The following is a 57,671-nucleotide window of genomic DNA, read 5'->3' on the forward strand; positions in this document are numbered from 1 at the left end:
AAACAGAAAGGGCGGCTTTGGCGCCGAAGACATCTGGGTGACCCAGCAGCAGGAAGATGGCTCCTGGTCCATTCCGGTGAATGTGGGCAAATCTATCAACACCCCGGGCCGCGAGGCTTCCCCTTTTTTGCATGCCAGCGGCAACACCCTCTATTTTGCCACCGACGGCCTGCAGGGAATGGGCGGGCTGGACCTCTTTATGGTGAACCGCGAAGGCAGTGGCTGGGGGACCCCTTCCAACCTGGGCTATCCTCTGAACACCCACCGTGATGAATCCTCTATCTTTATTTCCCCGGATAACACTACCGGGTATTACTCTGGGCAGACCACGGGTGGCGGAAAAGTAGAGGTGGCCTTGCTGCAGTTTGAGGTCCCCAGTGCCTGGAAAGGCAAGACTGTAAGCAACTTTGCCCAGGGCCGGGTCTTTGATGCCAAAACCAAACAACCCCTTCAGGCACAGATCCAGGTCTATGATTTAGACTCGGCGAGGGTGGTGGCGCAGCAGGTGTCTTCAGATGAGACCACCGGTGAATACACCATTGTAGTGAACCAGGGGCAGCGGTACGCGCTGTATGTGACTGCTCCCCAACATGTGCTGGAGAGCAGGCATATTTCTCCGTCCTCCACGGCTAAACCTCTGGCGCTGGACTTTTACCTTCAACCCCTGGGCAAAGGCGCTACGGCCGTACTGAGCAATTTATTCTTTGATACCGGCAAAGCCTCCTTGCGCCCAGAGTCCAGAACTGAATTAGACAAGCTGTTCCAGTTCCTGAAGTCTAACCCAAAGATGCGGGTAGAAATTGCCGGACACACTGATAACGTAGGCCAGCCCGCTGCCAACTTAAAACTCTCTGAAGCCAGGGCCAAAGCCGTGGTCAGTTATTTAGTCTCAAAAGGAGCCCCTGCGGCAAATTACCAGGCCAAAGGCTATGGCGAGGCGCAACCCGCCGCCCCCAATACCTCTGATGAAAACAGGCAGTTGAACCGGAGAATCGAATTGCGGATATTGTAGAGGTTTTTTAGGTTTGGTTTTCCGTTTTCGGCCTGTTTTCTGAAAAGTAGGCTGGAAACGGAATGTTCTTTTGTAGTGACTGGCTGTTCTTGTAGGTTCATTGCAAGCCCAGAATTGCCGGAAATATCTAAGCAGAAATTCTTTGCATAAAACGCTTGCCCAAAGCAGGTTCTCCCCTTTCGGAAAGATAAAGAGGGGTGTTTACACAGGAGAGCACCCATTGCTAAGAATTCTTTTTCTATGGTGCGGAATTTACTTCCATGACTTACCTCTTTAGTCACGGACATAACTTCCGTGCCATTGTTGGGAACGCCATGACCGGCAGATGTAAACACCCCATTAGAGCTTCGCTCGCTGCCTCAAACTCTCATTCGGGCAATCCTCAAGGGGAGAATCAGTGTATTCAAAAGTTCTTTATGTAGGGGCAACGGCTTTATCTTGGTTTCCTATCACGGGGATTACAACCCCCCTGAGTACTTCTCTCCGGATGACAAATCCGGAAGTGCAGGCAGGAAAAGAGAACTGACGTTCCGTTTTCAGCCTACTTTTCAGAAACTAGGCTGAAAACGGGAATCTATCAATAACGTAAATACCAAAAACAGGAGAGCCCCAGCATTGTGCTGGGGCTCTCCTGTTTTTGTATACACGCTCAGATTAGCGCTCGCTCACTGTCACGTAGTCACGTTCAGTAGCGCCGGTGTACACCTGGCGCGGACGCCCGATTGGCTCTTTTGCTTCACGCATTTCTTTCCACTGGGCAATCCAGCCGGGCAGACGGCCCAGGGCAAACATTACCGTGAACATCTCAGTTGGGATGCCAATGGCGCGGTAAATGATACCTGAATAAAAATCTACGTTAGGGTACAGCTTGCGCTCAACAAAATAAGGATCAGACAAGGCGGCTTGCTCCAGTTCCTTCGCAATGTTCAGGATGGGGTCATTCACCCCCAGAGCCGTCAACACCTCATCTGCGGTTTTCTTGATGATAGTGGCGCGTGGGTCAAAGTTTTTGTACACCCGGTGCCCAAAGCCCATCAAACGGAACGGATCATCTTTGTCTTTCGCCTTGGCGATGTATTTTTTTGAGTCCCCACCATCTGCTTTGATGGCTTCCAGCATCTCAATCACCGCCTGGTTCGCACCGCCGTGCAACGGACCCCAAAGGGCGCTGATACCGGCAGAAACAGAGGAGTAAAGAGAGGCATTGGCAGAACCTACCAGGCGAACGGTAGAGGTTGAGCAGTTCTGCTCATGGTCTGCGTGCAGAATCAGCAGCTTGTTCAACGCATCTACCACCACAGGATTGATTTCGTAGTCCTCTGTAGGGTACGCAAACATCATGTGCAGGAAGTTGGAGCAGTAGTCCAGCTTGTTCTTGGGGTAGTTCACCGGGTGACCCACTGAGTTCTTGTAAGACCAGGCGGCAATGGTAGACAGCTTGGCCATTAACCGGATGATGGAGAGGTCTACTTCCTCTTTGGTCTGGTTCGGGTTCAAAGACTCCGGGTAGAAGGCCGTCAAGGAGCTTACCAGCGCAGACAATATCCCCATTGGGTGCGCATTAGACGGGAAGCCATCTAAAATCTTGCGCATGTCTTCATTTACCAGGGTGTGTACCTTGATCTGATTGGAGAACTGGTCCAGCTCCTGCTGCGAAGGCAGTTTGCCGTAAATCAGCAGGTAGGCAACTTCAATAAAGTTAGACTTCTCGGCCAGCTGCTCAATGGGATACCCGCGGTACCGCAGAATTCCTTCTTCGCCGTCAAGAAACGTGATGGCACTTTCTGTGGCGCCCGTGTTCTTGTAGCCGGAGTCCAGGGTAATATAACCAGTTTGCGCGCGTAAAGCCCCAATATCAATAGCTTTCTCGTTTTCGGTACCCGTTACTACCGGATACTTATACGATTTGCCTTCCAGAATCAGTTCAGCAAAATCAGACATAGTACTTATTTATAAGTGTTAGGATAGGTTTGTGTGCCTTGGGAGCGAAGTTAGACAATGAGGTTTAAAAAGAAAAATGTTATGCGGAACATACTTTTTTTAAAAACTGTCAAACCAATTCGCCCTATGGCATCTTCTATTTCATTTACGGTAATGGGGTAAAAGAGTAGGAACACATGCGGGACCACCGGTTAAATTAGAATAATTCATTTTACCGCGCTGAGAAATGGTTGCAGCCTCTGAGAAAAGGGCTGCCAGCAGCTTATAATCCCGCCTATTTGAACCAGGAGGCAAACTACGGGTGAAAACAGAAATAGGGGTACATAAGTTTTGTCCTCTCTGCTGAAACCTCTGGGAAACAATTGTTAGTTAATTCGTAAATTTTCATTAACAGCCTTTTTTTAAAACCATATTTTTGTAAAAAAGGATGGATGGTGCTATATTTTTAAAGTTTTACAAAATGTTTTGTTATTTTCATAATAGTGTTTACCATTGTGCTATCAATTAGATACTTAGTGTCACTGATTTGCCTTACGCATGGAAATAACAAACAAAACTTTACCAGTCACCAAAGAAGACCTGAAGGCGATCTTTGTGACAGAAGAACAAATTCCTGAGGAATATTCCCTGAGCGCAGAATTACACCAGAAAGAATATCTTTCCAACGGGTTCATGAAAATCTGGAACGGCCCCAGCCATTTGGTTTATTCACCGGTGGCGGTTGCCCAGCCAGACGGGTCTTATCAGCGCAAACTCATAGGTACGTATCCTATCTGTACAGAGACAGAGGCGTTAGAAGCCTTAGACGCGGCGGTGGCAGCCTATGACAATGGGCGGGGCCAGTGGCCTACCCTCAGCGTAGATGACCGCATCACGTGCGTTGAGAATTTCACCCAGAAAATGATTGGGCAGAAAGACAGCGTGGTGAAGCTCATCATGTGGGAGATTGGCAAATCATATGCTGACTCTGTCAAAGAGTTTGACCGTACCGTTGAATATATCTATGCCACCATTGACGCTCTAAAGAATATTGACCGCCAGTCTTCCCGCTTTGAAATTGAGCAGGGCATTGTGGCACAGGTCAGGCGTTCACCGCTGGGGGTGGTGCTTTGTATGGGGCCGTTCAACTATCCGTTAAATGAGACCTTTACCACGCTGATCCCGGCCCTCATCATGGGCAACACTATTCTCTTCAAGCCACCCAAGCACGGCACGCTTCTGTTTTACCCACTGCTGAAGGCGTTTCAGGAAAGCTTCCCTGAGGGAGTGGTGAATACCATCTATGGCCGGGGGCATGCCATTGTGCCGGCCCTCATGCAGTCTGGCAAGGTGAACGTACTGACTTTGATTGGCTCCAGCAAAGTGGCCGATGAGTTGAAGAAGCTGCACCCTAAAGTAAACCGCCTGCGTGCCATCCTGGGGCTTGATGCCAAGAATGCCGCCATCATCACGCAGAACGCTGACCTCAAACTCTCTGTAGAAGAGACAGTGCTAGGTGCGCTCTCCTTTAACGGCCAGCGCTGTACCGCCCTTAAAATCATATTTGTGCACCGCAGCAAGGTAGACGCTTTCCTGGAGCAGCTCACCGCCGCGGTTGGCAAGCTGAAATATGGCATGCCGTGGGAAAAAGGGGTGGCCTTGACACCGCTGCCTGAGCCGCATAAGCCGGCTTATTTACAGGAGTGCATAGAAGATGCGCTGGCCCACGGGGCCCGCGTGGTCAATGAGGGCGGCGGTACTTCCTTTGAGTCATTTGTGTACCCGGCCATTCTGTACCCGGTGAATGAGAAGATGAAGCTGTACCGCGAGGAACAGTTTGGTCCGTTGGTGCCCGTGGTGCCGTTTGATGATATTGAGGAGCCTATCCAGTACCTGATAGAATCTACCCACGGCCAGCAGGTGAGTATCTTCAGCCAGAACCATGAGGAGCTGTCACTTTTGGTAGATCCTTTGGTGAACCAGGTGAGCCGGGTGAACATCAATTGCCAGTGCCAGCGCGGACCAGACGTGTTCCCGTTCACCGGCCGCAAAGACAGCGCCGAAGGAACGCTGTCAGTGGTAGATGCGCTAAGGTCTTTCTCTATCCGGTCACTGGTGGCTACCAAACTCAATGAAAACAATAAGCAGCTGCTGAACCAGATTGTAAGTGACGGGAACTCCAACTTCCTGAGCACGAAATTCATCTTCTAAAGCCTACAAATGACTGCAGGAAAAAGCCGCCGGGGGAGCCCTCAGCGGCTTTTTTGTTTTCCCGGTTCTGTTTGTTGGCTGTTTTTCCAAAAACAGCCCCAAAACAGGAATAAAAATTCAACATATAGACATTCAGATATAGACGCAGAGACTATTTATCCGTACACGAAACCCGGGAATTGAAAATCTACCTCCCCTTGAAAAACGTCTACCTGAACCAAGTAACTATATGAGTCTTATTACCTATCCAGGCAATCCTTTCCCTTTAGGTGCCACCTGGGATGGCCAGGGAGTGAACTTTGCACTGTACGCCCCTAATGCCACTGGTGTGGAGTTATGCCTCTTCTCCAATATTGAAGATGGCACTGAAACGGCCAGAATTGAAATGCTGGAACGCACCTACCAGGTGTACCACCTGTATATCCCTGAACTGGAGCCGGGGCAGCTGTACGGCTACCGGGTGCACGGGCCGTATGAGCCGGAAAACGGACACCGCTTTAACGCGAACAAACTCCTGATTGACCCTTACGCCAAGGCGGTGGCGGGCACTGTGAACTGGCATGAATCCTTGTTTGGCTACCAGTTTGGCCATGAAGACGAAGACCTCAGCTTCTCAGAGATGGACAGCGCGCCTTATGTGCCAAAGTCGGTTGTTATTGACCCCAGCTTTGACTGGGAGGGAGACACCCCCCCCAAGTATGGCTACTACCAGTCGGTGATTTATGAGGCGCATGTAAAGGGGTTCACCCAGATGCACCCGGAGATTCCGGAGGAAATCAGGGGGACCTATGCGGGTATTGCCCATCCGGCTACCATCAACTACCTGAAGGAACTGGGCGTCACGTCGCTGGAATTGCTCCCGGTGCACCATTTTATCACTGACTGGTACCTGCAGGACAAAGGGCTCACCAATTATTGGGGCTATAACTCCATAGGTTTTTTTGCCCCAGATGTGCGGTACTCCAGCAGCGGTGTGCTGGGCCAGCAGGTCACCGAGTTCAAGAACATGGTAAAGGCCCTGCACAAAGCCGGCATTGAGGTGATTCTGGACGTGGTGTACAACCATACCGGTGAAGGCAACGAGAAAGGGCCAACCCTCTCCTTTAAAGGCGTAGACAACGCCTCCTACTACCGGCTGGTGGAAGAAGACAAACGGTACTACATGGACTACACCGGCACCGGCAACACGCTTAACGCCAACCTGCCCAGCGTGCTGCGCCTCATCATGGACAGCCTGCGCTACTGGATTCTGGAGATGCACGTAGACGGTTTCCGGTTTGACCTGGCCTCAGCGCTGGCCCGTGAGCTGCACGGGGTAGACAAGCTGAGCTCCTTCTTTGACATTATTCACCAGGACCCGGTGATCTCTCAGGTGAAGCTCATTGCCGAGCCGTGGGACGTGGGTGAGGGCGGCTACCAGGTAGGCAACTTCCCACCCGGCTGGACCGAGTGGAACGGCATGTACCGCGACTGCATGCGCGACTTCTGGCGCGGCGAGGAAAGCATGCTGGCCGAGTTTGCCAACCGCTTCACCGGTTCTTCAGATCTGTATTATGATGACTTCAGGAGGCCAACCGCCAGCATCAACTTCATTACCGCCCATGACGGGTTCACCCTGCATGACCTGGTGTCTTACAACGAGAAGCACAACGAGGCGAACGGCGAAGACAGCAAAGACGGTGATGACCACAACCGCTCCTGGAACTGCGGCGTGGAAGGCCCTACAGATGACCAATGGATCATTGACCTCCGGAACCGCCAGAAACGCAATTTTTTAGCCACTCTGTTTTTATCACAGGGCGTGCCCATGCTGGTGGCCGGTGATGAGATGAGCCGTACCCAGGGGGGCAACAACAACGCCTACTGCCAGGACAATGAGATCTCCTGGATTAACTGGCAGCAGGCAGACTCCTCTTTGATGGAGTTCACCAGAAAAATGATCCACTTCCGGAAGAACCACCCGGTTTTCCGCCGCAGGCGCTGGTTCAAGGGCCATGAGATTGAAGGGCTTGGGGTAGAGGACATTGCCTGGTTTTTACCCACCGGTGACACCATGTCTATGGAGCACTGGGATCAGGACCACGCCAAGTCGCTGGCCATTTACCTGAACGGGCGGGGCGTGCACACCCGCGGCCCCAAAGGCGAAATTTTGATAGATGACTCTTTCTACGTCATCTTCAATGCGTACCATGATTCACTGGAGTTTACCCTGCCCACTGAGAAGTACGGGAGCCAGTGGGAGGTAACCATTGACACTTTCCGGGATTTGGTGGAGCCGGAAAACCCCACCGTCTACAACGCCGGAGATACGTTTTTAGTAGAGGGCCGGTCAGTGCTGGTCTTGAAAAACCATGTGCATGAAACTGAAACAGAGGAGGCACCAGCCCATGAATAGCATCAACACAGGCAGACGCACGCTGGGGGTAAGCTTTCCTTCCGGCGGCCAGGCCGAAGTCTTGGTCTGGGCACCCAAAGCCGAGCTGGTGGAACTGACCCTGAATGAGGGCAACACCATTATCCCACTCAAGAAACAGGACTTGGGGTACTGGCATTTGGTGACGGGTGAAATTAAACCTGGCGACACCTATAAGTTTAGAATAAACGAAGAACAGGAATACCCAGACCCGGCTTCGTTGTCCCAGCCCGAGAGTGTGCACGGTCCCTCACAGGCCGTAGACGTGGCCAGGTTCAAGTGGACGGATGACAATTGGCAAAACCTGCCGCTGGAAGACTATGTGCTGTATGAACTGCACGTGGGTACGTTCACAGAAGACGGTACGTTTGCCGGCTTGGAGGAGAAACTGGATTACCTGAAGGAGCTGGGCGTCAATGCCATTGAGATTATGCCCGTGGCGCAGTTCCCCGGTGACCGCAACTGGGGCTATGACGGGGTATTTCCCTTCGCCACGCAGAACTCTTACGGCGGACCCAAAGGTTTGCAGAAGCTGGTAGACGCCTGCCACGCCAAAGGGCTGGCGGTGGTGCTGGACGTGGTGTACAACCACCTGGGCCCCGAAGGCAATTACCTGGGTGTGTACGGCCACTACTTCACTGACAAATACAACACCCCCTGGGGCCCGGCCCTCAACTTTGATGACGCCTGGTGCGACGGCGTGCGCCGCTATTTCACTGAGAACCTCCTGATGTGGTTCCGTGACTTCCACATTGACGCGGTGCGCATGGACGCCGTGCACGCCATCAAAGACTTCAGCCCGAACCACATTCTGCGGGAGATGAAGCAGCACGTGAACCAGCTCCTACAGGAGACCGGCCGCCCGCACTACATGATCGTAGAGCTGGACCTGAACGACACCCGCTTCATCAACCCCTTGGAAGAACAGGGCTATGGCATGGACGGCCAATGGATAGACGAGTTCCACCACGCCCTGCGCGTGACCATGACCGGCGAGCAAACCGGCTACTACTCAGACTTCAGTGGCATCAGTCACCTGGCCAAAGCCTACCGGGACGCCTACGTGTTCGATGGGCAATTCTCAGAGCACCGCAAAAAGACCTTCGGTATTAAAGCCGAAAACAACCCCGGAAAGCAGTTTGTGGTGTTTACCCAGAACCATGACCACGTGGGCAACCGCATGCTGGGCGAGCGCCTGGGCGAACTGGTAAGCTTTGAAATGCAGAAACTAGCCGCCGGGGCCGTCATTCTAAGTCCGTACCTGCCCATGCTCTGGATGGGAGAGGAATACGCTGAGCCGCACCCGTTCCAGTACTTCGTGAGCCACACCGACCCGGATTTAGCAGAGGCCGTGCGCAAAGGCCGCAAAGCCGAGTTTGCCGACTTCCACGCCGAAGGCGAAGCCCCAGATCCCATGGCCGAGGAGACGTTCTACAACTCCAAACTGCAATGGGAACTGGTGGAGAAAGAACCGCACCAAACGCTGTTTAAGTACTACCAGACCCTGCTGCGCCTTCGCCGGGAACTGCCAGCCCTGAAGAACCTTGACCGCAAAGCTGTAGAGGCCGAAGCAGATGAGGCTACAAAGACGTTGGTTCTGCGCCGCACCCACGGAGACCAGCAGGTAGTGGTCCTCATGAACTTCTCCCAGGAGCCGCAGCCAGTGACGGTGCCCTTAGGCGCCAAGCAGCTACAGTTGGTGCTAGATTCGGCTGCGCCCGAATGGAAAGGCCCCAAAGCCGCCGAAGCCACTGTGGCCGGTGGGGCAGAAGTAACCCTACAGCCAGAGAGTTTGGTGGTGTACAGCACCTCACCCCCCAGCCCCCTCTCCAACTGAGAGGGGGAGTCCCACTGACGCGTTTTCGGCCTGTTTTTAGAAAAACAGCTTAAAAACACACTGACAGCTTAAAAACACACTGTTAAAATAAAACAAACATTGAAATAATCGTGCTGATACTCCCCCTTTGAAGGGGGCAGGGGGATGTTTACACAGGAGAGCACGCATTGCAGATAATTCCCCTCCTCGGAGGGGTAGGGGTGGGTTCAATGCGCCTGCCGCCGCATCGCCTCTTACTCAAAAGACCTCGCAGCGTCTTCCAGACCTGCGAGTGTCTGTGCCAACAGCAGGTTGCCAGAAGGAAACTCTCAGCTTACGGGTAATTGCACAGGCCGAAGCGGTAGCAACCTGATTGAACCCACCCCTTCCCCTCCCAAGTGGGGAGTTTCTGCACGAGTAAGAAAAGAGTAGCTCGTGTAAGGAATTAAAGAAGAGTTTCCATCTCAGTACCAACACCACATAAACCTAAAATCCTGTTTTCCAGCTCTTTTTTGAAAAACAGGCCGAAAACAGAAACACATAAGCCCCTCTTTACGTGAGGGGTACAGCGGGTGACACCAACCTGAGATTCACTCCATCCAAATACCACACAAAATAGAACTATGCACAATCCTGTTGCCACATACCGCTTGCAGTTTCACAAAGAATTTACCTTTGAAGCCTTTGAGCGCATCATACCATATTTACAGAAACTGGGGGTGAGTACCATCTATGTCTCGCCCATTTTTGCGGCCACCCCGGGCAGCACGCACGGCTATGACGGCACCAATCCGCACCGGGTGAACCCGGAGATTGGCACCGAGGAGCAGCTGAAAACGCTGGCCGGTTCTTTGAAGGAGCAGGGCATCAGTTGGCTGCAGGACATCGTGCCCAACCACATGGCGTTCCATCCCAACAACCCGTTTTTGATGGACGTTTTGGAGAAGGGGCCACTGAGTCTGTACCACCACTTCTTTGACATTAACTGGACCAGTTCGCTGTACCAGGGGCGGGTGATGGTGCCGTTTTTGGGCTCTAAGCTGGAGGAAGTCATTCAGAACAAAGAGCTGCAAGTGGCTTTTGATGCGGGGCAACAGCGGCTGGTGTTGAAGTACTATGACAGCGCCTATCCTTTGAACCCTAAGTCTTACGAAACCCTTCTTCGGGGCGAAGGCGAGCCGAACCAAGCCATTGACCAGTTGCTGGAAAAACTGGACGAAGCCCACAAAGACGAGGATCCCAAAGGCTTCTTCCTGAAGTGGGAGGAGTTTCGGCAACAGCTGGTGTCTTTGATGAAGAATGACACGGTGGCCTCCTCCATTGAGGCAAGTTTGCAGGCGTTCAATGACAACCCGGAGAAGCTGCAGCAACTGGCCGAGCAACAGGTGTACCAGCTGTGCCACTGGCAGGAGACAGATTCCCAAATTAACTTCCGGCGGTTTTTCACCGTGAACGGGCTCATCTGCCTGAACATTCAGGACCCCGAGGTCTTCCAGATTTACCACCAGTACATTAAGCAGCTCTTAGACGAAGGTGTGTTCCAGGGCCTGCGCATTGACCACGTAGACGGCCTCTATGACCCCACCGGATATTTGCAACAGCTGCGGGAATTGGTAGGCGAGGGTACCTACATTGGCGTGGAGAAGATTCTGGAGCCGGGCGAACCCATGCCGAAGCAGTGGCCCATCCAGGGCAACACCGGCTATGATTTCCTGTCATACGTGAACAACCTGTTCACCTATAAACCTGGGCAGGAAGCGTTTGATAAACTCTACCACCAGTTGGTGGGCGAAGGCGCGGCCGTGCATGACCAGATTCACGAGAAGAAAGCCTATATTCTGAACGAGCATATGGGCGGCGAGCTGGAGAACCTGTACCAGTTATTTTTAGAGCAGCGCCTGGTGGATGAAGAAGTGTTGAGCAGCGTACCGGGGGAGCAACTGAAAGCGGCCATTGGCGAGTTTCTGGTGCAGTGCCCAGTGTACAGATATTATGGTAACCAGATGCCGCTGGAAGGCGAGGAAGCCGAGGCGTTGCAGAACATCTTCAACGCTATCAGAGAGAGTAAGCCGGAACTTAACGGGGCAGTGGAGATTCTGGAGAGAGCCATTCTGGGTGCTGCGCCTGAAGGGGAAGATGATACGTACCTGCAGCGGTCGCAACGGTTTTACCAGCGCCTTATGCAGTTCAGCGGCCCCATTATGGCCAAAGGGGTGGAAGACACCATCATGTACACGTACAACCGCTTCATCGGGCACAATGAAGTAGGCGATGCGCCGGAGGCGTTCGGGGTGAGCCCGCAGGAGTTCCACCAGATTATGCAGGACCGCCAGCAGAACTGGCCGCTGTCGCTCAACGGCACCTCTACCCATGACACCAAACGCGGCGAAGACGTGCGGGCGCGCCTGAACGTGCTCACCGAACTAGGGGAGGACTGGACCGCCGCTGTGCAGGAATGGCGCGAACTGAACGCTGACCTGAAGCAGAACAACATGCCTGACACCAACGATGAGTACCTCATCTACCAGACCTTGCTGGGCGCATACCCCATGCCGGGGCAGGACGAGGACGACTTTGAGAACCGGGTGCAGGAATATATCCAGAAAGCCCTCCGCGAAGCGAAAGTCAATTCCAACTGGACTACGCCCAACGAAGAATACGAGGCCGCAGCCAAAGCCTTCGCGGTAAAGTTGCTGGACAAGAGCCGTCCGTTTTGGGGCATTTTTGAGAAATTCAGGTCAAAAACGACTGACTTCGGGATTGTGAACTCGCTGAGCCAGGTGCTCTTGAAGTTTACCGCGCCGGGCGTGCCCGATGTGTACCAGGGCACCGAACTTTGGGATTTCAGCCTGGTGGACCCTGACAACCGCCGTGCCGTGAACTATGAGAAGCGACAGGCCTGGCTGGAGGAACTGGACAGCACCGATTTGCGCAAGTTGGAAAACCTGTGGGAAGACCTCTGGGAGAACCGCTATGACGCCCGCATCAAACTCTGGCTCACCCGCACCCTGTTCACCGAACGCAAGAACAACGCCGACCTCTTCGCCAAAGGCGAATACCTGCCGCTGGAGGTAGAAGGCGAGGGCAAAGACCACGTGCTGGCCTTTGCCCGCAAGCATCTGCACACCTGGTACATTGTGGCGGTGCCGCTGCATCTGGCAGCGCTGGCCAAGGAACAGGGCGTAGAAACGCTGGAAGAAATTGACTGGAAAGACACCAAAGTCATTCTGCCCAAAGACGCGCCTAAAGATTGGCAAGACACACTGGTGCGCAGCAACGGCAGCTATGCGCATGAGTTGAGCGTGGGCGACCTGTTCGGGATATTCCCGCTGGCCTTGCTCAAGCTTAGAGCTAAGAATGAGCGCGGGGCGGGTATTCTGTTGCACATCAGTTCGTTGACCTCGCCGTTCGGGATTGGGGATATGGGTCCGGAGGCGCGTAATTTTGCCAACTTCTTACAGGCCAGCAATCAGAAATATTGGCAGCTGTTGCCGCTCAACCCCATTGAGGCGGGACAGGGGTACTCGCCGTACAGCTCCATCTCCAGCCGCGCGGGTAATCCGCTGCTCATCTCGCCGGAGTTGCTGGCCAAGGAAGGTCTGCTGAACGCGGAGGAACTAAGCCAATACCACCTTCCGCAGACGGGCAGCGTGGACTATGAGCAGGCCAAGCGGGTGAAAGACGAGCTGCTGGAGAAGGCGTGGCAGACGTTTAAGAACGGTGATTTTACGGCGCTGCAACAGCAGTTTGTGGACTATTGCGGCACCGAGGCGGGCTGGCTCCATGACTTCGCGCTGTACGTGTTGCTCAAAGACCAGAACGGCGGCAGCGCGTGGTTCCAGTGGGAAGACCAATACAAACAGCGTGACCCCGAAGCGCTGGAACAATTGGTGCAGGACCACGCCGAAGCCATTGAGAAAACCAAATGGGTGCAGTTCATCTTCAACAAGCAATGGAAGCGCCTGCGCACCTACTGCAACAACCGCGGCATCCAGATGTTCGGAGATATGCCGTTCTACATCAGCTATGACAGCGTAGATGTGTGGGGCAACCGCGAGATTTTCGCCGTGGACGAGGAAGGCAACATGACCGGCGTGGCGGGAGTACCACCCGATTCTTTCTCGGAGGACGGTCAGCTCTGGGGCATGCCCGTGTTCAAGTGGGACGTGCTAAAGGAGCAGGGCTACGACTGGTGGATGGGTCGTCTGCGCAAGAACATGGAGCTCTATGACCTGGTGCGGCTAGACCACTTTAGGGCCTTCGCCGATTACTGGGAAGTGCCCGCGGGCGAGGAAACCGCCAAGAACGGCGATTGGAAACTAGGCCCGGGCCGATTTCTTCACCTATGTGGAGAAGGAACTGGGCAGCCTTCCGTTCATTGCCGAGGACCTGGGCGAAATCAACGACCTGGTGCTCAAGCTGCGCGATGATTTCAATCTGCCGGGCATGAAGATTCTGCAGTTCGCGTGGGGCGATGAAATGCCGCAGAACGACTACATGCCCCACAACTACGCCCGTAACTTCATTGCCTACACGGGCACCCATGACAACAACACCACGCTGGGCTGGTACCGCCAGGAAGGCAAACCGCACCACCAGCAGATTGAGCACTACGTGGGCCGTGAACTGAGCGAGCACGACATCTGGTGGGTGATGGCGCGCCTGGCCTACGCCTCAGTAGCTAAAACCGCCATCCTGCCCATGCAAGACGTGCTGGGCATTGACGAACAAGGCCGCATGAACACCCCTGGCCAAGGCCAAGGCAACTGGGGCTGGCGCTTGGTGCCAGGGCAGATTACCAAAGAAACCGAGAACCAGTTGAAGGAGTGGACTTGGTTGTATAATAGAGATTAGAAGGAAGAGGAGAGAGGAAAAAGGCCATAGAAGATTCTATGGCCTTTTTTAAGGCCTAAAATGGCAGGTCCACTTCTCCGCCTTCGTCGGTCTTTGGATTAGACTCACCTTCAGGTAAAAATTCTTCAACTTCAATATTATTTTGCCATTCATTAGCAATTAGTTGCCAATCAATTTCTCTTTGTTCATTACCTACCCAAACATCCCAGAATTTTGGATCGTTAGATTGTGGTCTATGCTCTTCTTTAAGTTCTCTTAAATCTACTAAGATAGGAATAGGCGATGCCCACCCAAGTAATATTGCTTTTCTAGTTGGCAGAATTGGTAATTCTTTTAACAGTCCACCTATATTATCAGGAACTAGTTTTTTAACAAGGTCTTGATCTCGGTCGTTAACAATTCTATGCAGTAAGAATGTATTACATTGAGACAAAACAGTAGGAGATAATTCAGACGGTCTCTGTGAGGATAAAACCATACTTAAACCAAACTTTCTGCCCTCTCTTGCAATTTTCTCAAACACCTCAACACACAATTGAGAATATTTTGAATCATCATTTTTACTATCCCTAATAAAAGTATGTGCTTCTTCTAATACAATTACTGTAGGCAACTCTCTTTGATAAAATCTTCTATAGCGTTGAATTGCTTCAAAAGTTAATCTAGATAGAACAGCAACAATAGTATGAGTTACATCTGATGGAACTAAGGATAAATCAATAATTGATATTTGTCCGTTTTCTGAGTTGTTTGTTCCTATATATTCATTTAACCATTCAACTAGAGAAATTTCAGTTTCTGGGTTTACCGTTCCGTTTAATCTAGAATCAGATACTAAAAATTTCATTCTTAGTGAGAGCATGTGGCTAAATTGTACCACATTTCCCCCTTCAGCTTCTGCTAACTGTTGCAAAAAAGGAATTAGGTCATCTAAATTGAATTTAATTGGTGTATCTGGGTTTATTTTATTGTACTTTGTTAAATTATCAATTGATTTAAATGAAACAATAATAGCATTCAAAGAATTTATTATGGTTTCTAAATCTTGATTCATAAAAGCGCTATAAAAATAATTTCCTGTTTTTGGGTCTTTTCTATATTTACCTTCAGCATCTTTTGAAATTCTCTCTTTTAATATTTTTGAAATAATTAAATATAAATTTTCTAATTCGTTAAAGTAATAATCAGTAGGCTTAATTAGGCTTTTGTAATAAGTGACATCTTTTGCGAATTTTTGTAATGAATCAGTAAAACCTAAAAACCTTCCATAATTAATAGATGCATTGGGTAAGTCTTGAAGGAAAGTCTGTAATAATACTTTTCTAGAAGTTAAGAATGATTGGATTCTTATTTTTATTGAACTGTCTATAGTATTGCCTCTTTTAAGATCAACTAGAGCCTGTAAAAGTAGAGGGCGTTGTGCACCCGGTGCTGCTTGTGAAAAGTTTATCCATTCATGGCTGTTCCACATCCAGGCTGGCACCTTGAGCTGACTTGTATCTTCGTCTTGAGCAGAGTCTTCAATTTTAATTTTGAATTTTCTTACTGGTTTATCAATTCCATCAAAGGATTTAGAATATTCCCCATTGGGATCAAGTATCAAAAACCTTGCGTTTAAAGCTTTACAGTTTTTGTCAGCTTTCTCTTTTGCTGCTTCTAAGGACCACCTTATTAAACCAGATACAGAACAAGATTTACCGCTACCTGTATTACCAAGAATGGCCAAATGTCGTCCAAAGAGCTTATCAGGATTGATTTTTACGGTAAAGTTTCCAGCCAGGGCTGCTTTTCCTATAACTACTGTTGCATTGTCATCATTATTCTCTACAATTGCCTGAAGCTGATATTCTGAAGGTAAGATTACATTGTCCCCGACAGAAGGAAAGGTATAAACACCTCTTTCTAGAACATAAGATTTGTTTTCAACTTTCCCTCTTTGTTTTAGTGTTCCTATTGGGTTTATGGACATCTTCCTTATAGGAAAGGGAAGATCTATGAGATCGTAATCTTTGAATCCTTTTCTCACAGGATATTGAGAATGTTCAACACCTACCCAACTTATCATACCCACTAGTGCTCCTATTTCATTCGGTATAATTACAAAACCATTCAATCTAGGGAATAGACTAGGAATTCCAGTATTTAATGCAGTATTTTGAGGTGCATCTAAGTCTAAAATCACTCTTATTTCTGTAGGTGTAACATACTCTACCGTTCCAATTGATAAATGTCTTAAGTAATCAAATCCAAATGAATCCATTTTAATATATTTTAATCTTCTTTGTTGTCTAACTTGTTGGAATTATCTGGTTCGCCTCTATCATTTTGTATCTTATGTTTGGCTTTTGTGATTTTATCTATTGCAGATTTAGGTAAATAGTAATCCACTAGATTCGAAATATCACCAAAGTGCCCGCCAATCAAAAGAGTAAACTGAGCAGGGTTCCCAATTTTTTCATAAAAACGTCTAATTCTATCTCTTGCACCTCCAAAGGTTCCTTCTTCATTCTTTTTATCCCAGGCTATTATGACTAAATGTGTAGATGGGATAGTAAGCATATCTTCAATAATCCTATTTATATGTGAATCTCCAAATCCATAACCAAAGGTTACAAGAATAGAATTAGGCCGACATATTGAAGAAGAAAAGTCTCTAAATAATTCTGAATAAGGATATAAAGCTGTTTCAATATCTTTTGAAGAATTTGGATAAATAACTACTTGATCAGAAACTGAATCTGGAGATAAACATAATTCACTGCCTTGCCCTTCTGTTTTATTATACTGTGGAACTTCTGGGTGATTATTGTTCGCTCCAAAAGGTAATAAGCATCTTAATATCCTGTCACTTTCGTAACGCCAGTCAATAGATCCATGTAATTTACATATTCTCACTACTCCCTCAACATATCGTGGTTCACCCCTAATGCCGGGAGGGTTGTAATGAAAGTCAAGTTCTAATCTTGTATTCCGAAATATTGGAGTTATTTTCCCCTTGAATCTATCAAGCAGTATTATTCCAGATTCGTCACAACCTAGTTCAATAAATCTATCATAATTTGTTGTAAATATATTTAATCTTTCTCTTGATGCTGCCCTACTTGAGAAACTTAACAGAAAAGTCTTTAATACATTAAAGCTTCTTAATGATTTACTATATTTTCCGTTTTCTACTTTATTTCTTAATTGTTTGATATAGGTTTCTTCTGTTTTTAGCACAGTTGATATAAAATTATATAACTTTTCATCGAGTTCCTCTTTTAATAAATTTGCTTCTAATGGATCAATTATTTGGAGACCAGAAATAAGTTCATTAGTAACTCTTATATCATCTTCAATATTAGCTTCCCCTCTTTCCATCTTTAATGCTGTCTCTTCAGCTCGTTTTTTTATAAGTTCAGCATATTTTGTTTTTAGATCTAGTCTTCCCATTCCTTGAGAATATAAACCTGCTAAAGCACATACAGCTGTAGTTAAACCAGAGCCAGCTAATAAAGAAAGATGTTCACTTTGAAAAATTGCAGCAAGCCATGGTTCAATTTCTTTTCTTTTATTAAATGCTTCTTCTTCAGATAAATCCTCATCTGTACAGAAGATTTTATAGCTGTTAGTTTTAAGAATGTGTTTTTTACCCCAATCAAGATCTATAGTATTCATGTAAAGTACAATTTACTAATGTTTTAACTTATGTTTTAAACTAGAGAAAATAATTTTGTTTTTCCTGAAAAAGCCATAAAAGTAATACGTTGGTCCGTAAGTAGTAATTTCAATAGTGAAGTATTTATAAATGGAGGGAGTTATAAATATATTGATTAAAAATCCATTATTTAAAATTTTAACTGCAGTTTAGCGTTGTTGCAGAAACATTTCTTTGAACCCGAAAATCCTTTACATTTAACCCTACAATATGATTGTTAGAACTATGAACACACCAACCAAAAACATCTTCCTCCTCACCGTCCTGTTCCTGTTCACCATGACCGCCTCGGTTTTTGCCCAGGACGCACCGAAGCCGAAGGCCAGTCCGGCGCAGACGGCTACCGGAAAAGTAGGGGCCGCCAACATCACCATCGCGTACAGCAGCCCTGCGGTGAAAGGGCGTACCATTTGGGGTGAGCTGGTGCCGTACGGCAAAGCCTGGAGAGCGGGCGCCAATAAGGCCACCCTCTTCACCACCGACAAAGACATTAAAGTAGAAGGCAAAGCCTTGAAAGCCGGAACGTACAGCGTGTTCATGGTGCCGGGTGAGAAAGAATGGCAAATCATCTTCAACTCTGAGACGGGCCAAGGGGGCATCAAAGCAGGCGGAGTAGCCAACTTTGACCCGGCCAATAATGTGCTCACTGTGAACGTGAAGCCTAAAAAGTCTGCCCAGATGAATGAGCGCCTGACCTATGACATCACCAACAAAGGCTTCTCATTAAAGTGGGAAAACCTGGAAGTGCCGGTGGCCATTAAGTAACCACCCCACTAATCCGGTAAAAAAAGAGAGCGTCTGTTTTCGGCTTGTTTTACATAAAACAGCCCAAAAACAGACGCTCTTTCTATGTCAAATTTTAAGATCCGGAAGGGCCTTAACAACAGGCAGAAACCTCTGAAGTACATGGCCTCAACGGTACTTTCCTTCCAATTGCCTTGGCCAGGGCGGGAGCAGCCTTACTCCTGATTGATCAATACCCCCAGATACGCCAGGTAGAAAATCAGCAGAACCAAGCCTTCCCACCGGGCCAGCTGCCGCCCGCGGCCAATAAAGATGAAGAGGAACAGCAGGAGCCCCGCCACTATGTTCACTGCTATATCTGTAAACGAGTTGGCATTGACCGGAAGGGGAGTGACCACCGTAGAAATGCCCAGAATCAGGAAGATGTTGAAGATATTGGAGCCTACCACGTTCCCAATGGCAATGTCTACGTTCCGTTTCCGGACCGCCACAATAGACGTGGCCAATTCCGGCAGGGAGGTACCCACTGACACCACCGTCAAACCTATGATCCGCTCAGACAACCCAAAGGCCTGAGCCATGCTGGTGGCGCTGGTCACAATCAACCGGCCGCCAATGATGAGCCCGGCCAAACCCAGCGCCATGAACAGAATAGCCTTGAGGTAAGAGTAATTCAGCGTCTCGGTCTGTTCATCACCGGGGTTGTTCTGGGCGAGCTTGAGGTTGTACACCAGAAAAATCCCGAAGAACAGCAGCAGTAGTAATCCCTCGCCGCGGGTGATCACGTTGTCGGCGCTGCCGTCCAGGTACACATCATTGGCAATAATGAGCACCGCCACCGCCGCCAGCAAACTCAACGGGATCTCCAGCCACGTGGTATTAGTTTTCACGGTCAGCGGATAAATTATGGAGCTCACCCCCAGAATGGCCAGCACGTTAAAGATGTTACTCCCCAGCACGTTGCCCAGCACCATCTCGGTATTGTTGTTGAGGGCGGCAAAAAGGTTCACCACCAGTTCAGGGGCTGAGGTGCCAAACGCCACAATGGTCAGGCCAATGACAATGTTCGGGATACCCAGTTTCGCCGCCAGGCTAGACGCGGAGTCCACCAGTTTGTCGGCACCAAAGATGAGGGCTAGAAAGCCAGCCAGCAGCAAAAGAATGTTAATCATGGCTACACCATTAGGGTGGTTTCAGGAGGGACAGAAGATGTGTTTCCTGCGTACGTGTCTGAATCTAGGCAAACTTACCCTAAAAAAAGCAGCCTCCAAGCGCTTTTTGAAGTGAAGCGGTAGACCCTGGAGAGTTGTGGTGGAAAATTCCTTTCGGCCGCTGGCCGAAAACCCGGATTGGTACATGGCTGCAAAGGGAGGCGGCGCAGTGCACAGGAAACGGCAACTACCTCAGTACCCGCTGCTGATCACAATTCCTGAAGCGCGCCAAAACCTATGGTGAAAGCGTCTGCTTGTGCCTTTGCGCGCCTCCTGTTTTCGGCCTGTTTTTGAAAAGTAGCCCCAAAACGCGGGCACCACTGCACGTCTTAGCCATCGCTACGCCGTACCTTTAGAATCCCTGCCCCTATTTCTATGTGGTAAGGAGGGGAGTGAATTGACCCCTACAACTGCCCCTGGAATACAAATCTAAAAGGGAGCCATGAGATAAAATGTGAAGAACCTCCTTTATCATCATCCCATTTCCCCTCCATACAGAGAATTTCCCCTCTAGGGGGTAGGGGTGGGTTCAACAGCTAATGACTTTCCTCTGGCCCCATTCAGAGTGAACTGCTTAGGCGGCCAAAGGCACCAGCTTCAGAGACGCAGCCAAACTAGAGACTCTTCCAGCCCAGGTTGCCGTAATAGGAGCCCACCGCCATGATGATGCAGGAAACAATCACGCCCAGGCTGGTGGCCAGAAATGCTTTTCTGCGCTCAATCTTAAGCACGTAGGCGGCAATGGTGCCCATGTACGCGCCGGTGCCGGGCAAGGGGATCATCACAAAGACCATCAGCCCCCAGAAGCCGTATTTCTCCACTTCGGCCCCCACGCCTTTCTTGGCCCGGCGCGAGAAATGCACCACGCCTTTGCGGTAGCGGCGGTTAGGCCACAGCTTGGCGCTGAAGGTGTCAATGAGCCACATGAGCAGCGGGAACACTAGCAGGTTGCCTGTCAGCCCCACCAGAAACGCCCAGCCCACGTGCAGGTCGTTCAGAACGGCATACGGAATGCCCGCCCTCGCCTCCCCAATGGGGGAAATACTCAGCAGAAAGGTATAAAGAATGATATCAAACATGGACGTGAAAACCGAAACCCAAAGTTCGGAAATTGCTTGATCTGTTGGTTACCGCAAGGCCAACTTTTCGCACAAGTTTCAGTAAGGGGAAGGTACTCACCCCAACCACAAGACGCGCCTATGGATTTTCTGTTACTCACCACCACTGAAATCAACCTTCAGACCATTCTGTCACGCCTGTTGATCAGCACCGTGCTGGGCGGGTTGTTGGGCTGGGAGCGGGAGTCGCGGCGGCAACACGCCGGCCTGCGCACGCACATCATCATTTCAGTGGGGGCCTGTTTGCTCATGCTCATCTCGGTCTATATTCCGCAGACCTTCTCTAACTACACCAACGTTGACCCCGGCCGAATTGCCGCGCAGGTAGTCTCCGGCATTGGTTTTCTGGGGGCGGGGGCCATCTTCCGGTTAGGCACCAACACCCACGGCCTTACCACGGCGGCCACTATCTGGGCGGTGGCGGCGGTGGGGCTGAGTGTAGGGGTGGGCATGTATGAGGCCGCTGCCCTGGTAACGCTGCTGCTGCTCTTTGTGCTGGCTATCCTGGACAAGGTTGGGAAGCGGTTTTTTCTCAGCGGCTCCCTCAAAACCCTCAAGATCAGTTTCCAGTCGGCTAAGATTGAGACGGGCAAAGTGTTCTCAATTCTGGAGAAGTACAAGATTACTACCAAGAACATCAGCCTGGTGCAGTCGCAGAACAAGCAGAACGCCAAGCTCCAGCTCTACGTCTTCGTGCCAGACAACCTCAACCTGAAAGACTTCTACAAAGACCTGAACGAACTCAAGAACGTAAACCAGATCTCGCTGGGCCACGCCACCTGATGCTACTGCAGGTGCGGCGCTGCCCTTGCCACTTCCCCTGCAAAAAAAGCCCAGCCGCCGGGCCTCGACAGTTCTTCCGGCTTCAGGGCAGGGTGCAGGAAAACCATGTAGGCTGCTGAAGGCAGAAAGTGGAAGGATGCTTTTGCTAAGTAAATGATCGTTAGCGAATGAGGCTGTTGAGCTTTTTCCGGTTTCTATGGTGACGGCCCCTGTCTGACTTGGGCAGGACGCAACCAAGGGCGTGTGTTTGCGTTTTGGGGCTACTTTCCCAAAAACAGCCCGGAAACAGAAGTGCAAATAGCTGAAAGCATAAGCAAACGTTTACGCCATCACCTGAACCTAAAAACTCTAATTAGCTACCCATACTAAAATGCTGTTGTAAAGTAAGATGCATGTATAGATCTGCCTTTTTACGAGAGGGGATGCCGGCCGCTGGAGTTTACGTTTCAAAAGGCAGGAGGCTGGGCGCGCATTGGGGAGTTTTCCTGAGATACCGGTGGGCGTTTTTGGCCTGTTTTTCCAAAATTAGCCCGAAAACAGGAGCTGACTTCCCCAAAGAGACAACAGGCAGCACTGCCTAAGCGGGTAACTTTCGTATGGAAAGGGACGATTAACCTTTTGGCCATGATGCAAGAAACCCTTCGGCTCTTTGTAGCGGCGGCTTTGCCCCAAGATTTAAAAGAATACCTGGTGCAGGCGCGGCAGGCGTATGACGAGCCGGGCATACGGGCGGTGCCCACAGAGAACCTGCACCTCACGCTTTTCTTCCTGGGAAATGTAGCAGGGAGTGCCTTGGCAGACATCCGCCAGACCTTGACGCAAGTGGCGCAACGCTATGAACCGTTTGTCCTGACCTTAGAGCAGGTAGAGCCAGGCCCGAAGCGAACAGTTCCGCGCCTCATCTGGGCCCGCTTTGAACCTCACCCGGGTTTTACTCAGTTAAGCAGGGAACTCACGCAATTGCTTTCGGCCACGCCGCCCAAACAGGAAAAGTTCATCCCGCACATCACCCTGTGCCGGTTCCGGAAAGACTTGCCAGTTCCTGCCCATCTGCCTTTGGTGACCCCAGACCAGAAAATGGTTTTCCCGGTGAACACTCTGGCGCTGTGGCAATCACAGCTCGCCTCGCCGCACCCGGTGTACACCATCATGGAGACGTTCGGGTTGGGAGGGACGTAACAGGGTGATTCCTGTTTCTGGGCTGTTTTTGGGAAAACAGCCCGGAAACAGGTACAACCGCAAACACCCGCAGGTCCTCCAGTCGCTTTCATCCATTGCTGATTGGCAGTGGCGGATTGTTAGAGGAACTGGCACTAGCTTACGTTTCGCCGGGAGCTGTAAAGAGTAAGCCATGCGTGCGACCCACCCCTTCCCCCCCAAGAGGGGAGTATCAGGAATGCGTGGGGGCAAGTGGCGTGTGACCGTACATCTGGCGCATGCGTGGATCTGAACGTGTCAACACCCGGACCTGCTACCTGCGGATGTGCCATCCGCGGCGCCTGCAGATCAAACGTGCCGCCGCGGATTGAACATCCCCGTGTACCAGCTTCCGGATTGCAAATCCGGAAGAGCGCAATGCTTGTCAGGGCTCAACGATATGTGCCGCCATGGGAATTAGTCTGGAATGCGTTCCCTCCTGTGTAAACATCCCCCTTCGCCCCCTTCAAAGGGGGAGTATCAGAGTGAGTTCTGAGTTATGAGTCTTGAGTTCTGAGTCCTTCCTTTTTTCCTTAGGCAATTCAGTACGAATGAAGCAGCAATGGCTGCCCTCGCAGCTGCGCCGGCAGCCGGAGAATACCCATCATCTGTAGGCACGCGTCTGGAGACCCGTGCCAGCGCGGGAGTATCAGCTGGAGTTAGAAGGCACGGAAGTAACTTCCGCGCCATAGGGGGGCAGAAGAGGGAGCTATAGAGGGCAGAAGTAATGTGAGGCGGCCGCCTCATGGAAGCTGAAAGCTTCCTCCATTACAGGTCCAAGTTGGAAACTTGAACCAGAGATTGTGACAAACAAGCAGCAATAAGTAAGCAAACAAACAACAATGAACAATGAACAATGAACAACCAACACTTCTGCTGGTGGCACCTCTGTTAATTAGCACTTCTGCCTCTGGCTGATGTGCGCAGCACGGGCTCGTCTCAGGCTAGCGGATCAGCAACGGTTACCTGCAGAGGCAGAATGAGCAAGTAAGGAAGTAGCAGGAGAGGAACCTAAACCAGTCCTGGGGGTGAGCGCCTCTGTTAATACGGTGCCGCTTCAGCGGCAAGGCCGGAGGGCCTAGTTTTAACAGCAGTGCTCACCGCCAGGACGGGGCCCCGCGGCCGTGAGCGCTTACCGGAAAAGATGAAACAACTCATTGAGTGAGGCGCTGTTAACAGCAGACCAGCCAAGGGAGCAGCGGACTACGCATTCCTAAAACAACGGCATTGCAGCAAGCAGCCCAGCCAAGGGAACAGCAGATTATGCATTGCTACAGGCAGAAGCGGCAAAATGAAACAGTTGCTCCATTGAGACACAGCATCCAACAGCCAACGGAACCATCAAACCACGCATTCCTGCAACAGCAAAGAAAACATGAGACTCCAGGGTAAGAACAGGCTTCTGCAAGACCGGCCCTGTGCCTTGCCTTCCTCATAGTAGAAAAGGCAGAACCGCAAATTTCTGTTTTTAACCTGTTTTCCGGAAATTAGCGCCAAAACACGCATTAATCCTTTGGCTGAAGCATCCTTACCCCACCGTCACTTCATTGTGCACAAGCCATTCGGCTACCTCAGCCAGTTCATAGGCAACCCCAAAAACAAGAAGCTGCTGGGAGATCTGCATGCCTTCCCGGCGGGCACCATGGCCATTGGCCGACTGGACCAAGACAGCGAAGGGCTGCTGCTGCTCACCACAGACGGCAAAATGAGCGAGTACGTGCGCAGCCGGAAAGTAGAGAAAGAGTACTACGCGCAGGTAGACGGCCGCATCACCCCAGAGGCCATTGAGCAACTGCAACAGGGGGGACTTTTGATTACCCATGAGAAGCAGCCGTACCAAACGCTGCCTTGCCAGGCAAGGGCGCTTACCCCCGCCCCGGCGTTTCCGGAACGGAGCCGCCGGGTGCGCGATGACCGCCACGGCCCCACCAGCTGGGTCTCCATCACCCTCACCGAAGGCAAAAACCGGCAAGTCCGGAAAATGACCGCGGCCGTGGGGTTTCCCACCCTCAGACTGGTCAGGGTGCGCATTGGGAACCTGCATCTAGGCAATCTGGCATCTGGGGAAGTGCGGGAAGTGGAGAGCTTTGAACTGGCCTAGAATAAAAGGAAGCTTTCATGCTCCTTAAAGGAGTGTTGAACTGAAAAACACAACGCCTGTGTGAAACAGCACCTTGTTCTGCGCACCGGCGCAAGCCACACAAACTTGCTCTGTCAGTGCAAGCTGTTTTAGCGCTGTTTTCCTGAAAACAGGTCAAAAACAGAGAGGCTATTTGGGGCATTCCCCACCGTCGGCCACTGCCTGTTACCGCCTGTAACACTTGGCGTTAATCCGCGTTAAGCATAGCATTTCCACCTGTAATTCCTTGCTAGTATGGATATGAACATGCGCCAGAGCGAAGACAATAAATTTATTCCCATGACCTCGGTTTCTTCAGGAATGATCAAACAGGTCTGTCCGGATGTGTACTACTACACAAACCAGATTGTGAACTTTGCGCTGGTGGGCACTGCTGACCATTGGGTGCTGGTAGACGCGGGTATGCCCAAGTCGTCGCAGGAAATCATGGATGTGGCAAAGGGTGTGTTTGGGACCCTGGCCCGTCCGGCCGCCATTGTCCTGACGCACGGCCACTTTGACCATGTGGGCGGCCTGGTGGGACTGCTGGAGGCGTGGCACGTTCCTGTGTACGCCCACCCGCTGGAGTTTCCGTTCCTGACCGGGCAACAGGCCTATCCGGAACCAGACACCACCGTAGAAGGAGGCTTGAACGCCAAGATTTCCTCTTATTTCCCGCATGAGCCCATAGACATCAGCCAGGCCCGTCTGCTGCCTTTGCCTGCAGACGGCACCGTACCGGCCATGCCCGGGTGGCACTGGGTGTTCACCCCCGGCCATTCGCCCGGGCATGTGTCCCTGTTCAGGGAAGCAGACCGGGTATTGATTTCAGGGGATGCGGTGATCACCGTGAAGCAGGATTCCCTATACAAGGTACTGGTGCAAAAAGAGGAGGTGCAAGGCCCGCCCCGCTACCTCACCACTGACTGGAATGCCGCTTATGAATCTGTGAAGAAGCTGCACGCGTTACAGCCGCAAATTATTGTGCCGGGGCACGGGCAGGTCATGCACGGCGCAGCCTTAGAAGAGGGCTTGCACCAGCTGGTCACCAATTTTGCCACCATAGCCGTGCCGGAGTATGGCCGTTTTGTAAAAGGGAAGGATTAATAAATCCTGGAACTGCAGTAGAAGCTGTCTCTCACAGGGCGTATGGCCATCTTCCATTTATGTTTTTGGCCTACTTTCCCAAAAACAGCCCGGAAACAGAAGCTTGCCACCTTATGAGGGCAGAAGCAAACGCGTGCGCCAGGGACCAATGAAACCTCTGAACAACTGCAATTTCATGCCACCGTAAAACAGCCTTTTCCGCAGAAAACCATATTTGCGGGAAAGGCTGTTTTGTTATAGAACCCTAAGAGGAAGCAGGAATAAGTGCGTGTGTCAATGGCCACCCCTGCCCGGTATGATTCTATAAAAAAAGCCTGAGAAATGGCAGAAGCGTAGACAAAGAGGGGCCAATGGCATGATATTTTCTTCTAATTGTTTACCTTACTGCATTAAGAAGTGAACAACGGCATGAACAGAACCTTTTCTCAACCCTTCTACCTATTTCTTTTCCTTTGCCTGGTGCTGGCAATTGGTTTTGCCGGAACTACGTCTGTAGAGACGCCTCCCAGAAAAAACCAGACCTGGCTGCAGCAGCACAGAGAGGCGGCCAAAACCACGGTACTGCTGAACAACCAGCAGGGGCTGGTGCCCGTCAAAGATCTTGAGCAGCAGATTGCCAGCGTCACCATAGGGGCAGCCCATGCCGCTGTTTTTGACAGCCTCCTGAACAAATACACCGCCGTAAGTAGTTTTTCGGCGCCCGCCGTACTCACAGATTCCTCCCTCAACAGCCTCAATGATGATCTGAAATTCTACAAAACAGTGCTGGTGCAACTGCCGGCTGCCCAACTGCAGCAGCAGAAGGTGGTAGGTTTCCTGCAAGACCTGCAGAAAGACAAACAACTGGTGGTGGCCGTTTATGGCAAGCCGGCCTTGTTGGCCAACGCAGAAACGTTAACGGCCCCCCTTATCTGGTCTGAGAAAGAAACGGCGTCCACCGCAGATTTTGTCGCCCAGCTTATTTTTGGAGGGGTAGCGGCTACCGCCGAACTGGACAAAACCTACAGTGCCAAATATGCCAAAGGGGCGGGGCACAAGACCCAGGCCATCCGGTTGAAATATACGGTGCCAGAGGAAGTGGGTATCTCTACCAATGACCTGCAGAGGCCCATTGACTCTATTGCCGCTGAAATGATCAGGGAGCAGGCAGCCCCCGGGGCCGTTGTCTTAGTGGCCAAAGACGGCAAGGTCATCTTCAACAAAGCCTATGGCTCCCACACGTATGACAAAAGCCGGCCTACCCGCATCACAGATATTTTTGACCTGGCCTCGGTGACCAAGGTTTCTGCCACCACCATGGCCGTAATGGAGTTGTATGAGCAGCAGAAGGTGAGCTTAGACGCCCCGTTCAGCACGTTCATCCCCTCGGCGGAGGGCACCAGTAAAGCAAATATTTCCCTCAGGGACATCTTGTTGCATCAGGCGGGGCTACCGGCCGGGGTGGGGCTGCCCCTGCGGGCCGAAGACCAGCGCCGCACCCCCGCGCCCGGCTACTCCATCAAGGCGGGCGACAGCACCTTTATGCGGGATACCTATTTCAAAGAAGTGGTCTGGCCCAGAATGCTCAGTGCCAAAATGGGAACGGCGGGGCAGTACATCTACTCAGACCTGACCATGTATTTCCTGAAAGAAGTGGTAGAGCGGCAGACATTGACGCCTCTGAACGAGCTGGTCCAGTCAAACCTCTACCACCCGTTGGGTATGCAGACGGCCGGTTTCCTGCCTTTGAGCCGCTTTGAGAAATCCCGCATAGTGCCCACTGAAGTTGACCATGGGTTCAGAAAAGAGCTGCTGCAAGGGTATGTGCATGATGGGGGAGCAGCGCGTCTGGGCGGGGTTTCCGGGCATGCGGGTTTATTTTCCACGGCAAATGACCTGGCCATCTTGTACCAGATGATGTTGAACCGGGGCACCTACGGCGGGGTGCAGTATTTCCAACCGGAAACTGTGCAGCTCTTCACCTCCAAACAGTCGGCGGTAAGCCGCCGGGGGCTGGGTTTTGACCGCTGGGATCCAGACACCACCAAAGGGTATCCGTCTAAGTTGGCTTCCCCGCAAACCTACGGGCATACCGGCTATACCGGCACCTGCGTCTGGGTAGACCCCAGGCACAACCTGGTGTATGTGTTCCTGTCTAACAGGGTGCACCCCAAAGTATCAAATAAACTCCTGAGCCTGAACATCAGGCCGCGCATTCAAGACGCTATTTACAAAGCCATTGAGAAGGGTGCCACGGCCGGGAAAAACGCGGGGGCCAAACCGGCCCAACCTTAACAGAAAGCTGGTGAATTTTACCTGAAAAGTAGTGGGTAGGGTGGCAGTGATCTGGAAACTCCGGTTATCTTTTGGCACGTATCAGGTGACTTGCGCCAGTGGTTAGGGAATAAATTTGCCAGACTTTACTGAGCGGCGGTGTCCTGCTGCTCTCCTGTATCCTGCCTTTCCCGTTTTCTGGAAGGATAAGGTTCATTGTAAGGGCAAGTCTGTACCTCTGGCGCAAGACGTCTGTCTCGGGACAAGGGATCAGGTAAGTCTCCAGACCCGCTGGCGGCAAAGGAAGCCACTTCCCTGCCATTTTTTTCCTGTTCAGACAACACCTGCTCAAGAAAACCAAACAGAAAGGCCGCTCCTGGAGCGGCCTTTCTGTTTGCCTGGAGGCATATTCTTGTTCTTTTGGGTGTACCTGGCACAAACGACTGCGGGCGGTTTTTGTCTTACTTCTGTTTTGAGCTTGTTTTCAGAAAAGGAGCCCGAAAACAGCCGTACAGGCAAGCGCATCTCCCTACCTTGGTCTACTTCCAGGGAAACCGGGTAAACTGCTTGACCCTTTCCCAGAGCGCCAGCCCTGCTTGGTTGTGGATAGCCTGTCGCAGGTTTCTGTTTTGGAGCCGTTTTGGCTAAAACGGCTCCAAAACAGAAAAACTGTTTCTGGGCTTCAGGCTTTGGCAGGGAGGGTTACTTCACCACCGCCTCTGAGGTAAAGGTGTTTCTGCTGTTCCGTTTCTCCTGGCGTCGCAGGGCCTTGGCTTCCAGTTTGGCCATGCGCTGGGCTATTTGGGCGGCTTCATGGGCCTCATCGCGCTGGTAGCGGGCCTCCCGGGCGGCGGCTTTGGCTTCGCGGGCTTCGGCGCGGGCTTCCATTCTGGCTACCACTTTCTCTTCATACGCCCGTTGGCGGGCTTCTATTTCCAGCTTGCGCTGGTCAGAGACCGCCTCTGTCTTTTCTGTGGTCTGCGCAATGCTTTGGTTTGACAGCAGAAGGAAGGCGCCGAAGGCAAAAGCGAGGGTAAAAGATTTTTTCATACACAAGTGGGGGTATAGTGGATACAGCCTTATACGCAGGTGCCTCAGAGTTGATCATCTCGCTGAGCCTCTTCTTTTGTGAGACAGACGGGGCGCGTGCCTGAGGGGGAGACAGCCGCATTTTTCGCCATCTTCTGCGGTCTGCCTGCGTATAGAAAGCATCCGTATAAACCCGGTACAGGTTTCTGTTTTGGGTCTGTTTTTCCAAAAACAGGCTAAAAACGAACCTGGTTTCCCCTTACCTGTTTTCGGCCAGGGCCGAAAGAAGAAATTTGATACTCATGATTGAAGACCTCTGGTACAAGAATGCCATCATCTACAGCCTTGACTTAGAAACGTTCATGGACCTGAACGGTGATGGCGTAGGTGATTTTGAAGGCCTTTCCCGCCGGTTAGATTACCTGCAGGCAATGGGCGTGGACACGGTGTGGCTGGCGCCTTTTCAACCCACCCCCAACAAAGACAACGGCTATGACATCAAAGACTACTATGGGGTAGACCCCCGGCACGGGACCAGCGGTAATTTTGTGGAGTTCATGCACCAGGCCAACAAGCGGGGCATCAAAGTCATCATTGACCTGGTGGTGAACCATACCTCAGACGAGCACCCGTGGTTCCAGAACGCCAGGTCTGGTGAGAATGCCAAACTGCGGGACTGGTACGTCTGGTCCAGGAAGAAACCAAGGAACTGGAACAAGGGCATGGTGTTTCCGGGGGTACAGAAAGCCACCTGGACCTATGACGCCAAAGCCAAAGCCTATTATTTTCACCGGTTCTACAAGTTTCAGCCAGACCTTAACATTGAAAACCGAGAGGTGCGTGAGGAGATTCACCGCATCATGGGCTATTGGCTGGAGCTGGGGGTGGCGGGGTTCAGGGTAGATGCGGTGCCGTTTATTCTGGAAACCCAGGGCGCCGGGAAGTTGGGCAGCGAGCTTAAGTTTGACTACCTCAAAGAAATGCGCCGGTTTGTGCAGTGGCGCAGGGGCAATGCCGTTCTCCTGGGCGAAGCCAACGTGGAGCCCCGGGAAAGCATAAAATTCTTTGGGGAAGAGGGAGAGGGGCTGCACCTCATGTTTAACTTTTACGTGAACCAGTACCTGTTTTACAGTCTGGCAACGGCAGACGTGAGACCTTTGGCCAAGGCGCTGGAGGAAACCAGAACAAAAGTTCCGTCGGCACAGTGGGCTAACTTTCTCAGAAACCATGATGAACTGGACATTGACCGGCTCAAAGAGGAGGAGAAGCAAAAGGTATTTGAGAAGTTTGGCCCCCAGAAGAAGATGCAGCTGTATGACCGCGGCATCAGGCGGAGGCTGGCCCCCATGCTGGGTAACCGGCAGCAGCTGGAACTGGCGTACAGTGTCATGTTCTCCCTGCCCGGCACGCCCGTCATGCGCTATGGAGATGAGCTGGGCATGGGCGAGAACCTGAGCCTGGAGGAACGCGATGCGGTGAGAACCCCCATGCAATGGTCTGGTGACGCCCAGGCCGGGTTCTCTGAGGCCAACCACTTGGTGCACCCGCTCATTGACGAAGGCCCCTACGCCTACCAGCGGGTAAACGTGGAGGCCCAGCGCCGCGATCCCGGTTCGCTGCTGAACTGGATGACGGCACTGATCAGGCTGCGGCAGGAGTGTCCGGAAATAGGCTGGGGCGATTGGGAGATTCTGGAGACAGATTCCCCCCAGATTCTGGTCATGCACTACCGCTGGCAGAACAGCTGCCTGGTGATCCTGCACAACTTTGACAGCCATGCCCACGTGGCCTCGTTTACTCTGCAGGAGGAGTATGAGCAAACCCTTGTCAACCTCTGCAAAAACGGGGAAAGCAAAGCAGATGAAAACCGGCAGCACCACATCACGCTCAACGCCTATGGGTACGCCTGGTACCGGGCCGGCGGCCTCAGCCACTTTATGCGGAAGGCATAAGGTGGCAAAACCATGCAAGGGTAGGGCTGTTTGATCTTTCAGGCAAGAAAACCGTAATTTAGAGTTGCCCCTGCTGAAACGGCCGCATTGGGAAGGGTTTGGCATAAGGGGAAACCCCGCTTGTATGAACTTCTCTTAATGGGCCACTCTTTTTTAGAGGAACACAGGCGGGCTGCTAAGTTAATAACGAAGGGAATCAGGCATACAGACGAAGATATTTTTGTCACAGAACTATGGAAAACACAGAGCAAGAGAACAAGCAGTATGAGAAAGCCACCTTTGCCGGGGGGTGCTTCTGGTGCATGGTAAAACCGTTCCATAAATATGACGGCGTACTAGAAGTGGTGTCTGGGTACACCGGCGGGCATGTGCCCAACCCCACGTATGAGCAGGTCTGCTCAGAAACCACCGGCCACTATGAGGCGGTACAGGTGACCTTTGACCCCACCGTGATCAGCTACAAAGAACTCCTGGAGGTTTTCTGGCAGTCTGTTGACCCCACAGACGCCGGCGGACAGTTTGGAGACCGCGGCTCTTCTTACCAGACGGCTATCTTCTTTCACTCAGAGGAGCAGCGGGAGCAGGCAGAGGCCTCTAAGAAGGAGATGGAGAAGCAGGGGCCGTTTGACCTGCCCATTGTCACTCCTATTCTGCCAGCCGTGCCTTTTTACCGCGCTGAGGAGTACCACCAGGACTATTATAAAAAGAACCCCAGCCACTACGGCCGCTACTTTGTAGGCTCTGGCCGCTCTGGTTTCTTAGACAGACACTGGAAAAAGGATTAACCCGTATTTTCTGTTTTCGGGCTGTTTTTACAAAAGCAGCCCGAAAACAGAAACACGGCCTTGTTGTGCTGCCGGTCAGTTTAACTGTCCCGTGTTCTTGCTCACCATTGCGGTGGTGGCAGAGGCGGGAGTGCCTTGTGCATCCTGAAAAGATGCTTACCTTAGCCTCCTGTAATTGGATGACCATGACCACGAAACATTTACTGGCGGCTTTCTTTCTTTTTTCCGCAGTCATTTTTTCAGCGCAGGCCCAGGAGGTGACAGAAGAGGAGGAGGAAGGGTATGTGTACGAGCAGTATTTTGATAAAAAGAGCGACGTGTACACCCGGGTGGGCCTTAGTTGGGCTGGGGCGGTGGGCTGGGACTCTCATTCTTACAAAACAAAGAGAATCCTGTCTTACAGCTTCGGGATTGGCTATACCCACTCCCTGACCTACAAAGGGGATGTCAACGTGAACGCCGAGGTCAATTTATCCCGGGTAGGCTTCAGGGTGACCAATCCGGGAGGGGCTATGGACCTGGAGGAGCTGACCATGAACTACATTCAGATCCCGGTCATAGTACGGTATTACCCTATAAAGGAATTCAAAGCCGCTTACGTGGGCGCCGGGCCTCAGATTGCGTTCAAGTCTGGTGACGTGCAGATCAAAACCCAGGGGAGCGGCCAGTTCCTGCTCATGGACAATGCCGTAAACAGCCCAGACCTGGCCCTGGTGGGCGTGGCGGGCGTGCATTTCGCCAAAAAACTGGACCTGGGGTTGGAGCTACGGTACCAGCACAGCCTGAACAAATTCCTGAACCCGTTTCCAGAGGCCCGTCATTCTGTGTTTCAGGTGAGTTTCTTCTTTCCCGCCGAAGCCCTGTTGAACATAGGGTTGTACTTCCCCATTTTCTAGGGGCAGTGCCAAAAGAGTTTTTTAAAGGGCGTCTTTCTGCCGTTCCTGGTTTTTGACGGTTTGCAGCAGGTGTTCAATGCATTGCTGTTGAGCGGGGGGGTGGGCTTTTGCTTTTAGCAGAAGGAGAAGATGGTGCAGGGCCTGTCTCAGGGTCCGGTCTTCCTTCCCGTAATCCCAGATGGGGTAGAGGGTGTCAGTGAAGAGTTCGGCAAAGGTGGTTTCCTTCTTTAAAACCCGTACCGCGCCCTGCTGGTCCTTCTCCTGTTCCCGGGGGAAATGCTCCATTCTAAAAGCGAAAAGATCTGCCAGGGCCTGCAGGCTCAGTACCGCCGTGCCGGGATCATTGATGCCGGGGCTCAACGCTTTTAAAGCCACTTCCCTCAGTTGTTTAAAGCCATAGTACGCATTCTGCGCAACGGGCTCCCCCCGGTAAAATAACACCAGCCGCTGTACCTCCTGCAGAAATTCTTTTGAAAGAGGCTGCTGGGCGTAAACGGTGAGAAAAGGGGTGCCCGCCAGCAAAAAGGTGCCGGTAGGGTGGTGGAAGCGAATCTGGCACTGGTTGTGCTGGCAGAACCGCAGCAGCCCTTTTTCATTGACGGCCTGCAGGGTAGAAGACGCCTGCAGGGTGACTTCTTGCACGTGCGGGGCCGTGAAGGAGACGCTTTCAACCTGTTCGCGCAGCGGGCACAGCTTCTCCAGGGAGTTCTTGGTCTGCCGGTGTATGCGCTCTATAATCGTGTCATATTTTACAGACTGGGTGATGTAGTGCAGGAAGTAAATAAACAGGAAGATGTCTACCACCGTCAGGAAAATAAGGAGGTAGACGCTGAGCGCCGGCACGTGCACCCCTGAGTCAATGTCTCTGATGGTACTGAGCAGGAACAGGGCGTACACAATGGTGCCAATGTAAAAACCCAGGACCCACTGCTGAAACCGGTTCCCGATCATGCTGTCCAGCACCCGGTTGCTCATGTTAGAAGCCGCCTGGTTCAGCAGAATCATGACCATAGAAAAACTGAAAACGGTCAAGGACAGAATGCCTGCCGCAATGGTGGCGGCAATGGTGCGGGCGGTACTGGCGTCTTTCAGGCTAATGAAGTCCCACTGCGCTTTGATGCTCTTGCCAAACGGCGAAAAATCAATGGCCAGCAACACATAAGAAAGCACCAGAAACCCTACCGCAATAATGGCCGGATAAAAGGCGATGCTATGGATGATCTTGGAATAGTGGCGCTGGATCCAGTTGAGGTAAGAGCTTTTCATAGAGACGGGCAAGGTTGCCGTATTTATACGGTGAAACAGAGCAGAAGCCTACCCCTCCCCGCAAAATCCCCGCCTAGGCCACGAGCCAACCCTTACTGCTTAGTCAGACTCTTCTGATTTTGGGCACTTCTGTTTTGGGGCTGTTTTCTGAAAAACAGCCCCAAAACAGAAACGTGCCGCTTAACATTAGACGGCAGCCAAAGCACTTTTATAGGCCTGTAGCGCCCGGTCTCTGGCAAAGGCATGTTCTACCATGGGAGCCGGATAAGCAGGCGTGCCCACCTCCGGCACCCAGCGCTTGATGTACTGCTGTTGCTTGTCAAACTTAACGGCTTGGGCGGCGGGGTTAAACACCCTGAAGTAAGGGGCGGCATCACAGCCGGTGCCCGCACACCACTGCCAGTTGCCGTTGTTGGCGGCTAAGTCAAAGTCCAGGAGTTTCTCTGCAAAATAGGCTTCGCCCCAGCGGTAGTCTATGAGCAGATGCTTCACCAGGAAACTGGCCGCCACCATGCGCACACGGTTGTGCATGAAGCCGGTGGCGTTGAGTTCGCGCATACCGGCGTCTACCAGCGGGTAGCCGGTGGTACCGGCGCACCAGCGGGCAAACTGCTCCTGCTGGTTCTGCCACGGCACGTGCTCGTACGCCAAATGAAACGGCCGGGTGGCCACGTGCGGAAAATGGAACAGGATCATCATGAAGAAGTCCCGCCAGATCAGCTCAGAAAGCCAGACGGCATTCAACTGGTGCGCTTGCCGCGCCACCTCCCTGATGCTGACCGTGCCAAACCGGAGGTGCAGCCCCAGCCGGGTAGTGCCCGCCAACGCCGGCAGGTCCCGGGTCTGGTCATACGTTCTGATGAGTTGGGTAGGCACCCCTTTTGCCGGGAACACTATCCCATTCGGTACAAAACCCAGCTCTTGCAGAGAAGGCACAGGCAAAGGCGGGGAGGGTAAGAAATGCTGGAAATACCGGGGGGTGGGGTAAGGCTTCAGATAGAAAGGGTTCAGCTTCTGGAGCCACTTCTTTTTGTACGCCCCAAACACCTGGTAGGGGGTGCCATTGTCTTTCACCACCTCGTGCTTCTCAAAGATCACCTGGTCTTTGTACGTGTGGAAGGCAATGCCCCGCCCTTGCAGAAACTCCTGCACCTGCTGATCACGGGAGCGGGCCGCCGGTTCATAGTCATGGTTGGCAAAGACTTCCCGCACCGGGTACCGCGCTGCCAGCTGCCTCATCATGTCCAGGGGGGTACCATGCAGCACCAGCAGCGAAGAGCCCAACTGCTCCAGCTCACGGCGCAGCGCCAGTACCGTTTGGTGCAGAAAGCTCACCCGCGGGTCCTCCCTGCTGGGTAAGCGGGAGAGTATGTCTGTGTCAAAGAGAAAGACAGGCAACACAGGGGTACCTGCCTGGAGCGCATGGTACAGGCCGGCATTGTCCTGCAGACGCAGGTCGCGCCGGAACCAGAAAACAGAGATGGGTGACAAGGGTAAAGCAGCTAAGAGGTGGTACTGGTAAAGTTTCGCCTGTGAAACAGGAGAAGCCGTGAAAAGTTTGGGTTTTGCCCGTACTATTGCGGTTTTTCCCTCTTGCGTTGGCTGCCCGGCCTGGGCAGATGTACAAGTGCTGCGAATATTTAGTAATATTAAGAAAAATGAATTTATTTCAGGAATGTACACATGAACGGGTGGCAACGGTACAGGAACTATGTGATGGGCAACACCATTGGCCCCATTGAACCTAACCTGAAAGACCTGTCCTTCTGGAGGGATTATCTGTTCGCCAATGTGTTGCTGTACAGCATTCCGGTAAGTCTGGTGGCCCTGGTGCCTTGTCTGGTGGCCGCTTACATCAATGGACAGGACGTGCTCGCTTGTATTGAGCTGTTCGCCTTCTGCACCATGCTGCTGATCACCTTTACCCGGCGTTTGCGCCTGCAGGTGAAAAAGACGTTTCTGGTGGTGCTGCTCTACCTGCTGGCCGTGAGCCTGACTGTTTTTCTGGGCACGTTTGGCCCCGGGGTGCTGTACCTGTGGGCGGTGACCATCTTTACCGCCCTCACGTTTTCGCCCAAAAAGGCCTATCTCACGGTGGCGGTGAATTGCGTACTCTGCCTGGGCTTTGGCGTGGTCATTCAGTACCGGCTCTTTGACCTGCCTTTGCTGGAACTGTACAGCACCAGTGGCTGGATAGTCTTTTCTGTGAACCTGCTGTTTTTAAGCCTGATCACGTCTGCCCTGCTAGACCTTGTGTTTACCGGCCTGCAGAAAACCATTGTGCGCGAGGCAAACCTGAAACGGAGGCTCAAAGAGAAGGGAAAGCACCTGGGCCAGATGCTGATCACCGTGAAAAGCCAGAACGAGGAACTGGAGCGGTTTGCCTACATCGCCTCGCATGACCTGCAGGAGCCGCTGCGCACCATTTCTTCCCTGGTAGACCATCTGGAGAGCCAGAACCAGGGGCGGTTAGATGAGCCCTCACAGATGTACCTGCGTTTTCTGAGGCAGTCTGTGCACCGCATGCGGGCCCTCATTACGGGGCTGCTGGAGTACTCGCGCATTGGCAAAGAAAATGCCCTGGAATGGGTCAACTGCCAGACCCTGCTGGAGACGGTGCTGGCCGACCTGGACACGTTTATCAAAGAAAAGGAGGCTGAGATTCAGGCAGACAACCTGCCGCAGTTGCAGGGGTATGCGCTGGAGATCAAGCAGTTGTTTCAGAATCTGATCAGCAATGCCCTCAAGTTTCAGCGGCCAGGCACCCAACCATGCCTTCAGATAAAGGTCCAAAAGCTGGACAAGCACTGGCTTTTTTCTTTTATTGACAACGGAATTGGCATTGAACCTAAGTTTCAGGACAAAGTCTTTGCTATTTTCCAGCGTCTTCACCCAAAGTCAAGGTATGAGGGTACCGGTATAGGGCTCGCGTACTGCCGTAAGATTGTGGAGCTGCACGGCGGCAAAATCTGGGTGGAACCAAACCCGGAGGGGGGGAGCATTTTCCGCTTTAGCCTACCGCTTACCAAAGAACAATGCTTACCAGAAGCCTGAATATCTTGTTGGTTGATGATGATGACACCACTAACTTTCTGCACACGCTAACCCTGCAGGCGTCTGGCGTGCCCCATACACTCAACGTAGTAGAGACCGTGCCAGACGCTCTGGCCATCTTCCAGGACCAAACCATCCCAGCCACGCAACTGCCCCACCTAGTCTTCCTGGACCTGAACCTGCCCGGCCACACCGGGTTTGACTTCCTGGATGAGTACCGGAAACTAGCAAAAGACACGGCTACCAAGCCGGTCATTGTGGTCTTGTCAGCCTCTGTGAACCACGAAGACGAAAAAAAAGCCCTCCAGGCCCCGGAGGTGGCTGCGTTCAGGAGCAAACCTTTGTCGGTGGCCATGGTACACCAGATCATCAGCACCTATTTCCCTGACCTGGGCACAGCCTAGGTTGAACGCTTTGCCTCGGTGACAGCCGGCCTCCCGCTATTTTCTGTTTTAGCGCTGTTTTTTGAAAATCAGGCCTAAAACAGGAAGCCACCCTCTTCTACTATCCATTTGGTTCAAGTTCGGCCTAAGAACGTTATAACTTTCTGAGGGGGCGGCAGTATGTTGGTAACAATGGTGAAGGAGGCGCTTTTTAAATTTCATGGTCCCCTGCGGGACTTCTACCCGCTGAACCGGAAACCGGATTGGGGAACGTATAGGTTTACCGGATCGCCGGCCGTAAAAGATGCCGTTGAGGCGCTTGGGGTGCCGCACCCTGAGGTGGGTGCCATTCTCCTGAACGGCAAGTCTGTGCGCTTCAAATAACCTTTGCCTCCAGGTGCCCGCGTAGAAGTCTTTGCCCACGCTGAGGCGCCCCCGGGTACTGAACCCCTGCTGCCCGCAGTTTCGCCACCGGGCTTACCCGTTTTTGTGGTAGATGTACATCTGGGAACGCTGGCGCGGGCGCTCCGGCTGCTGGGATTTGATACTGTGTACGCCCAGGAGATGCCAGATGCGGCCATTGCCGCCGTTGCCGAGCGGGAGGAGCGGGTGGTGCTCACCAGAGACGTGGGCCTGTTGAAGCACAGAAAGGTGCAATGGGGCTATTGGCTCCGGTCCCAGCACACCCGCCCACAGCTGGAGGAAGTAATCAGGCGGTATGATCTAAAGCCGTGGTTCCAGCCATTTACCCGCTGCACCGTCTGCAACGGCACCTTAACAGAAGTGCCAAAAGAAGCTGTGCAGGAGCGGCTTCCGCCGAAAACAAAGTTGTACTTCCATGAATTCTTCCAGTGCGCCAGCTGCCGGCGGGTCTACTGGAAAGGATCCCACTATGACCGCATGCGTACGTTTCTGGGCCAGCTTGAATGAAGTGGGGCGGGTCTTGTAGGGGGAGCGTTTATGGCCTGTTTTTTCCTAAACAGCCTCAAAACAGCGGGGAGAAAAGTTTTCCCCTGCCGTTTGTTTTGGAGCTGATTTCAGCAAAACAGCTCCAAAACAGGTCGCCAGCCGCCCCTTTACAAAACGCAGCCCTCCATTTCAAACCTACTGCCTCATAGTTCTGTTTAGGGAAATATGTTACAGAACCCACAACATCTGAACGAAACCGTTTCCCACCTGTTGATGATTGGCAGCGGTATCTTCTGGACCATCACCTACCTCCTGATCCTTCGGCGCGGCTTCCTGGACAAAACCTACGGCATGCCCATGGCGGCACTCTGCGCCAATGTCTCCTGGGAGTTCATCTTCTCCTTTGTGTTCCCGCACCCGCAGCCCCAGCTCTTCATTGATTACCTGTGGCTTCTCTTTGACGTGGGCATTCTCTGGCAATACATCAGGTACGGCCGAAGCAGTTTTCCGGAGCAGCTGCCCCAGAACCTGTTTTACCCCGCGTTCCTGTTTTCGCTGGTGTTCGCCGCCCTTCTCATTGCGGTGATCTCTGTGGAGTTTAACGAGTACATTGGCATTTATGCCGCCTTTGGGCAGAACCTGATGATGTCTATCCTGTTTGTGCATCTGTTCCTGAAACGGAAGGGCGTGCAGGGGCAGTCGGTCTACATTGCCCTGGCGAAGATGGTGGGGACCATCTTTCCGTCGGTGCTGTTTTACCTTTATTTTCCGGGGTCTTATCTGCTGCTGCTGCTGTACGGCGGCATCTTTGTCTTTGACCTTGTTTATTTTCTGCTGCTCTACTTCCAGCTCAGGCGGGAAGGGGAGAACCCCTGGGCCAGGCTGTAGACTTACCCGCCGTATACTTGCCTTGTGCCGGTAGCCCTCATTGCAGAACTTGCGTTAAAAGCATGTTTACCGGTTGGGTTTAACAGGCAAAATGTGCCAGACAAAGGTTCTACGGAAGCCGTTCTTAAACCACGTAAAAGTGTTACGGGGCGGGAAACGGGTGAGCGCAGGTTCCTGTAGGGCGTTTTACCGCGTAAAAGACAGGTGTAAACATAGAAGCTGTTTAGAGTTTTCCGGTTTCAGCATCCAGCGGCTTGTGCCTACGTTTTAGGGCTACTTTTAAAAAACAGCCCGGAAACAGAAGCTTCTAACAGGGCACCGGTGTACGCTGGTGCCCGGGGCTGACCAGCAGACGCTACACAACTTCAAGAAGGAAAGAACAGCCAAAAACAGACGCGAACATGGAGTATCACCAATTGGGCACCTCAGACCTGCACGTCAGCACCCTCAGCTTTGGGTGCATGTCTTTGAAAGGAACCCCTTCAGAAAACGCCACACTGCTGCGGCAGGCCCTGGCGGGCGGCATCAACTTCTTTGACACCGCCGACCTATATGACCAGGGCGGGAACGAAGAAACCGTGGGCAAAGCCTTCAAAGGCGTGCGGGACCAGGTGATACTGGCCACCAAAGTAGGAAACCAGTGGCGCCCAGACGGCAGCGGCTGGGACTGGAACCCCGGCAAAGCCTACATTCTGCAGGCGGTAGAGCAGAGCCTGCGGCGGCTGCAAACAGACTACATTGACCTGTACCAGTTACACGGCGGCACCCTGGAAGATCCCATAGAGGAGACCATTGAGGCTTTTGAACTGCTGCAGCAGCAGGGCAAGATCAGGTACTACGGTATTTCCTCCATCAGGCCCAATGTGATCAGGGAGTATGTGCGGCGGGCCAACCTGGTGAGCCTGATGATGCAGTACAGCCTGCTGGACCGCAGACCCGAGGAAGAAGTGCTGGATCTGCTCCAGCAGCACCAGATCAGCGTTTTAGCCCGCGGAAGCCTGGCCCAGGGATTGCTGCTCGGGAAGCCCGCAAAAGCATATTTGGACCTTTCTGCCGGGCAGGTGGCAAAAATGGCCTCGGCCGTTCAGGCCCTGGCAACCCAAGATGCTTCAGAGCTCGCCCTGGCGGTACAGTATGTGCTGCAGGCGCCAGCGGTGGCTACAGCCGTTCTGGGAGTGCGAACCCGGGAGCAGTTGGCGCAGCTGCTGGCGGCAGCCAGGGCGGCACCGCTTGCCCCCCAACAGGTAGCAATGCTGCAACAACTTCTGCCTGCGGCCACCTATGCGCAGCACCGTTAACAGTGGCAGGCCGTAAAGGCATATCTTAGATCCAGTTTTACAGTATATACTAGTAGCCCGTCTGCAAAGGAGCTTCTGTTTTAGGGCTGTTTTTCTGAAAACAGCCCTAAAACAGAAGGCGCACGTTTGGCTGGATTGGTTAGTAAGTGAACTTTTAAGAAGCAGCAATATGAACTATAGAACATTAGGCAAAACCGGCTTTCAAATTTCTGAGGTATCCTTGGGCACGTGGCAGGTGGGGGGCCGTTGGGGAGAGCCTTTCAAAGAGGCCACGGCGGCAGAAATTATCAATGCCGCCATTGACGGCGGGGTCAACTTCATTGATACCGCAGACGTGTACAGTGACGGGTTAAGTGAGGCGGCCGTGGCCAAAGTGGTCAAGGGCAGAAGCGAGGAGGTCTTTATTGCCACCAAGTGCGGAAGGCAGATTCAGCCGCACACCGCCGAGGGGTACACTCCGGAGCGCCTGCAGCAATACGTAGAGGAGAGCCTCCGGAACATGGGCGTTGAAACCCTGGACCTGATCCAGTTGCACTGTCCGCCTACAGAAGTGTACCGGCGGCCTGAGATCTTTGAGACCTTTGCCAAATTGAAGGAACAGGGCAAGATCAGGAACCTGGGCGTGAGTGTGGAGCTGGTAGAGGAGGCGTTGCTTGCCATGGACTACGGGAACGTGGCCACCATCCAGGTGATTTTCAATATGTTTCGGCTCAAGCCCAGTGAGCAGTTATTCACTAAAGCCCAGGAAAACAATGTGGGGCTGATTGTGCGGGTTCCGCTGGCCAGCGGCTTGTTAACCGGTAAGTTCACCCATGCCACCTCGTTCAGCCCGGAAGACCACCGCAACTTCAACCGGAACGGCGAAGCGTTTGACAAAGGGGAGACGTTCTCTGGGGTTGACTATGATTTAGGGGTTGAGGCGGCCGAAGAACTGAAGAAGCTGTTCCCGGGGCAGGCGCCGCTGGCGGCGTGGGCGCTGCGGTGGGTGTTGATGTTCCCGGAGGTGAGTACCGTGATTCCCGGGGCCTCCCGGCCGGAGCAGGTGACCACCAACCTGCAGGCGGCGGCCCTGCCTGCGCTCTCACCTGAGCAGATGCAAGGGGTGGAGGCTGTTTATAACCAGTACATCAAGCCTACGGTGCACGAGCAGTGGTAGCGCTCACACCTGGAGAAGACGCAGTAGGGCAGCTGCTGCCCCTAAAGCTAAAAAGGGGGATATCCCCCGATTCCCCCTTTTTATAAACAAAAACAAAAAACCCAATGGAATCATCAACGGATTGCTTTCCACTGGTGGCAAAGTACCCGCTAAAAGTTGAGGAAAAGAATACCTAAAAGTTGGTATTTATTCAACGGGCCTGCCCAGGGGAAGGAGGCACACTGAAGGGGCAAAATGACAGAGGTAGTGGTGTAGCGTCTTCTTTTACAGCAGGTTGTGCTTGTCTGGAGCGGGTTCAGGCGCCTTTTCGCCTTCAGCTGACTAAATAAAAAGATGGAAGAGGGGGTTGGGCACACCCCTAGCAACAAGAAAGTACTAAGGAGCGGTGGCGGGTGCCAACAGGGGGAGTTTGGGAAAGCGCGGCCAAGGAGGCAACCCAAGCCGCCAGACCTTACCTTTGTGGCCGCTCTTTCTATTTGACTATGTATACAAGAGAACAAGCTTCACAGATGCGGCAGGCCTTCTGGACTACGTTTGGCCAGTACATGGCCCCTATCCCGTCGGCCGAGGGGATGAGGATCAACTGGTCTAACTATAAAACCGGGCTGAAGAACGTGTACTTCCGGATGCGGGCAGAAAAAAAAGCCGCCTCCATCGGGATTGAGATGACCCACCGTGACCTGGAGATTCAACAGATGTTCTTTGAGCAGTTTCAGGCCCTGAAACTTGTTTTGCATGAAACGCTGGGCGAAACCTGGGAATGGGAGCTTCACGCCCAGGACGAACTGGGGGAGACCATTAGCCGCATCTACACAGAACTGCCGGCGGTGAATGTGTTCAACAAAGATGACTGGGGAACGCTCATCACCTTCTTCAAACCGCGCATCATAGCCTTAGATGAATTCTGGACCGATGCCCAGTACGCCTTTGATTCCCTGAAATAAGGCGTTTCTTTTGGGCAATGCGCTGGTTGGTTGTCTGGCATAAACGTGGTTGAGCGTTTTCTTTTGAGCCCCGGGCGTAAGCATCTGCTTGGGCGTTTGTAAGCAGGCAAGTTTCTGTTTCCGGGCTGTTTTTAGGAAAGTAGACCCAAAACGTGGCCACAGCCTTCGCCAGCCAAAAGCCTCTGAATGCCGAATCCTGAAATCTCACATCAGCTTCTTTATCTAAGAACCGGAATACCTTCTGTTTTTGGCCTGTTTTCTGAAAAACAGCAAAAACAGAAACTCAGACATTACCAGAGCGGGGTTGGAGGTTCATTTCCTGCTGCTCAATTGCCTCCAGCGCCCTGCTTCTGGGCGAAGAGATGGCCTGCTGCATATCAGGCTCCTCAATCTGTGCCTGTACCAACCGCGCGTGCTGCACCAGACTTTTAAAAATGCGCCGCTGCTCCTGGTGCTGCGGCAGGTACTCTGGGTGCCACTGCACGCCAAGCATAAAAGGCGCCAGTGTGTTCTCAATAGCCTGCACCACCTGGTTTTTCTCCCTCGCCACAATCTGGATTCCCCGGCCAGGAACATGTACCGCCTGGTGGTGCAACGCGTTCACCTTCAGTTTCTCCACCCCCAGCACCTGTTGCAGTTTGCTCCCCGGGGCAATGCGCACCTTCTTCACCGGGAAAATGCTGGAGGGGTTGGGCTCCTCTTTGTAGAACGTTTGGATGTCCTGGTAGAGCGTGCCGCCAAAATAGACGTTCATGAGTTGGGAGCCCCGGCAGATGCCCAGTACCGGTAACCGCTTGGTGAAGGCCTGGTGAATGAGTTGGAACTCCAGATGGTCGCGCTCCCGGTCAACAGACCACTGGGGCTTCCGGCTGAATAACTTCCGGAGGAAAAACAGGAGCGGGTAGTACGTCCACCGGATGAACCGGCCAACTCTGGTGAGGAAACTTTTGCGGGGGTGCTGCAACGTGCGCTGCAGGTACTCGTTGATGAGGTTTTCCTGCTGAAACACCTGCGGGTCAATATCGGCGCCGCCGCCAATGATGAGCCCCTGCAAACCGTCTGAGGTGCGGGGGGAGGAGGGCGTGATCCGGACGGGTTTGCCCCCCGCCAGCCGTACCCCCAGGGCGGCAAAAAGCCACGCCACCTCGCCGCCCTTGTCTGGCCCCGTGACTCCAATGGTGGGGCGGTTGCGGTTGATTTTGTTTCTGTTTTCTAAGAATGCCACTCGTTTATGCGTTTAACCCATTTCTCCTCAAAGCCCAGCAGGGTGTCTTTCTTAAGACGCAGGTATTCCTGGCTCAGTTGCGCTATTTGCCCGGGCTGTGCGGCCAGCTCTTCAATGACCACCCACAGGTTCCATTCCTGGGCCAGGGTCCAGTTGGGGTCTGAGACGCGGCTGTTGGGGAGCCGGTAATGGAACGTGTTTCTGGCTTTCACACTGCCCAGGTTGGTGTAGCTGTTGACCAGCTCTTCCTGCAGATGGGCAAAAAGCGGGTACAGGTCCAGCGGACGGTTGCGGTCTGGGTTGTAGTGGTGGTAGTCTTCAATGAGCTGCGGCAGGTCCGGCTGGTAGGAGGGGGGCAGCACCAGGGCTATGTACTCTGCCGGATACGGGTTGATAAACGTGGTCATGTGCCGGCGGGCGAAATCAGTTTGCCCTTTCTCCACCAGCCAGGGGTACAGCAGCAGAAACGCGCGCAGGTAACGGAGAATGGTAGCCGGGTCTGAGGCGGGCAGCTCTGTGTTGATGTGGGTGCCGAAGGCGTTGGTGAAAAACGCCTCAGTGCCCTGGGCGTGGTGCTCCAGCAGCGCCCTCCGGAGCGGCTCTAACTGGTGCAGCTGCGAATAAGGAATGGGCGGCGCGCCCACCTCATAGGGGATCACCTTCTGGATCATGCTCTCCAGCGTATCTTCTACCTTTTCCTCCAGGGTGCTGCCGCCCACCTGAATGTGCTCCAGGTCTATGTTCAGCTTATCAAAGATGTATTTGTATTTCTTCTCAGTGAGGAGTTTCAGGTCAATTTCCACAGAAAAATCACCCAGGCGGGTGTTCACCACCTTCTGCGAGAACCGGTGTTCCTTCTGGCAGGTGCCGCCGTACAAGTCTATGATAAGTTGTACGCTCTCGTCTACGCCCACCTGCGCAAACTCCAGTTCGAAGCCCACTTTTCTTTCCTCCCCGCTGGCATTCACTTTGATGGGTAGCTCCTTAAATTCCATAGTATGAAAGAATTAAACAGAACTATCTGAACGGGAAAATTAAGCGGGCGTTGCGGTACTGGCCGCTTTTAGCAGGAGAAAGGGCCTGTATTTTACTCATGGTGGGGCCACCACCTGGTTCAGAGTTTCTGTTTTAGGGCTGTTTTTCTAAAAACAGCCCTAAAACAGAACGCACGCCAGAAGACAGGCGCCCGGCCTACCAATGGGAGGCGGTGTCATCTGGGTTCCGGTACCGCTGAATGAAACGGTTCTGAAAGTCTGTGGGGGAGCCTTTGCCCTCCAGGTAATTCTGCATGTCCAGGTGCATCTTGAGCTGGTCCAGCTCCAGAAACTCCTGCCAGAGCAGTTGGTCATGGAGGGGCAGGCTGTCAATGATTTCCGCCAGCTGCAGGTTTCTCCGGTCTGTTTCCGGCTGTTGCAGGTCTGGGTGTTCGTCCAGCTGTTTCCTGATTCTCTCCCTAAAGTACGCATTCAGCTCACTGTACCGGTCTTCATTCCAATTTTTGCTATCCAGATTTTCCATGGGGTGGGCAACTAGTAGAGGTTCTTGTACGGGAAATTAAGGAAAGAAATGGAGCAGCGCTACCAGAAACCGCAGAACGGGTGGGAACAGTACCTTAAAGAGGGTTGAATCTGGGGTCAAACCTGTTCAGGCAGAAGGATTTACCTGAAAGTCAGTATTGCTTGCCCTGCTTTATCACATCAACTTTAATCATTGCAACGCGACCCTGCGCCTCTAAGAAAGGCTCAGGACTTGTACAGGAAAATTTGATCTGTCATACTCCCCTGGTGTGAAGGCCGCTTAGGTTGATTAGGGCTAAAATGTTAAATCTAAAATTCAATGAGAACACCACCGTTTCTTTATCTCATTTTCTGTTTGCTGGTAGTTTCCCCTGCGGTGGGGCAGACAGATGAAATTCTAAAATCCAGGGTAGTAAGAAAAAATATTGGGTTAGGTTTTGACCCGAACAATAACGGTCATTTGAAATATGTGATTGATGAAGATTATAGAAAAGCGAATTCGCTTCCTGTGTTTAAGAAAGCCAGCACCTTGCCTTTAAACCTGGCGGCGGCAAACGGGAGTTTTAATTTAATGATGGAATTTGTAAACCCGTTACAATATAACATCACCCTTACGCAAGAGTCAGAAAAAGACCCAGTCATCACCAAGACCAATGAGTTTTTGACTTCCGCTATTTCTATGTTAAATGAGGTAAGCGGCGGAAAGTATGCTGGGCAAACACCTGCTCCCCAACAAGCAGAGGCAAAACTTGACAACATTATTCAGGATTATAAATTAAATAAGGCAAACGCTGAATTAAATAAGGCAAACGCTCAATTAAAAAGTATGAACCCCAGGACCGGAAAAATTACCGCAGTGCAACCAGCGGTAGAGGTTCCTCTTTTGGTTAATAATGAAAAAAGAATCACTAATGCAATCAAGAAGATAAAGTCTCCAGAACTCTTGTCACTGATCTTATGGCTTTCTAACGCTGATACTATATGTCTTGATAATAAAAAATCACTTGAATTTATAGAAGGATTGGCCAGAATAGAGGAAAAATCAATCCAGTTCAAAGACAGCGCTAGGGAACTCCTGGAGACTATGTACAATATCCCAGATGCTCAAACTTTACGATCAGAGACGGCTAATTTCAGGAAGAGCATCAAAGCATTAGAGGCAACCATGGAGGAAATGTCTAAAGAACTTACCCAATTAAATGATTATAACAAGATGGTGAGCCGCACAACCAATGGTTGTATAGCCCTGGGTGCTGTGATGCAACAGAATACCCTTAATTTCTCTACTGCCGTGAAGAATCAGCTAAATAAACGGAGCCTGGTTATTGAGGAGCTGAAGAAGCTTGTAAAGTCAATAGAAAATGTATTGTTTCTCTCTGATGGCAATAGCTTTCTTGTTGACAACATTCAGGTGGAACCGGGTATGCTGAATGAGGTGAGCATAAAGGTGGCTAAAAGAAATTTGATTTTTAATGACAGCGAAGAAAGAATCATTATTGAGGAGAAAGATGAGCGTACTGCCAAATTGCGGGTACGGGAGCATTCTTTAATTGTGACAGAAGTGGGGGTAGGGGTGCTGTTTACCAATATATCGTATTCTAAGTATGGCACTGAGGAAAGGGATGGAGAGACAGTGGTAGTAAGTGCGGGTAAAGAGAACATCAGGTACGTAGCGGGTGCCATGTTAAACCTGTACCCTAAACTTGTGAATTCACATGTTGTGCCATTGTACCAGATAGGAATTGGAACTGGCGAGGACCGGCCCACCCTCTTTACAGGCATTGGGCTCAGGTTCCTGAAACCTCTCAACCACATTGCGTTTTCGGCAGGCCCTATCTGGTCCTGGGAACGGGTGCTGGATGAGTCTATGCTGAAAGTGGGCGACAAGGTCTCTGGAACAGCCGAAATTGAGAATGCCCTGAAATTAGAGTTCAGAGATAAGCCTAAGTTTTACTTTGGGGTGCAGTACAGCTTTTAAATGTCAGTTTACCTCTTAGACCTGTGTTATGAAAGCTAAAGCGCCCTACTCCCTGGTAATCCTTCTCCTTTTTCTTCTTTCATGTGATACCCCCAGCTGCATTTCCTGCATTGCCCAAACCCCTAAAATGGCCATCATTGAACACCAGGTTATCTGTGATGAAGATATTTACTTTGTAGAAGGGTTTGAAGCTGGCATGAAAGACAGGTACAAAGACAAGGGAGATACGGTCACCGTGCTTTGTGATTATTTCTCTATAGAAGATTAACCCCTAGGCCGCCCCAAACGCCCACACCTTATACCGCTCCTCGGCCTGCTCCAGTATTTCGTCCAGAATCTCCTGCAGGTCTGCCTGTACTTTAAACCGTAGCACCTTCTTCACTGCCAGCTGTAGCTGGGCTTTGGTGTCATCCTTCTTGTACCAGTCGGGTTGGGAGGCGCTCTTCTTGACCTCGGCCAGAATCTTTTTCACCAGATCCTTCATCTGGTCAACCTCCTGCACGGCGTGGGGGTGGTTGGCCAGGATCTGGTAGAAGGCTTCTTCCTCTTCAGTGAGGCCCAGTTGCTGGCGCAGTTGGTCTTCCTCCTGCATCTGCCTGGCCACGGCCCGCAATTTCTCCATGGCCACCAGGCTGTCAAAGAAATGGGCGTGGTAGTCTGCAATGATCTTTTCTACCTCTTCTTTAAGCTTGCGGGACTTGATCAGGTTTTTGGTGGAGCGGAGCCTGATCTCATCGTTCATGATCTGGCGCAGGAGCTCCAGCTTGAGTTCATTGCCGGTTTTCTGCTCTTTGGCGGTGGCCAGAAAGGCATCATTGATGATGGAGATGTCAAAGCGCTCTATGCCAGCCATCTGGAAAACGTCTACCACGTCTTCAGATTCAATGCTGCGGTGGATGAGGTCTTTGATCTGGCCCTGCGTTTTCTTGCTGTTGGTGGTGGGGTATTTCACCTTGCGCACCGCTGCGCCCACATGCTGCAGGTACACAATATCAGCGGCCAGTTCATGAATACGCTCGTGGCTTTTGACAATAGGGGCCAGGCTGCTGAGTTTCTTCTCATTCAGCATAAACGTTTTGCACAGGTCATCATCTGCCACAAGGGCGTTGGTGGCAAAACCCACCAGTTTCAGGCGTGCTGTTTTGGGCAGGCTGGAGAAGTACGGGATGGCCGCGTGCACCGACGGGAAGGTAGATACTCCCCCTTTGAAGGGGGTAGGGGGATGTTCACTCGTGCTGAAGTGCTCATTGACTAGGTACGCATTTCGTCCCCCTTTGGAGGGGGTAGGGGGAGGATTACTCGTGCTGAGCCACGCATTGCCGGTGGTTTCTGTTTCTGTTTTTTGCTTCGTGGTGTAAGGTTCTGCGTCTTCGGCGGCCATGGTCATCCCCCTACCCCCTTCAAAGGGGGACGGAATGCGTATTTCGCTCTTTTCGCGCTTCTGAATTTGGCCTTCGCCGTTACTCCCTCCGCTATTGTCGCCTTCGCTATCGCTCTTCCGGATTTGTAATCCGGATGTATCTACTTCGGGGATTTGTAATCCCCTTTCTGGCGCTTGATGTGGAGCGGATTGTAAATCCGCAGGTACGGTGGTATGTGATGGCAAATCCCGAACAGCAGTTGCAGCAATTGGTGTTTGAAGTGTTACCTTACCGCCAGGCAAGGCTTCGCGCAGCTGCTGAATCAGCTCTTTGGTCAATTCAAACGCCTCTTCAATGTCTACAGCCACAGCCCCAGAACCACCGGCACCAGTGTATTTCTTGGTGGCGTCGCGCAGGCGGTCACCAATGCCGATGTAGTCCACGATGAGGCCGCTGGGCTTGTCACGGAAGACGGTGGCGACGCGGTTCACGGCCTGGATGAGGTTGTGGCCGGTCATCACTTTGTCTACGTAGAGCGTGTGCATGGCGGGGTTGTCGAAGCCGGTGAGCCACATGTCACGCACTATGACCAGTTGCAGCGGGTCATCGGGGTCTTTGAAGCGGGTCTTGATGGCTTCCATGGCTTCTTTGGTGCGCACGTGCGGGTTCCAGGCCACGGGGTCTTTGGCGATGTTGGTGGTCATGATCACGGCTACCTCGGGGCAGTTGGGTAGGGCGGTGAGGGCGTCATAGAGCTTCACGCAATTGCGGCGGCTCATGCACACAATCATGGCTTTACCGCTCAGGCTGGCGTTGCGGGCGGTATAGTGCTGCAGAATGTCACGGGCAATGGCGGCCACGCGTTCCTGAGAACCGGCGGCGTCTTCCATGGCAGCCCACAGAATCTTGTTCTTGTCGTTCTCGTCCAAGCCGCCGGTGATTTCCTCAGCTTCTTCCTCTAGGTGGGCGTTGCCCAGATGCAGTTTGGCTAGGCGCGGCTCGTAGTAAATGGGCACCACGGCTTTGTCCTCGGTAGCCTGCTTTATGTCATAGGTATGGATGATGTCCCCGAACACCGCCACGGTATCGGCGTCTTTGCTGTCTACGGGCGTGCCGGTGAAGCCAATGAAACTTGCCTGCGGCAGGGCGCGGCGCAGGTTGTTGGCGAAGCCCTGCACCAGGCCGTATTGGGTGCGGTGGCACTCATCGGCAATCACAATGATGTTGTCGCGGGAACTCAGGACGGGGTGCTCCAGTTCGCGGCCGGTGGAGGTGTCTTTGAGGTTGAACTTCTGCACGGTGCTGAACACCACGCCGCCGCCCTCGCCGCTGAGCAGGGTGCGCAGCTCGTCGGTGGTGTTGGCGATGGTCACGTCGCCTACCAGGTCTTTGGCGGCCACAAAATCCTCGAAGAGCTGGCGGTTCAGGTCAAAGCGGTCTACCTGCACCACAATAGTGGGGTTCCGGAGCTGGGGCAGCTGGCGCAGGATGCCAGTGTAAATGGCCATGGTGATGCTCTTGCCGGAGCGGGTGGTGTGCCAGATAACGCCAATACGGCCGTCGCCGTAGGGGCGCACGCTTTTGAGAGTTTCCTGCAGGGCGTACTGAATGCCGAAGAACTGGTGGTACTTAGCGCCTTTCTTGATGAGCTCGCCTTTGTCCAGTTCATGGAAGATGTAGTGGCGCACGTACTGGAGCAGGCGGTGCGGCACCAGCAGTCCTTTGATGAGGGTTTCCAGCGCGAAGCCGTTGTCTACTACCTCGCGGCCGTCTATGCTTTTCCAGGCGGCGTACCACTCCAAGCCGCTGCTGAACATGCCGTGCAGGGTGGTCTGGCCGTCTGAGACCACGGTGAGGGCGTTGTACTCAAACACCGCCGGAATGTCAAGGGTATAGTGCTGCACCTGGTTGAAGGCGGCCTCTACGGTGGCGTCTTGGTTGAACAGGTTCTTGAACTCAAAGAGCACCAGCGGCAGGCCGTTCACAAAAATAATAAGGTCTGGGCGGCGTTTGCCTTTGCCCACAATGGTGAACTGGTTGACTACCCTGAACTCATTATTCTGCAGGGTGTCATAGTCTACGGGGTAGAAGTGGCCGAACTGGGGTTGGCCGTGCGCGTCTTTCCAGGTTTTGCTGAGGCCTTTGCTGAGCTTTAGGTGGAAGGCGTGGTTGCGCTGGGGCAGGTCTGTGCCTTTGTTGAAGAGGAACTCCTGCTTCAGCTCCTGGCGTACCTTGTCTGGCACCTGCGGGTAGCGACGCTGCAGGTAGGCGGCAAACGCGTCTTCCAGCACCACCTTGCTCTGGTCGCGCTTTATCTCGGCGCCGTGCTGGTAGGTGTAGGGCGCCTGCTCCAGCAGCCAGGACTACAAACTTTATCTGATTTCTTAGCCACAAGTATATATGTATATTAATTTGTGGCTAAATTTCATTCCTGTGCAAGGATCAAGCGAAAAATAAATTAGAGTGTAACTAATCATCTTTAATTTATCTTAATCAAATTAGAACCAACCAATTTTAGTTGTATCTCTCTTTTAAGTGACGGACAGCAATTTGGATCAGTAGGAGCGTACTCAACTTCCTCTCCATAAAGTATTCCCGTGTAAATCTTATTAGGAATAAAATTTCTAAACTTCTCCTCCCAGCCGACTATTTTATACTGATTATCTTTATTTATAAAGATGGCCTCTCCAGATCCAGTGCTAGCATTTCCCATACTTCCTTTGATACCACATGAATAATGTGCAACAACATCACTAGAACCATCTCCATTGAGATCTCCTGAGACTATATTAACTATCCAGCAGTCTCTTTCTTGACCTTCAATTTTACTTAAACTTTTTGAAAATTCATTCTCGATTATTGTAGTTAATTCTTCAGGTTGTAATCCTGTATCAGATTTTGTCTGCAGTTCTGCCTCTTCTGGACGTTCTATTGTAATTCTTATATTATCGTCAAAGACTGCAACATCAATCAAAAATGAAGAAGAGATTGCTTCGAAATATTCTTCATAACTATTCAAGCCTGGCTCAACTGGTAATATTTTAAAACCATTACTGTTAAAATATTCCCTTAATGATTTAATTATTTTATTTTTAATTTGTTCATTTCTTTTACTGTAAGATACTTTGTATTCAAAGTATCTAGGTAAATTGTCGGGAATAAAGAAGTATTCATCTCTGCTATAATAAATATTGTATTTGCGTAACCATGTAGTTATATTTAGAGATAACGAAACTGATGCATGTTTTGAAATCTTTTCGTCCGAAACTAAAGTATGAAAATGAGTGTCTTTATTAAACTTATATTCTCCAAACCTTTCCTTAAATTCTGATGATGTTGTGTTGAAATTGAGACCCATAACTGTATGATCTTTAATGTCTTTTTTGATTCTTTCAAATATAGCATCTGTATTAAAATAATCTGACTCAACAGTTTCGTAAGGACTGTTTAATGAATAATCAGACAATAAATAATAAAATATGTCATTAGAAGCACCTTCATATTGTGGATTAATAATATATTTTCCTTCTTTGTCTATAACTCCTATCATGTTACTCGCTTTAATTAAAGCTTTATTTCCAGTGTAAGGGAAAGCAAGTTCAAATTGAGGATTAATGATTATTTTACCATCCCTATTAATATAGCCAAAACTTTCACCTATTTTAACTGCTGCTAGTTCACCGCTGGTGAAGGGGAAGGCTTCTGAGAATTGAGGGTTAATAATAATTTTACCTTCATCATCACACCATCCCCATTTATCATCTTGCTTAATTAAAAAAAGATCACCATCTTTTTTTAATTCTTGAAACTGAGGGTTAATAATATAATTGCCCTTTGTATTTATAACACCGAACTTGTTGTCTGTAGCAACCACAGCAACTCCATCCAAAAAATTACCAGCCTGTTTAAATTGAAAGTTGATAATAACCTTTCCTGTTTTATCTATATACCCCCACTTGCCACTATCATTCTCAACAGCACATATTCCATTGCTGTAATTTAAAGAACTTCTAAACTGAGGTGTAATTATCACTTTGCCTTCTTTATCAATAAAACCCCATTTAAGTTCATCATCTTTTTTAATACTGAAAGCAGCAAACCCCTCTTTAAAAATCCTTACACTATTAGCATCCTTAATACTAGCCAATATTTTGCCTTTATCATTTATTGCTGTAGGAAATGAATTTTCAGTTACTACCCAAGCTATTCCCTCGCTAAAAATAGTAGCTTCTTTATAGTTTGCAGGTATAATATATTTCCCTTCATTATTTATGTATCCCCACTTTTGGTTTTCACCTAAAGTCTTGACTAAGGCAATACCCTCTCTGAAAACACTTGCGTCACTGAATTGTGGCGGTATTGCTATGTTGCCTTCTTTATCAATATACGAAAACTCTTGCTTGTTCCTGACTGGAATTAGATTCAAATCTAATATTGTTGTTTCAGAATTACATGAAACCGCAGACATTAAGATAAGAGTAATCTTTATTAAGTGTAAAAAGTGTCTCATTGTTTTTTTGTTGAAGGATATACTAACGGTTTATTACTGTTCTAGTAGGTTTTAAAATTGTAGCACAAAGTTAAGTTTACAATAATAGCCAAGGATGTAAAAATTTTTATTATAATTAAAATTTAATTATATCTTGAATCAAGATTGCTTTGTAGTGATTAAGTGAAAGTCTTTTATATATTCAAGATACAATAAAACAAATTTTAAAGGTTAATCAGCTTTTTCTTTACCTCTTGCAAGACTGCGCCAAACCGGTCAATTGCCTTTACCTATTTAGGCAAATCCTTATGGAGCCAAGTCATTATCAGTATGATTTCTTTGTGGGCATTTTCTAAATTTTGAAAGCTCCAACAGATTGGTTCGTTATGAAATATGCGATTTCGCAGATTCCTAAAATGGTTAAGAGGTGCAGAAACCGTTTTGCGTTTACGTATTGACTTTGGTAAGTTAGGAAAAGCTTTGCGTAAATCTTTCCATAGTATTAATTCATACTCCGTGTTAAATAAACGCACCCAAAAACCCAACGTTAATTCTGCCACAACTTTTGAAGGTGTGACAATTTCGCCGCGGGTTACAATGAATTGCTGTGCCCTGGATATTTCTTTGGTTAAGTTGGTTAAGCCAGGAGTGGTAGGGAAATGCGTATACCAATCTGGTGTGCCAAACTTTTTTGTTAATTGTTCGTTCACGGCATTGCGCAAGGCAACTTCCAATACTGAAAGACTTGGATAAAAAGCCTCTGATATTTGCAAATTGCATTGATAATGAAGAATTGCCTTGGCTTCGTTCCCAGGATGCGCGTTGAAATACTTTTGCATCCTACTGGCAGAAAAAACTTTTTCTAAATATTGCTTGTTCATATAATAGCTTGCATCTTTGCAATAGCAGTCCCGGTACTTCCTCTCCCAGATATTCTATGCTGGTGATGAAGCCGGGTTTTTTCTTTTATAGCGGTGTGTAATAAACCCCGCTAGACTCTCCTTGATCCTTTCCTCCAGCACTGCACCTTCCACAAACTGCTGCATCAACTCTTCCGTCAGCTTTTGCATCTTCTCTTCAAAAGGAACACCATCATCTTCCTCTGCTCCGGAACCCACGTAGCGGCCCGGTGAGAGCCCGTAGTTGTTGGCAGCCACTTCGTCTAGCGTAGCGGCCTTACAGTAGCCCTCAATATCTGCGTAGTCGCCGCCTAGGTTGCGCCATTGGTGGTAGGTATCGGCAATGCGGGCTACGTCTGCGTCTTCAAACACGCGCAGGCGGCGGCTGGCCATGGTGCCTAGTTTGCGGGCGTCTATGAACAGGATTTCGTTTTTGCGTTCGCGGTGCTCGCCGTCGCGGCCGTCGCGGTTCTTGCTCAATAGAAAGATACAGGCGGGTATGCCGGTGGTCAGGAACAGCTTGTCGGGCATCTGCACAATGCAGTCTACAATGCCCTGGGTAATCATATGCTCGCGCACGTTCTTTTCGCCGGCGCTGCCGGTGGTCATGGCGCCGTTGGCCATCACTACGCCGGCCGTGCCACGGTCAGAGAGGTGGTGCCACAGCGTCTGGAACCACATGTAATTGGCGTTGCCGGGGGTGGTAAAGGTGTCTTTGGCCCCGAAGAGGCGCGGGTCGTTGTCGGGCAGCAGTTCGGGGTGCCAGTTGGAGATGTTGAACGGCGGGTTCATGAGGGCGTAGTCGGCCTTCAGGCCCTGGAAGCGGTCGTGTAGCAGGGAGTCGCCCAGCTTCACGTCAAAGGAGAGGTTGCGCAGCAGCAGGTTCATCTTGCAGAGGCGCAGCGTGCCCTCGTAGCGCTCCTGCCCGTAAATGGAGATGTCGTTTTTGTCGCCGCCGTGCGCCTGCAAAAACTTGAGGCTCTGCACGAACATGCCGCCGCTGCCGCAGGCTAAATCCATGATGCGGCCCTTGAGCGGCTCCAGCATCTCCACCAGCAGGCGCACCACGCTGCCCGGCGTGAAGAACTGCCCCGCACCGGAGCCCTCGGCCATGGCGAACTTGCCAATGTAGTATTCATACACGCGGCCGTAGATGTCGCTCTCGGGGTTGTTTATCTCAGAGAACTTCTCTTTGGAGAACAGGTTAATGAGCCCCGCCACCTGCGTAGGCGAGAGCTGGCTCTTCATGAAGATAGGCTCCAGCACGCCTTTATAATCTGGGTTGCGCTTGGCCAGCAGCTCGTCTATCAGCACGAAGGCCTGGTCTACTTTTACCTTGATGTCGTCCTGCTCGGCGTTCTCGCGCAGGTAGTCCCAGGTGGCTTGCTGGGGCAAGCGGTAGGCGTTCTTGACCTGGTATTCCAGCTCGTCTTCCAGCACCTCGCTCTGCTGGTGCGCTTCTATGTTGTAGTACTCAGAGCCGGGCTCCAGAAAGGAAAGCTGAATTTCCTGCTTGCGCACCTCAAAGCGCTCAGAGAGGTGCTTCACAAACAGCAGGGAGAGCACGTAGTCTTTGTACTGGTTTTCGGCCACGGCCCCGCGCAACTCATTGGCTACGTCCCAGAGTTCTTTCTCAAAATCTATATCGCCTTTGGCCGCGGGTGCCGCCTTGGGGTTCTTCTTCGCCATGTAGGGTAATAAAGGGTGGTGGTCTTTTTAGGTTCGGTACGTTGAAGCAAGCCTAAGCCGCAGAGTTTAGGAAGTGCGTTATGTTAGAAGTATCTACTTTTTGCCGTACCTGCCACAGGTCATAGCTCTTTTGGAAGTTCAGCCAGAAGTCAGGGGTAGTGTCAAAGGCGACCGAGAGTTTCAGGGCCATCTCTGCGCTAATGCCGGTGTGCCCGTTCAAAATAAGGGAGAGATGTTTGCGGCTGGTGGCTAGACCTTGGGCTACCTCGGTTATTGTTTTGCCCACGCCGTTAATGTATTCACGTAGTATTTCGCCGGGGTGGGGCGGGTTGAACATTTCCATTGTCATACGCTTACTATTTTAGTGGTAATCAAGGTAATTCACGTCCAGCACTTCTACTTTCTCGTCTATAAACCGGAACGTGATGCGCCAATTACCATTTACTTTTACTGACCAAAGGTCTTTCAGATTTCCCTTTAAAGGGTGTAGGTTCCAGCCGGGTACATCCACATCCTGTATTTTGGTGGCAGCATGAAGCGTTGCCAGTATTAACCTTATTTTTCCCAAATGCGCCTGTTGCAGCTTTGAGCCATCGCCTTTTAGAAAGAACCGCTCCAGACCCTTGTGTTTAAAGCTGACAATCATGCTGGTAAATATAATACGTTACCTAGTAGGTAACAAGTTCTTATTTCAACTTATTACTCAAACCTCTCAGCTAAATCCTGAGGCATTCGTCACTTAACTACAGCAACGCTAGCCACGGGGCCGCGCAGCTCATTGGCCACGTCCCAGAGTTCTTTCTCAAAATCTATATCGCCTTTGGCAGCGGGTGCCGCCTTGGGGTTCTTCTTCGCCATGTAGGGTAATAAAGGGGGTAGTGTCTGGTCTTTGATTCTTGGGGGAACCGAAGATATAGAATTTTTGAATATTTTCTAGGACAGGGATTGACCTGTGGGAAAATTTTAGATTCACCCGCTGTTTTTCGCTGTTTTCGGAAATCAAGCCCGCAAACAAGGATGGCTGCCTTATTGGGTGATGACTAATCTTCTGGAACTGGTGAAGCGGTCATTGTGCAATTGCACCAGGTAAAGCCCTGCCGGAAGAAAAGACAGGTCCAGCTGCTGTTGGGCGGTTTGGCGGAGCACGTTGAACCGCCCCAGTTCCTGACCAGTCAGGTTGGTCACCGTCAAGACCAGATCAGGTTGCGCGGTGGCTGCTTGTAAAATCACCGCGCCCGTGGTAGGGTTGGGGAAGAGCCGCAGCTGCGCCAACGGACCTTCTTCGGCGGCGCCGGATACCGTGATTTGAAAGGCCTCAGAAAAAGGGGAGGAGCAACTGTTTTTGTTTATCGCGCTGACATAATACTTGCCCGGGGCGGTTGCCGTGATGGTTTGCGTAGTGGCCGGGAGGGTCTGGTTATCCAGCTTCCATTGATACCTCTCAGCAGCTATGCTGGCGGTTAAGGTGGTGCCGTCTTGGGAAATAGTGGGAGTAGGC

Annotated in this window: 42 protein-coding genes and 1 pseudogene (2 of these 43 only partly in view); 24 read left to right on the forward strand and 19 right to left on the reverse strand. The window is 51.4% G+C overall.

Annotation, left to right across the window (positions count from 1 at the left end):
- On the forward strand, window positions 1-1,012 hold the 3' portion of the coding sequence (locus A8O25_RS00710) for an OmpA family protein (RefSeq protein ID WP_066829452.1). It extends 911 nt beyond the left edge of the window; 1,012 of the gene's 1,923 nt are visible here — the last part of the coding sequence; its start codon lies off the left edge, out of view; the stop codon is at window positions 1,010-1,012.
- Window positions 1,013-1,666: 654 nt separating this feature from the next.
- Here the strand turns inward: A8O25_RS00710 and A8O25_RS00715 are convergent.
- Window positions 1,667-2,953, reverse strand: a complete 1,287-nt coding sequence (locus tag A8O25_RS00715; protein WP_066829453.1) for a citrate synthase — start codon at window positions 2,951-2,953, stop codon at window positions 1,667-1,669.
- Between the two features lie 537 nt (window positions 2,954-3,490).
- On the opposite strand from A8O25_RS00715, the gene A8O25_RS00720 reads away from it, so the two are divergent.
- From A8O25_RS00720 to treY, 4 genes and pseudogenes are all read left to right on the forward strand, one after another.
- Window positions 3,491-5,143 carry an NADP-dependent glyceraldehyde-3-phosphate dehydrogenase gene (locus A8O25_RS00720; RefSeq protein WP_066829456.1) on the forward strand — a complete coding sequence of 551 codons (1,653 nt, stop codon included), beginning with the start codon at window positions 3,491-3,493 and terminating at the stop codon, window positions 5,141-5,143.
- Between the two features lie 229 nt (window positions 5,144-5,372).
- Window positions 5,373-7,538, forward strand: coding sequence for a glycogen debranching protein GlgX (glgX, locus tag A8O25_RS00725; RefSeq protein WP_066829458.1), 2,166 nt, complete (start codon window positions 5,373-5,375; stop codon window positions 7,536-7,538).
- Window positions 7,501-9,393, forward strand: coding sequence for a malto-oligosyltrehalose trehalohydrolase (gene treZ, locus A8O25_RS00730; protein ID WP_241498895.1), 1,893 nt, complete (start codon window positions 7,501-7,503; stop codon window positions 9,391-9,393). The genes glgX and treZ overlap by 38 nt, the downstream gene beginning before the upstream one ends.
- A gap of 602 nt (window positions 9,394-9,995) precedes the next feature.
- Window positions 9,996-14,226, forward strand: a pseudogene (treY, locus tag A8O25_RS00735) (malto-oligosyltrehalose synthase).
- Between the two features lie 55 nt (window positions 14,227-14,281).
- Here the strand turns inward: treY and A8O25_RS00740 are convergent.
- Both A8O25_RS00740 and A8O25_RS00745 read right to left on the reverse strand, forming a co-directional pair.
- Complete coding sequence (locus tag A8O25_RS00740) at window positions 14,282-16,486, reverse strand: ATP-binding protein (protein ID WP_066829459.1); 2,205 nt, start codon at window positions 16,484-16,486, stop codon at window positions 14,282-14,284.
- Between the two features lie 11 nt (window positions 16,487-16,497).
- Window positions 16,498-17,883, reverse strand: a complete 1,386-nt coding sequence (locus A8O25_RS00745) for an SIR2 family protein (protein ID WP_066829461.1) — start codon at window positions 17,881-17,883, stop codon at window positions 16,498-16,500.
- Between the two features lie 265 nt (window positions 17,884-18,148).
- Here A8O25_RS00745 and A8O25_RS00750 point away from each other — a divergent pair, with 265 nt between their 5' ends.
- Complete coding sequence (locus A8O25_RS00750; RefSeq protein ID WP_066829463.1) at window positions 18,149-18,688, forward strand: DUF2911 domain-containing protein; 540 nt, start codon at window positions 18,149-18,151, stop codon at window positions 18,686-18,688.
- A 194-nt stretch (window positions 18,689-18,882) separates the two neighbouring features.
- On the opposite strand, the gene A8O25_RS00755 is transcribed toward A8O25_RS00750, so the two are convergent.
- Window positions 18,883-19,839 (reverse strand): calcium/sodium antiporter, encoded by a 957-nt coding sequence (locus A8O25_RS00755; RefSeq protein ID WP_066829465.1) that lies wholly within the window; start codon window positions 19,837-19,839, stop codon window positions 18,883-18,885.
- Between the two features lie 653 nt (window positions 19,840-20,492).
- Complete coding sequence (locus A8O25_RS00760; RefSeq protein WP_066829467.1) at window positions 20,493-20,957, reverse strand: COG2426 family protein; 465 nt, start codon at window positions 20,955-20,957, stop codon at window positions 20,493-20,495.
- A gap of 120 nt (window positions 20,958-21,077) precedes the next feature.
- Here A8O25_RS00760 and A8O25_RS00765 point away from each other — a divergent pair, with 120 nt between their 5' ends.
- From A8O25_RS00765 to A8O25_RS00785, 5 genes are all read left to right on the forward strand, one after another.
- Window positions 21,078-21,779: an MgtC/SapB family protein gene (locus tag A8O25_RS00765; protein WP_066829473.1), complete on the forward strand. Its 702-nt coding sequence runs from the start codon at window positions 21,078-21,080 to the stop codon at window positions 21,777-21,779.
- A gap of 624 nt (window positions 21,780-22,403) precedes the next feature.
- Window positions 22,404-22,958: an RNA 2',3'-cyclic phosphodiesterase gene (gene thpR / locus A8O25_RS00770; RefSeq protein ID WP_241498896.1), complete on the forward strand. Its 555-nt coding sequence runs from the start codon at window positions 22,404-22,406 to the stop codon at window positions 22,956-22,958.
- A 1,531-nt stretch (window positions 22,959-24,489) separates the two neighbouring features.
- Entirely contained in the window at window positions 24,490-25,077 is a 588-nt protein-coding gene (locus A8O25_RS00775) for a pseudouridine synthase (RefSeq protein ID WP_066829474.1), read from the forward strand.
- A 273-nt stretch (window positions 25,078-25,350) separates the two neighbouring features.
- Window positions 25,351-26,202, forward strand: a complete 852-nt coding sequence (locus A8O25_RS00780; RefSeq protein ID WP_066829475.1) for an MBL fold metallo-hydrolase — start codon at window positions 25,351-25,353, stop codon at window positions 26,200-26,202.
- Window positions 26,203-26,610: 408 nt separating this feature from the next.
- Entirely contained in the window at window positions 26,611-28,476 is a 1,866-nt protein-coding gene (locus A8O25_RS00785) for a serine hydrolase domain-containing protein (protein WP_066829575.1), read from the forward strand.
- A 681-nt stretch (window positions 28,477-29,157) separates the two neighbouring features.
- On the opposite strand, the gene A8O25_RS00795 is transcribed toward A8O25_RS00785, so the two are convergent.
- A complete protein-coding gene (locus tag A8O25_RS00795; protein ID WP_066829478.1) occupies window positions 29,158-29,505 on the reverse strand; it encodes a hypothetical protein in 348 nt (115 codons plus the stop codon).
- Window positions 29,506-29,786: 281 nt separating this feature from the next.
- Here A8O25_RS00795 and A8O25_RS00800 point away from each other — a divergent pair, with 281 nt between their 5' ends.
- From A8O25_RS00800 to A8O25_RS00810, 3 genes are all read left to right on the forward strand, one after another.
- On the forward strand, window positions 29,787-31,436 hold the full coding sequence (locus tag A8O25_RS00800) for an alpha-amylase family protein (protein ID WP_066829479.1): 1,650 nt from the start codon (window positions 29,787-29,789) through the stop codon (window positions 31,434-31,436).
- Between the two features lie 233 nt (window positions 31,437-31,669).
- A complete protein-coding gene (msrA, locus tag A8O25_RS00805) occupies window positions 31,670-32,221 on the forward strand; it encodes a peptide-methionine (S)-S-oxide reductase MsrA (RefSeq protein WP_066829481.1) in 552 nt (183 codons plus the stop codon).
- Window positions 32,222-32,406: 185 nt separating this feature from the next.
- On the forward strand, window positions 32,407-33,117 hold the full coding sequence (locus tag A8O25_RS00810) for an outer membrane beta-barrel protein (protein WP_161947671.1): 711 nt from the start codon (window positions 32,407-32,409) through the stop codon (window positions 33,115-33,117).
- 21 nt (window positions 33,118-33,138) lie between these two features.
- Here the strand turns inward: A8O25_RS00810 and A8O25_RS00815 are convergent, their stop codons facing one another.
- Both A8O25_RS00815 and A8O25_RS00820 read right to left on the reverse strand, forming a co-directional pair.
- Window positions 33,139-34,383: a DUF2254 domain-containing protein gene (locus A8O25_RS00815; RefSeq protein WP_066829486.1), complete on the reverse strand. Its 1,245-nt coding sequence runs from the start codon at window positions 34,381-34,383 to the stop codon at window positions 33,139-33,141.
- Between the two features lie 186 nt (window positions 34,384-34,569).
- Window positions 34,570-35,874 (reverse strand): cryptochrome/photolyase family protein, encoded by a 1,305-nt coding sequence (locus tag A8O25_RS00820; RefSeq protein WP_066829489.1) that lies wholly within the window; start codon window positions 35,872-35,874, stop codon window positions 34,570-34,572.
- 192 nt (window positions 35,875-36,066) lie between these two features.
- Between A8O25_RS00820 and A8O25_RS00825 the strand changes: the two genes are divergently transcribed.
- The 8 genes from A8O25_RS00825 to A8O25_RS00855 all read left to right on the forward strand — a co-directional run bounded on the left by A8O25_RS00825 (window position 36,067) and on the right by A8O25_RS00855 (window position 43,015).
- Window positions 36,067-37,437, forward strand: coding sequence for a sensor histidine kinase (locus A8O25_RS00825; RefSeq protein ID WP_066829491.1), 1,371 nt, complete (start codon window positions 36,067-36,069; stop codon window positions 37,435-37,437).
- Complete coding sequence (locus tag A8O25_RS00830) at window positions 37,419-37,841, forward strand: response regulator (protein ID WP_066829495.1); 423 nt, start codon at window positions 37,419-37,421, stop codon at window positions 37,839-37,841. The genes A8O25_RS00825 and A8O25_RS00830 overlap by 19 nt, the downstream gene beginning before the upstream one ends.
- 159 nt (window positions 37,842-38,000) lie before the next feature.
- Complete coding sequence (locus A8O25_RS23650; RefSeq protein ID WP_241498897.1) at window positions 38,001-38,204, forward strand: ubiquitin family protein; 204 nt, start codon at window positions 38,001-38,003, stop codon at window positions 38,202-38,204.
- Between the two features lie 3 nt (window positions 38,205-38,207).
- Window positions 38,208-38,750, forward strand: coding sequence for a Mut7-C RNAse domain-containing protein (locus A8O25_RS00835; RefSeq protein ID WP_241498898.1), 543 nt, complete (start codon window positions 38,208-38,210; stop codon window positions 38,748-38,750).
- 204 nt (window positions 38,751-38,954) lie between these two features.
- Window positions 38,955-39,617: a transmembrane-type terpene cyclase gene (locus tag A8O25_RS00840; protein WP_082893370.1), complete on the forward strand. Its 663-nt coding sequence runs from the start codon at window positions 38,955-38,957 to the stop codon at window positions 39,615-39,617.
- A 401-nt stretch (window positions 39,618-40,018) separates the two neighbouring features.
- A complete protein-coding gene (locus A8O25_RS00845) occupies window positions 40,019-40,915 on the forward strand; it encodes an aldo/keto reductase (protein ID WP_066829496.1) in 897 nt (298 codons plus the stop codon).
- 169 nt (window positions 40,916-41,084) lie between these two features.
- Window positions 41,085-42,071, forward strand: a complete 987-nt coding sequence (locus tag A8O25_RS00850) for an aldo/keto reductase (RefSeq protein ID WP_066829497.1) — start codon at window positions 41,085-41,087, stop codon at window positions 42,069-42,071.
- A 482-nt stretch (window positions 42,072-42,553) separates the two neighbouring features.
- Window positions 42,554-43,015 (forward strand): DUF4268 domain-containing protein, encoded by a 462-nt coding sequence (locus tag A8O25_RS00855; RefSeq protein WP_066829499.1) that lies wholly within the window; start codon window positions 42,554-42,556, stop codon window positions 43,013-43,015.
- 283 nt (window positions 43,016-43,298) lie between these two features.
- On the opposite strand, the gene A8O25_RS00860 is transcribed toward A8O25_RS00855, so the two are convergent.
- The 3 genes from A8O25_RS00860 to A8O25_RS00870 all read right to left on the reverse strand — a co-directional run bounded on the left by A8O25_RS00860 (window position 43,299) and on the right by A8O25_RS00870 (window position 45,758).
- The gene (locus A8O25_RS00860; protein WP_066829500.1) at window positions 43,299-44,240 is read right to left on the reverse strand and encodes a gamma-glutamyl-gamma-aminobutyrate hydrolase family protein; all 942 of its coding nucleotides are present in this window, start codon (window positions 44,238-44,240) and stop codon (window positions 43,299-43,301) included.
- The gene (locus A8O25_RS00865; protein ID WP_066829501.1) at window positions 44,228-45,235 is read right to left on the reverse strand and encodes an amidoligase family protein; all 1,008 of its coding nucleotides are present in this window, start codon (window positions 45,233-45,235) and stop codon (window positions 44,228-44,230) included. Before A8O25_RS00865 ends, A8O25_RS00860 begins: the two co-directional genes overlap by 13 nt.
- 196 nt (window positions 45,236-45,431) lie before the next feature.
- Window positions 45,432-45,758, reverse strand: a complete 327-nt coding sequence (locus tag A8O25_RS00870; RefSeq protein WP_066829509.1) for a hypothetical protein — start codon at window positions 45,756-45,758, stop codon at window positions 45,432-45,434.
- A gap of 318 nt (window positions 45,759-46,076) precedes the next feature.
- On the opposite strand from A8O25_RS00870, the gene A8O25_RS00875 reads away from it, so the two are divergent.
- Both A8O25_RS00875 and A8O25_RS00880 read left to right on the forward strand, forming a co-directional pair.
- Window positions 46,077-47,735, forward strand: a complete 1,659-nt coding sequence (locus A8O25_RS00875) for a hypothetical protein (RefSeq protein ID WP_153042538.1) — start codon at window positions 46,077-46,079, stop codon at window positions 47,733-47,735.
- Between the two features lie 28 nt (window positions 47,736-47,763).
- Window positions 47,764-48,003 carry a hypothetical protein gene (locus A8O25_RS00880; protein WP_066829513.1) on the forward strand — a complete coding sequence of 80 codons (240 nt, stop codon included), beginning with the start codon at window positions 47,764-47,766 and terminating at the stop codon, window positions 48,001-48,003.
- Between the two features lie 3 nt (window positions 48,004-48,006).
- Here the strand turns inward: A8O25_RS00880 and A8O25_RS23655 are convergent, their stop codons facing one another.
- The 8 genes from A8O25_RS23655 to A8O25_RS22575 form a co-directional block, all read right to left on the reverse strand.
- A complete protein-coding gene (locus tag A8O25_RS23655; protein WP_082893371.1) occupies window positions 48,007-51,390 on the reverse strand; it encodes a type I restriction endonuclease subunit R in 3,384 nt (1,127 codons plus the stop codon).
- Between the two features lie 185 nt (window positions 51,391-51,575).
- A complete protein-coding gene (locus A8O25_RS00890; RefSeq protein WP_066829514.1) occupies window positions 51,576-53,606 on the reverse strand; it encodes a WG repeat-containing protein in 2,031 nt (676 codons plus the stop codon).
- Window positions 53,607-53,875: 269 nt separating this feature from the next.
- A complete protein-coding gene (locus A8O25_RS00895) occupies window positions 53,876-54,517 on the reverse strand; it encodes an Abi family protein (RefSeq protein WP_277620000.1) in 642 nt (213 codons plus the stop codon).
- Between the two features lie 3 nt (window positions 54,518-54,520).
- A complete protein-coding gene (locus tag A8O25_RS00900) occupies window positions 54,521-56,173 on the reverse strand; it encodes a type I restriction-modification system subunit M (protein WP_066829519.1) in 1,653 nt (550 codons plus the stop codon).
- Window positions 56,174-56,225: 52 nt separating this feature from the next.
- Window positions 56,226-56,522, reverse strand: a complete 297-nt coding sequence (locus A8O25_RS22815; protein WP_241498899.1) for a HigA family addiction module antitoxin — start codon at window positions 56,520-56,522, stop codon at window positions 56,226-56,228.
- Between the two features lie 12 nt (window positions 56,523-56,534).
- On the reverse strand, window positions 56,535-56,819 hold the full coding sequence (locus A8O25_RS22820; RefSeq protein WP_066829521.1) for a type II toxin-antitoxin system RelE/ParE family toxin: 285 nt from the start codon (window positions 56,817-56,819) through the stop codon (window positions 56,535-56,537).
- A gap of 89 nt (window positions 56,820-56,908) precedes the next feature.
- A complete protein-coding gene (locus A8O25_RS24025; RefSeq protein WP_277619998.1) occupies window positions 56,909-57,031 on the reverse strand; it encodes a hypothetical protein in 123 nt (40 codons plus the stop codon).
- A gap of 168 nt (window positions 57,032-57,199) precedes the next feature.
- Window positions 57,200-57,671 carry the final stretch of a T9SS type A sorting domain-containing protein gene (locus A8O25_RS22575; RefSeq protein ID WP_161947672.1) on the reverse strand. 698 nt of this gene lie beyond the right edge of the window, so the window shows 472 of its 1,170 coding nt (coding positions 699-1,170); its start codon lies off the right edge, out of view; its stop codon occupies window positions 57,200-57,202.

Origin of the sequence: Rufibacter ruber, from assembly GCF_001647275.1 — a bacterium.
Classification (GTDB): Bacteria; Bacteroidota; Bacteroidia; order Cytophagales; family Hymenobacteraceae; genus Nibribacter; species Nibribacter ruber_C.

What these genes read in the sequence shown, in the direction of transcription:
- A8O25_RS00720 (WP_066829456.1), top strand. Translation starts at nt 3,491, where the DNA reads ATGGAAATAACAAACAAAACTTTACCAGTCACCAAAGAAGACCTGAAG.
- A8O25_RS24025 (WP_277619998.1), bottom strand. Translation starts at nt 57,031, where the DNA reads ATGGCGAAGAAGAACCCCAAGGCGGCACCCGCTGCCAAAGGCGATATA.
- A8O25_RS00785 (WP_066829575.1), top strand. Translation starts at nt 26,611, where the DNA reads ATGAACAGAACCTTTTCTCAACCCTTCTACCTATTTCTTTTCCTTTGC.
- A8O25_RS00810 (WP_161947671.1), top strand. Translation starts at nt 32,407, where the DNA reads ATGACCACGAAACATTTACTGGCGGCTTTCTTTCTTTTTTCCGCAGTC.
- A8O25_RS00900 (WP_066829519.1), bottom strand. Translation starts at nt 56,173, where the DNA reads ATGGCGAAGAAGAACCCCAAGGCGGCACCCGCGGCCAAAGGCGATATA.
- A8O25_RS00755 (WP_066829465.1), bottom strand. Translation starts at nt 19,839, where the DNA reads ATGATTAACATTCTTTTGCTGCTGGCTGGCTTTCTAGCCCTCATCTTT.
- thpR (WP_241498896.1), top strand. Translation starts at nt 22,404, where the DNA reads ATGATGCAAGAAACCCTTCGGCTCTTTGTAGCGGCGGCTTTGCCCCAA.
- A8O25_RS00880 (WP_066829513.1), top strand. Translation starts at nt 47,764, where the DNA reads ATGAAAGCTAAAGCGCCCTACTCCCTGGTAATCCTTCTCCTTTTTCTT.
- A8O25_RS00850 (WP_066829497.1), top strand. Translation starts at nt 41,085, where the DNA reads ATGAACTATAGAACATTAGGCAAAACCGGCTTTCAAATTTCTGAGGTA.
- A8O25_RS00845 (WP_066829496.1), top strand. Translation starts at nt 40,019, where the DNA reads ATGGAGTATCACCAATTGGGCACCTCAGACCTGCACGTCAGCACCCTC.
- A8O25_RS00875 (WP_153042538.1), top strand. Translation starts at nt 46,077, where the DNA reads ATGAGAACACCACCGTTTCTTTATCTCATTTTCTGTTTGCTGGTAGTT.
- A8O25_RS00750 (WP_066829463.1), top strand. Translation starts at nt 18,149, where the DNA reads ATGAACACACCAACCAAAAACATCTTCCTCCTCACCGTCCTGTTCCTG.
- A8O25_RS00840 (WP_082893370.1), top strand. Translation starts at nt 38,955, where the DNA reads ATGTTACAGAACCCACAACATCTGAACGAAACCGTTTCCCACCTGTTG.
- A8O25_RS00765 (WP_066829473.1), top strand. Translation starts at nt 21,078, where the DNA reads ATGGATTTTCTGTTACTCACCACCACTGAAATCAACCTTCAGACCATT.
- A8O25_RS00830 (WP_066829495.1), top strand. Translation starts at nt 37,419, where the DNA reads ATGCTTACCAGAAGCCTGAATATCTTGTTGGTTGATGATGATGACACC.
- A8O25_RS00890 (WP_066829514.1), bottom strand. Translation starts at nt 53,606, where the DNA reads ATGAGACACTTTTTACACTTAATAAAGATTACTCTTATCTTAATGTCT.
- msrA (WP_066829481.1), top strand. Translation starts at nt 31,670, where the DNA reads ATGGAAAACACAGAGCAAGAGAACAAGCAGTATGAGAAAGCCACCTTT.
- A8O25_RS22815 (WP_241498899.1), bottom strand. Translation starts at nt 56,522, where the DNA reads ATGACAATGGAAATGTTCAACCCGCCCCACCCCGGCGAAATACTACGT.
- A8O25_RS23650 (WP_241498897.1), top strand. Translation starts at nt 38,001, where the DNA reads ATGTTGGTAACAATGGTGAAGGAGGCGCTTTTTAAATTTCATGGTCCC.
- A8O25_RS00815 (WP_066829486.1), bottom strand. Translation starts at nt 34,383, where the DNA reads ATGAAAAGCTCTTACCTCAACTGGATCCAGCGCCACTATTCCAAGATC.
- A8O25_RS00795 (WP_066829478.1), bottom strand. Translation starts at nt 29,505, where the DNA reads ATGAAAAAATCTTTTACCCTCGCTTTTGCCTTCGGCGCCTTCCTTCTG.
- A8O25_RS00870 (WP_066829509.1), bottom strand. Translation starts at nt 45,758, where the DNA reads ATGGAAAATCTGGATAGCAAAAATTGGAATGAAGACCGGTACAGTGAG.
- A8O25_RS00855 (WP_066829499.1), top strand. Translation starts at nt 42,554, where the DNA reads ATGTATACAAGAGAACAAGCTTCACAGATGCGGCAGGCCTTCTGGACT.
- A8O25_RS00865 (WP_066829501.1), bottom strand. Translation starts at nt 45,235, where the DNA reads ATGGAATTTAAGGAGCTACCCATCAAAGTGAATGCCAGCGGGGAGGAA.
- A8O25_RS00745 (WP_066829461.1), bottom strand. Translation starts at nt 17,883, where the DNA reads ATGAATACTATAGATCTTGATTGGGGTAAAAAACACATTCTTAAAACT.
- A8O25_RS00760 (WP_066829467.1), bottom strand. Translation starts at nt 20,957, where the DNA reads ATGTTTGATATCATTCTTTATACCTTTCTGCTGAGTATTTCCCCCATT.
- glgX (WP_066829458.1), top strand. Translation starts at nt 5,373, where the DNA reads ATGAGTCTTATTACCTATCCAGGCAATCCTTTCCCTTTAGGTGCCACC.
- A8O25_RS22820 (WP_066829521.1), bottom strand. Translation starts at nt 56,819, where the DNA reads ATGATTGTCAGCTTTAAACACAAGGGTCTGGAGCGGTTCTTTCTAAAA.
- treZ (WP_241498895.1), top strand. Translation starts at nt 7,501, where the DNA reads ATGAAACTGAAACAGAGGAGGCACCAGCCCATGAATAGCATCAACACA.
- A8O25_RS00780 (WP_066829475.1), top strand. Translation starts at nt 25,351, where the DNA reads ATGGATATGAACATGCGCCAGAGCGAAGACAATAAATTTATTCCCATG.
- A8O25_RS00825 (WP_066829491.1), top strand. Translation starts at nt 36,067, where the DNA reads ATGAACGGGTGGCAACGGTACAGGAACTATGTGATGGGCAACACCATT.
- A8O25_RS00715 (WP_066829453.1), bottom strand. Translation starts at nt 2,953, where the DNA reads ATGTCTGATTTTGCTGAACTGATTCTGGAAGGCAAATCGTATAAGTAT.
- A8O25_RS00740 (WP_066829459.1), bottom strand. Translation starts at nt 16,486, where the DNA reads ATGGATTCATTTGGATTTGATTACTTAAGACATTTATCAATTGGAACG.
- A8O25_RS00800 (WP_066829479.1), top strand. Translation starts at nt 29,787, where the DNA reads ATGATTGAAGACCTCTGGTACAAGAATGCCATCATCTACAGCCTTGAC.